The sequence below is a fragment of the Vibrio sp. 704 genome (genome assembly GCF_033339295.1).
This window is the reverse complement of sequence record NZ_JAWOUH010000009.1, coordinates 115,343-173,013: the sequence shown is the minus strand read 5'-3', so window position 1 is coordinate 173,013 and position 57,671 is coordinate 115,343. Positions and strand designations below refer to the sequence as shown.

Annotated in this window: 40 protein-coding genes (2 of these 40 running past the window's edge); 22 read left to right on the top strand and 18 right to left on the bottom strand. The window is 46.1% G+C overall.

Annotated elements, in window-relative coordinates:
- Positions 1 to 199, bottom strand: partial view of a phenylalanine 4-monooxygenase gene (gene phhA, locus R7R24_RS14355; RefSeq protein ID WP_054578707.1) — the start only. The gene continues 596 nt to the left of window position 1, outside the view; 199 of the gene's 795 nt are visible here — the first part of the coding sequence; the start codon lies at positions 197 to 199; its stop codon lies off the left edge, out of view.
- Between the two features lie 222 nt (positions 200 to 421).
- Between phhA and R7R24_RS14350 the strand changes: the two genes are divergently transcribed.
- Positions 422 to 2,389: an acetoacetate--CoA ligase gene (locus R7R24_RS14350; RefSeq protein WP_206947022.1), complete on the top strand. Its 1,968-nt coding sequence runs from the start codon at positions 422 to 424 to the stop codon at positions 2,387 to 2,389.
- A gap of 155 nt (positions 2,390 to 2,544) precedes the next feature.
- On the opposite strand, the gene R7R24_RS14345 is transcribed toward R7R24_RS14350, so the two are convergent.
- On the bottom strand, positions 2,545 to 3,120 hold the full coding sequence (locus tag R7R24_RS14345; protein WP_206947020.1) for a class I SAM-dependent DNA methyltransferase: 576 nt from the start codon (positions 3,118 to 3,120) through the stop codon (positions 2,545 to 2,547).
- A 171-nt stretch (positions 3,121 to 3,291) separates the two neighbouring features.
- Here R7R24_RS14345 and R7R24_RS14340 point away from each other — a divergent pair, with 171 nt between their 5' ends.
- On the top strand, positions 3,292 to 4,170 hold the full coding sequence (locus R7R24_RS14340; protein WP_005375568.1) for a LysR family transcriptional regulator: 879 nt from the start codon (positions 3,292 to 3,294) through the stop codon (positions 4,168 to 4,170).
- A gap of 176 nt (positions 4,171 to 4,346) precedes the next feature.
- Positions 4,347 to 5,240, top strand: a complete 894-nt coding sequence (locus R7R24_RS14335) for a cation diffusion facilitator family transporter (protein WP_191115879.1) — start codon at positions 4,347 to 4,349, stop codon at positions 5,238 to 5,240.
- 151 nt (positions 5,241 to 5,391) lie between these two features.
- On the opposite strand, the gene yddG is transcribed toward R7R24_RS14335, so the two are convergent.
- Positions 5,392 to 6,294, bottom strand: coding sequence for an aromatic amino acid DMT transporter YddG (yddG, locus tag R7R24_RS14330; protein WP_005389394.1), 903 nt, complete (start codon positions 6,292 to 6,294; stop codon positions 5,392 to 5,394).
- A gap of 120 nt (positions 6,295 to 6,414) precedes the next feature.
- Between yddG and R7R24_RS14325 the strand changes: the two genes are divergently transcribed.
- The 5 genes from R7R24_RS14325 (at position 6,415) to R7R24_RS14305 (ending at position 10,692) form a co-directional block, all read left to right on the top strand.
- Positions 6,415 to 6,564 carry a hypothetical protein gene (locus R7R24_RS14325; RefSeq protein WP_017634379.1) on the top strand — a complete coding sequence of 50 codons (150 nt, stop codon included), beginning with the start codon at positions 6,415 to 6,417 and terminating at the stop codon, positions 6,562 to 6,564.
- Positions 6,565 to 6,576: 12 nt separating this feature from the next.
- Complete coding sequence (elbB, locus tag R7R24_RS14320) at positions 6,577 to 7,227, top strand: isoprenoid biosynthesis glyoxalase ElbB (protein WP_017634378.1); 651 nt, start codon at positions 6,577 to 6,579, stop codon at positions 7,225 to 7,227.
- A gap of 333 nt (positions 7,228 to 7,560) precedes the next feature.
- Positions 7,561 to 8,709, top strand: a complete 1,149-nt coding sequence (gene yiaY, locus R7R24_RS14315) for an L-threonine dehydrogenase (protein WP_005388247.1) — start codon at positions 7,561 to 7,563, stop codon at positions 8,707 to 8,709.
- A gap of 149 nt (positions 8,710 to 8,858) precedes the next feature.
- Positions 8,859 to 9,935 carry a PQQ-dependent sugar dehydrogenase gene (locus R7R24_RS14310; RefSeq protein WP_206947018.1) on the top strand — a complete coding sequence of 359 codons (1,077 nt, stop codon included), beginning with the start codon at positions 8,859 to 8,861 and terminating at the stop codon, positions 9,933 to 9,935.
- A gap of 142 nt (positions 9,936 to 10,077) precedes the next feature.
- Positions 10,078 to 10,692, top strand: a complete 615-nt coding sequence (locus tag R7R24_RS14305; RefSeq protein WP_005375585.1) for an HAD family hydrolase — start codon at positions 10,078 to 10,080, stop codon at positions 10,690 to 10,692.
- A gap of 108 nt (positions 10,693 to 10,800) precedes the next feature.
- Here R7R24_RS14305 and R7R24_RS14300 read toward each other — a convergent pair whose 3' ends face one another.
- The 4 genes from R7R24_RS14300 to R7R24_RS14285 all read right to left on the bottom strand — a co-directional run bounded on the left by R7R24_RS14300 (position 10,801) and on the right by R7R24_RS14285 (position 33,737).
- Entirely contained in the window at positions 10,801 to 11,280 is a 480-nt protein-coding gene (locus R7R24_RS14300; RefSeq protein WP_005388254.1) for a Dps family protein, read from the bottom strand.
- Between the two features lie 299 nt (positions 11,281 to 11,579).
- On the bottom strand, positions 11,580 to 13,580 hold the full coding sequence (locus R7R24_RS14295) for a methyl-accepting chemotaxis protein (protein ID WP_191115883.1): 2,001 nt from the start codon (positions 13,578 to 13,580) through the stop codon (positions 11,580 to 11,582).
- A gap of 121 nt (positions 13,581 to 13,701) precedes the next feature.
- Entirely contained in the window at positions 13,702 to 14,055 is a 354-nt protein-coding gene (locus tag R7R24_RS14290; RefSeq protein ID WP_033906832.1) for a hypothetical protein, read from the bottom strand.
- Positions 14,056 to 14,486: 431 nt separating this feature from the next.
- Positions 14,487 to 33,737 carry a tandem-95 repeat protein gene (locus R7R24_RS14285; RefSeq protein ID WP_206947016.1) on the bottom strand — a complete coding sequence of 6,417 codons (19,251 nt, stop codon included), beginning with the start codon at positions 33,735 to 33,737 and terminating at the stop codon, positions 14,487 to 14,489.
- Between the two features lie 182 nt (positions 33,738 to 33,919).
- Here R7R24_RS14285 and R7R24_RS14280 point away from each other — a divergent pair, with 182 nt between their 5' ends.
- The 7 genes from R7R24_RS14280 to R7R24_RS14250 all read left to right on the top strand — a co-directional run bounded on the left by R7R24_RS14280 (position 33,920) and on the right by R7R24_RS14250 (position 43,472).
- On the top strand, positions 33,920 to 34,288 hold the full coding sequence (locus R7R24_RS14280) for a hypothetical protein (protein ID WP_191115902.1): 369 nt from the start codon (positions 33,920 to 33,922) through the stop codon (positions 34,286 to 34,288).
- A gap of 9 nt (positions 34,289 to 34,297) precedes the next feature.
- Positions 34,298 to 35,647, top strand: coding sequence for an HlyD family type I secretion periplasmic adaptor subunit (locus tag R7R24_RS14275; RefSeq protein WP_033906830.1), 1,350 nt, complete (start codon positions 34,298 to 34,300; stop codon positions 35,645 to 35,647).
- Positions 35,648 to 35,650: 3 nt separating this feature from the next.
- Entirely contained in the window at positions 35,651 to 37,882 is a 2,232-nt protein-coding gene (locus R7R24_RS14270) for a response regulator (protein WP_206947014.1), read from the top strand.
- Entirely contained in the window at positions 37,857 to 39,281 is a 1,425-nt protein-coding gene (locus R7R24_RS14265) for a TolC family protein (RefSeq protein ID WP_064354596.1), read from the top strand. The genes R7R24_RS14270 and R7R24_RS14265 overlap by 26 nt, the downstream gene beginning before the upstream one ends.
- Positions 39,271 to 40,857 (top strand): ATP-binding cassette domain-containing protein, encoded by a 1,587-nt coding sequence (locus tag R7R24_RS14260; RefSeq protein WP_064354595.1) that lies wholly within the window; start codon positions 39,271 to 39,273, stop codon positions 40,855 to 40,857. Before R7R24_RS14265 ends, R7R24_RS14260 begins: the two co-directional genes overlap by 11 nt.
- Positions 40,854 to 42,992, top strand: coding sequence for an ATP-binding cassette domain-containing protein (locus tag R7R24_RS14255; protein ID WP_053809549.1), 2,139 nt, complete (start codon positions 40,854 to 40,856; stop codon positions 42,990 to 42,992). The genes R7R24_RS14260 and R7R24_RS14255 overlap by 4 nt, the downstream gene beginning before the upstream one ends.
- Positions 42,993 to 43,097: 105 nt before the next feature.
- Positions 43,098 to 43,472: a hypothetical protein gene (locus R7R24_RS14250; RefSeq protein WP_005375619.1), complete on the top strand. Its 375-nt coding sequence runs from the start codon at positions 43,098 to 43,100 to the stop codon at positions 43,470 to 43,472.
- Positions 43,473 to 43,498: 26 nt separating this feature from the next.
- Here R7R24_RS14250 and R7R24_RS14245 read toward each other — a convergent pair whose 3' ends face one another.
- The 3 genes from R7R24_RS14245 to R7R24_RS14235 form a co-directional block, all read right to left on the bottom strand.
- Entirely contained in the window at positions 43,499 to 44,389 is an 891-nt protein-coding gene (locus R7R24_RS14245) for an RNA polymerase sigma factor RpoD/SigA (protein WP_017635872.1), read from the bottom strand.
- Between the two features lie 333 nt (positions 44,390 to 44,722).
- Positions 44,723 to 46,165 carry a diguanylate cyclase domain-containing protein gene (locus R7R24_RS14240; RefSeq protein WP_206947012.1) on the bottom strand — a complete coding sequence of 481 codons (1,443 nt, stop codon included), beginning with the start codon at positions 46,163 to 46,165 and terminating at the stop codon, positions 44,723 to 44,725.
- Positions 46,166 to 46,377: 212 nt separating this feature from the next.
- Positions 46,378 to 46,665 carry an alternative ribosome-rescue factor A gene (locus R7R24_RS14235; protein WP_206947010.1) on the bottom strand — a complete coding sequence of 96 codons (288 nt, stop codon included), beginning with the start codon at positions 46,663 to 46,665 and terminating at the stop codon, positions 46,378 to 46,380.
- Between the two features lie 365 nt (positions 46,666 to 47,030).
- On the opposite strand from R7R24_RS14235, the gene R7R24_RS14230 reads away from it, so the two are divergent.
- The 4 genes from R7R24_RS14230 to R7R24_RS14215 all read left to right on the top strand — a co-directional run bounded on the left by R7R24_RS14230 (position 47,031) and on the right by R7R24_RS14215 (position 48,875).
- A complete protein-coding gene (locus R7R24_RS14230) occupies positions 47,031 to 47,240 on the top strand; it encodes a cold-shock protein (RefSeq protein WP_005375625.1) in 210 nt (69 codons plus the stop codon).
- Positions 47,241 to 47,329: 89 nt separating this feature from the next.
- A complete protein-coding gene (locus R7R24_RS14225; RefSeq protein ID WP_005375627.1) occupies positions 47,330 to 47,875 on the top strand; it encodes a YaeQ family protein in 546 nt (181 codons plus the stop codon).
- Positions 47,862 to 48,404 (top strand): hypothetical protein, encoded by a 543-nt coding sequence (locus R7R24_RS14220; protein WP_206947008.1) that lies wholly within the window; start codon positions 47,862 to 47,864, stop codon positions 48,402 to 48,404. The genes R7R24_RS14225 and R7R24_RS14220 overlap by 14 nt, the downstream gene beginning before the upstream one ends.
- 111 nt (positions 48,405 to 48,515) lie before the next feature.
- Positions 48,516 to 48,875, top strand: a complete 360-nt coding sequence (locus tag R7R24_RS14215) for a glutaredoxin family protein (protein WP_017821596.1) — start codon at positions 48,516 to 48,518, stop codon at positions 48,873 to 48,875.
- 191 nt (positions 48,876 to 49,066) lie between these two features.
- Here R7R24_RS14215 and R7R24_RS14210 read toward each other — a convergent pair whose 3' ends face one another.
- Positions 49,067 to 49,693, bottom strand: coding sequence for an OmpA family protein (locus R7R24_RS14210; protein ID WP_053308082.1), 627 nt, complete (start codon positions 49,691 to 49,693; stop codon positions 49,067 to 49,069).
- 282 nt (positions 49,694 to 49,975) lie between these two features.
- Between R7R24_RS14210 and R7R24_RS14205 the strand changes: the two genes are divergently transcribed.
- Positions 49,976 to 50,608, top strand: coding sequence for a thiol:disulfide interchange protein DsbA/DsbL (locus R7R24_RS14205; protein ID WP_213883640.1), 633 nt, complete (start codon positions 49,976 to 49,978; stop codon positions 50,606 to 50,608).
- 13 nt (positions 50,609 to 50,621) lie between these two features.
- Positions 50,622 to 51,095, top strand: a complete 474-nt coding sequence (locus R7R24_RS14200; protein ID WP_191115891.1) for an FKBP-type peptidyl-prolyl cis-trans isomerase — start codon at positions 50,622 to 50,624, stop codon at positions 51,093 to 51,095.
- Between the two features lie 82 nt (positions 51,096 to 51,177).
- Here the strand turns inward: R7R24_RS14200 and cyoE are convergent, their stop codons facing one another.
- Genes cyoE through R7R24_RS14180 form a run of 4 tightly spaced genes read right to left on the bottom strand, consistent with a single transcriptional unit; the run spans position 51,178 to position 54,418 of the window.
- Positions 51,178 to 52,077, bottom strand: a complete 900-nt coding sequence (cyoE, locus tag R7R24_RS14195; protein WP_206947006.1) for a heme o synthase — start codon at positions 52,075 to 52,077, stop codon at positions 51,178 to 51,180.
- A complete protein-coding gene (locus R7R24_RS14190; protein ID WP_206947004.1) occupies positions 52,070 to 53,089 on the bottom strand; it encodes a COX15/CtaA family protein in 1,020 nt (339 codons plus the stop codon). The genes cyoE and R7R24_RS14190 overlap by 8 nt, the downstream gene beginning before the upstream one ends.
- Positions 53,090 to 53,100: 11 nt before the next feature.
- A complete protein-coding gene (locus tag R7R24_RS14185; RefSeq protein ID WP_206947002.1) occupies positions 53,101 to 53,637 on the bottom strand; it encodes a cytochrome oxidase biogenesis cluster protein in 537 nt (178 codons plus the stop codon).
- Positions 53,627 to 54,418: an SURF1 family protein gene (locus R7R24_RS14180; RefSeq protein ID WP_206947026.1), complete on the bottom strand. Its 792-nt coding sequence runs from the start codon at positions 54,416 to 54,418 to the stop codon at positions 53,627 to 53,629. The genes R7R24_RS14185 and R7R24_RS14180 overlap by 11 nt, the downstream gene beginning before the upstream one ends.
- On the opposite strand from R7R24_RS14180, the gene R7R24_RS14175 reads away from it, so the two are divergent.
- Entirely contained in the window at positions 54,417 to 54,653 is a 237-nt protein-coding gene (locus R7R24_RS14175) for a DUF2909 domain-containing protein (protein WP_005375504.1), read from the top strand. The two genes, R7R24_RS14180 and R7R24_RS14175, sit on opposite strands and share 2 nt — an antisense overlap.
- A 24-nt stretch (positions 54,654 to 54,677) precedes the next feature.
- Here R7R24_RS14175 and R7R24_RS14170 read toward each other — a convergent pair whose 3' ends face one another.
- The 3 genes in view from R7R24_RS14170 to ctaD are tightly spaced (at most 51 nt apart) and all read right to left on the bottom strand, a layout consistent with a single transcriptional unit that may run on beyond the window.
- The gene (locus R7R24_RS14170; protein ID WP_054574394.1) at positions 54,678 to 55,562 is read right to left on the bottom strand and encodes a cytochrome c oxidase subunit 3; all 885 of its coding nucleotides are present in this window, start codon (positions 55,560 to 55,562) and stop codon (positions 54,678 to 54,680) included.
- 51 nt (positions 55,563 to 55,613) lie between these two features.
- Positions 55,614 to 56,153 carry a cytochrome c oxidase assembly protein gene (locus R7R24_RS14165; RefSeq protein ID WP_017821600.1) on the bottom strand — a complete coding sequence of 180 codons (540 nt, stop codon included), beginning with the start codon at positions 56,151 to 56,153 and terminating at the stop codon, positions 55,614 to 55,616.
- Between the two features lie 20 nt (positions 56,154 to 56,173).
- Positions 56,174 to 57,671: the 3' portion of a cytochrome c oxidase subunit I gene (ctaD, locus tag R7R24_RS14160; RefSeq protein WP_005375510.1), read on the bottom strand. Its footprint extends 134 nt past the window's final position; 1,498 of the gene's 1,632 nt are visible here — the last part of the coding sequence; its start codon lies off the right edge, out of view — the gene reads right to left on this strand; the stop codon is at positions 56,174 to 56,176.

Sequence of the window (57,671 nt, the reverse complement as noted above, 5' to 3'; positions counted from 1 at the left end):
CACGATTAATTTCTGGTAACTGAGGAACGCGGTCTTGAGGTAAATCAAGCAGCGTCAAACCGTGTAAATAAGCCTCACAAGCTCTGTTTTGGATCACACCCATTTGTCGTGTTACCAAATCTCGCCAAATGGCGTCTTCTTCACGGCTCCATTCAACCCTGCCTTCCTGGTTTACGGGTTTAGAACGATACTGGGTCATGGCTCATCTCCATTAACAAATCCTTTACATTAAGCCTATCTGTAGTCTTAAGAGCTTCCAATCCCTGCGCGATTTTCTCAGCATCATCCCGATGTAACATATTGTTTACAACACATCGTAACTGCATGATTTTTATGACACGATATAATATCTGGCTTGTTTGACTTTATCGTGTATTCCTCTCAAACTAAAACCTGTTATCACTTTGTTATAGAGGGACCTATGCGCGAGAGCAGCAAAGTATGGCAACCGAGCGAAAGTCGTATCGAAGAAGCCAACATTACACAGTTTATTGAACACATTAATCGACAAGGAAGTACCCTTGAAAGCTTCGCTGATCTGCATCAATGGTCACTCGATCATGTAGAAAAATTTTGGCAGGAAGTTTGGCTATTCTGCGACGTCATTGGTACTCAGGGAGAGACCATAAAAGAGCGAGCAGAAAGTCGCTGGCAGCAACATGTTGAAAATAGGGATATAAAATGGTTCCCAAACGCGCAAATTAACTACGCCGAAAATTTGCTAACCTACGCGTGTCACCAACCCGATGATCTCGCTATTTGGTTTGAAAATGAACGTGAAGAAAAACAGACCTACACCTGGAAACAATTGTGCGAAGAAGTTTCGAGTGTGCAGCAATGGTTGAAAGAATGTGGAATTAAGCAAGGTGATGTCGTCGCTGGTTATTTACCTCACCTACCTCAAACGGTGATAGCCATGCTAGCAACCACTAGTTTAGGGGCGACCTGGACTTCCACCTCACCTGATTTTGGCGTCGAAAGCGTTTTGGAGCGCTTTGGTCAAGTGAAACCCAAAATCCTGTTTACTTGTGATGGCTATACATTCAATGGCAAAACTTTCGATATGTCTGAGAAAAACCAGCATATTGCGGATCATCTTGATGGTCTTAAACAAGTTTGCCAAATTAGCTACCTTAAACCACACATTTTTGAATGCGATGTCTGCACCCAAGATTGGCAAAACGTCCTGAATCAATACACCCCCGAAGCGCTGACTTTTACTCGTGTGAATTTTAACGATCCGCTATTTGTGCTTTATTCTTCAGGCACAACAGGCAAACCGAAATGCATCGTTCATTCCGTCGGCGGAACGGTGCTTAATCACTTGAAAGAGCATCAACTGCATTGCGATATTCAACCGAACGACCGAGTGTTTTACTACACAACCTGCGGCTGGATGATGTGGAACTGGCACGTTTCTTCACTCGCGAGCGGTGCATGTTTGGTGATTTTTGATGGTAGCCCTGTTTACCCCACTCATAATGTGCTCTGGGACCTCGCAGAACAAGCCGAAGTGACGCTATTTGGAACCTCAGCAAAATACCTAGAGGCGCTGGAAAAAGCATCTTTTTCTCCGCAGAAAAGTGATGCATTTCCAAATCTGAAAACCATTTGCTCAACGGGCTCTGTTCTGTATCCAGAACAGTTTGATTATGTCTATCAGCACATTAAAGAAGATGTACACCTCGCCTCGATTTCTGGCGGAACAGACATTTGTGGCTGCTTTGTATTAGGCAACCCTATTTCTCCCGTTTATCGGGGAGAGTGCCAATCAGCAGGGTTAGGGGTCGATGTCCGAGTCTTTAACCCACAAGGTAATAGCGTAATGGGAGATCGCGGTGAGTTGGTTTGTGCCAATTCATTACCCAACTTCCCTGCTGGCTTTTGGAACGACACCGGTGAGAGATATCATCGCGCTTATTGGGATAAATTCGACAATATTTGGCACCACGGCGATGATGTTGAACAGACTCGCGTTGGGGGATACGTGTTTTATGGTCGAAGTGATACCACGTTGAATCCCGGTGGCGTAAGAATCGGCACGGCCGAAATCTATCAGCAAGTGAACTGTATAGACGGTATTCTAGATTCGATCGCAGTAGGAAAAGAAGTCGATCGCAACGAACAAATATGGCTGTTTGTCCAATTAGTCAAAGGGGTAGAGCTCAATGACGAGATGATCGCTTCCATCAAAGCACAGCTAAAGTCTGCATGTTCTCCAAGGCATGTACCTAGTGCGATTTACGCAATAAGCGATATACCTAAGACACGCTCAGGAAAGCTGGTCGAGTTAGCCGTTAAGCAAGTCGTTAACAACCGAAACGTCGAAAATTTAGGCGCAATAGCCAACCCTGAAGTGCTGGAGGAGATACGCAGGATAATCGTCTAAAAATAACCTCCGAAGACTTAGTTGTTCGAGTATGTCCTTGCCTGCACCACGACGACTTGTTTAGAGCAAGTGAAGTTACACATACCCTCAGCAGATAAGAAAAAAGCGAGCTTGTTAGCTCGCTTTTGTCCATTTTTGTTCTTTATTCAGCGGTATTAGCGACGACCAAGCCCCATTAATACCGACATTGTTTTACCATCAGATGTAATGTCAAAAACGTGTTGCGATTCAACTTCAGCAAAACCCGCTTCTTTCAGTGCACGCTCAGACTTCGCAAGGGTAAAACCGTCTTGTTCACATTCTGCAATCCAATCAAAATGAACAAAATAGCCGCCGTGGTTAAGTAGAGAATGCGAGATCGTTAATGACGCGTCTAAGTCTTCCACGAACGCTAAAACTGATGATGCAACCACCAAGTCGAACTGTCCACGAAACGCAGGGTGCTGAGCAACCAAGCCGCGAGATAATGCATTTACCACAGGTTCTACGTTGACGAGCTCTTTTTTATCGAGTTCCTCAATCATGGCTTCCGATGCGTCTAATGCTACGATGTCTTTAACCATCGGTGACAATCGTTGACTTAACTGCCCTGTTCCGCATCCAAAATCTAGTACTTTAATGCCATCAAGCTGAGTTAGCTGTTGTAACTGCTCAAACACCGACTGCGCAAATTGCTCTGTTGCTGGATTTGATTCCCAGTTTTTTGCTAAGCCGTCCCAATCTTGTGCCATCGTGGCCTCCATGTTCACTTTTTGTAACCCACATAGATTACCGCAAAACCGTTAAAAGACCATAGACTTATCTGGCGGATTCGCGTTTTTTTCGATAATCTTTCATGGCTTTGGGAGCGCATCTGCATAATACCCAAATTATTTGAATTCATTTATTGGTTGTGTCAAATCATGAACTTAACTCAAGTAGAAGCCTTCTGCACCATCGCTGAGTGTGGTTCTGTTTCTGAAGCGGCAAGGCAACTCGACTGCAATCGCACCAAACTCAGTATGTCGATTAAGGCATTAGAGAAAGATCTCGACGTTGAATTGTTTAACCGAACTGGCAACCAGCTCACCCTCTCTGAAGCTGGTAAAGCCATTTACAAAGATTGCGAACACCTACTTATCATCGCACAACGGGTCAGAAAGACCTGCGCTCAAATCTCGGAAGGGTTTAACGCGGAAGTTTGGGTAGCACGTGACGACTCCTTACCTGATGATCTCTGGCAAGAATTATCTCATACATTGAATAACCGCTTTCCTTCAACAACCTTCAACTTAATCTTGGCATCCAGTGGCGACTTAGCCAACTTGGTCAGTACCCACCAAGTAGATTTTGCTTTCGGCGTTGATTATGAGCGAGTAGACGATCCTCGTATCGTATATAACCCATTAGGCAAGATACGTATGATGTCAGTATGCAGTGTAGAACACCGCCTAAGTAAGATGCGCCGTGTCTCAGACGAAGATCTACGTAGTCAGATGCAAGCACTAATGGTGTACCTAAATGAGAAAGACAACCCTGAACTGCAACCTTTCTCGACTCGATATATTGGTTTTTCGAGTTTTGACTACATGCTGAACACCATCTTAGAAGAAGACGCTTGGGGCGTGCTTCCTGAACCATTAATCCGCCATTACCTTCGTCAGCAGAAGCTCGCCGTTATCAAACACACATACGGATTGACGCAAGAAGACTACTGTATGTTTTCACCTAACGGCCATACTGAGCATCCAGCAATGACGTGGTTAGCAGATAAATTGAGCGAGTATTTATTTGACTTCTAAACATTTCATCAGTGAGCGTCAATTTTACTGACACCAAAAAATCACAGTAAGTCATTGTTTTATAAGAACATAAATAAAAACGCAATTTTTTAAATTAGTTACTGGTCACTTTGTGGTTGCCTAAATTACCTTATGAGCGAAGAATAGTAAGGTATTAAAATTCAAAGGCATCTTTTATGTGTGACAGGACAAGCAAAAACGAAAACCGTATTCTAACCATTTCAGCCCTTTTGGCATCTGGGTTCGCTGCTGGTGGTATGGTACTTGGCTTGCTTGTAGGCTCAATTGTCATCGTTTTTGACGGTGTTTACTCTTTGGTCAGCTTACTGTTAACTTTATTGTCACTGGCCGCTTCTTACTATATTAACAAGCCTTCAAAATCTGTATTCCCATTTGGAAAAGCGGTCTTAGAACCAATCGTTATTGCGATAAAAGCAGCCGTCATTTTAGTGGTTGTAAGCTTCTCTCTCTACTCTGCGATATCAGCATTGATGTCTGGAGGTCGCGAGGTCGATGCTTCTATTGCGACCTTATTCGGCATCGTGAATGTTATCGGTTGTGGTTACGCTTGGTGGTTTATGGCGAAACGCAGCCTCCGCTTCTCATCAGGCTTGATTGAAGCGGAGAAAAAACAGTGGCAAATGGATACTCTGCTAAGTGTGGCGGTGACCGTAGGATTTATCTCGGCTTGGGCTGTTTCACTAACGCCATTCTCTGAGTATGCGGTATATGCCGACCCCATGATGATGGTTTTAATGGGCTTTTACTTCCTCAAAGTACCGTTCGATATGCTAGTAGGTGCCTTACGTGAACTACTAATGATGACACCAAGCAAAGAGCTGTGTCAGAGCGTTGGCAAAGATGTTCTTGAGATTGAAAAAGTGACTGAGCATCAATTGAAACTGGCTGGCGTAACGAAGGTGGGCCAAGAGCTACGAGTAAATGTGGACGTACATATTGATGACGACACATTGGAGCTTGACACACTAGAGCACACTCGTAAGCAGCTTATCAAGCGACTGTCAAAGCACAGATTCAAGCTTCAACTACACTTGAACGTCGCTTATTAGAGCGCCACCAAAGAGCCGTTAAAACTCAATAAAAAGCTCCCAATCTCGGGAGCTTTTTTAATTTTTTCGATTTAGTTGCTTCGTATTCGAATACAGCTCGCAAGGGAGATCTGTTCGTTGCTCACTTAAATTCTCTGATCTCGTTGGTAACTTACCCAGCCGCTTCGCGCTTCTCTTTGGTGACTAACCAACACATCAGCGAGCCCACCGTTACCATCACAACGCCCTGCCAAAAGCTATGGCTCAGAGTTACGCCAAGAATAATGGAAGAAAATAAAGCGGAAAAAATGGGTGTGAAGTAAGACAAGGTGGCGAGAAAAACCATATTGCCGCCAACGATCGCGATATTCCATAAACCATAACCACCAGCCATTAAAGCGGCAGAGGCCACTAAGTACCCCATCGCTTCCCAACTGAATGTCATTGGTGGCTCATCCGTAAACGCGTATTTGACCCAAAGCGAAACAGCTGTTGCAATAAAAAACAGGGTAATCGCATTATGTTTAGATTGCTGCCTTTGGGTTAAGTTGCAATAAAAAGCCCATATAACCGCGCCAGCGAAAGCCATAAAATACACCAGAGGGTTACTACTAACATTGGACATGATCTGAGTTATGGATAAGCCATTCTCACCGCTCACAGTCCAAGCAACCCCAACAAACGCCAGCGTAACTGCGGGATAAAGCAACCAGTTTGTTTTTTTATTGCTGCCAAGGACCGCAAATAAAACCGTCAGTGCGGGCCAAAGGTAATTGACAATCGACACCTCAATTGCCTGCGCGCGCGAGTTGGAATATCCCAAAGATAGAGCGAGAAATATTTCATAACAGACGAACATCGCACCACCAAGCGCAAGATACTTGGGAGAAAAGTAAGACAACTTTGGAATACCGACCACGATAAGAAGGAAAACAGAGCTAAGAGAGTACAACATGGCTGCCCCGCCTACAGGACCTAAACTCTCCGTAACCAACCTCGCGATGCCAAGCAGACAACTCCAAGAGAGAATCGCGATACAACCATAAAGTGTGAAACGAAATTGCACTGATTTCATGTGACCTACCACTCACGAATGCCAAAGGAAACGTCAGCTTAACTCAAAAATGATCAGGTTCAACGTACTGTTTTATAAAAATCAGTATAAAAATCATTCTATTAAGCCGTTGGAGTCGATATGAAACATTTTCTGCCCTCTAGTGTTATGCTTACACCCTTTGTTGTGCGCTACTATGATGAAGATGACAACGAGAGTGAAAACGTTAAAACACATTCGGAAACGCATGGTCTAGATAGCGAAGAGCAATCTAAGGAACGTTCAGAGTAAAGGAATCCAAACATGAAAAAAGTCGCAGTCATTTTAAGTGGTTCAGGCGTTTACGACGGTTCTGAGATCCACGAAGCAGTGTTGGCGCTCTACGCCATCGAGAAGGCAGGTGCAACTTGGCACTGCTTTGCACCTAACATTGACCAACTCCACGTCATCAATCACCTAACTGGTGACGAAATGGATGAAACACGTAACGTATTGATCGAATCAGCTCGTATTGCACGCGGAAATATTGACGATGTCGCCAAACTTAACGTCGATGAATACGATGCCCTACTGCTTCCAGGTGGGTTTGGTGCCGCGAAAAACTTAACCGACTTCGCTGTTTCGGGTGCGGAGTGCTCCATTAACACACACGTAGCTCAAGCTTGTCGCGCGTTTGCTAATGCGAAAAAACCAGCTGGCTATCTGTGTATTTCTCCTGTCATTATTCCGATGATTTATGAGCAAGGCGTGAAAGGAACGGTAGGCAACGATGAGGCAGTCTCAATAGCATTTAATCAAATGGGCGGTGAACACACCACGTGCCCTGTCGAAGACATCGTTTTTGATGAAAAACACCTCGTACTTTCAACCCCTGCTTACATGTTGGCAGAGAATATCTCTCAAGCGGCTTCAGGTATCGAAAAGTTAGTATCAAAACTGATTAAAATAGCTTAATTATTAGTAGTTAGCTTATAAAACACTTCCCTATCCCCATTGATAATTAAGTTATTAATGGGGATTTTTTATACTTTAGTCGAATTTAGAGATATATCCGCGTCAGAAGTCAATTTCTGCCAATCGTTTGCGTCCATAGTTTCATATTTGTTCTACTTTATATCAGTGTTGCACTTATACGCAGTGCAACAAGATCACTGTCACAGTTTTTCTCTTGCAATTACCTCTAAGTGGGTAAACTTGCTTTAGATCAACTTCAATCTGGAAACGAATGTGCGACAGTAAATGGCAAATTAAGAAAGATTATTAAAAATAACGACGGAGCTATCCAATATGACAAGTGCATTTTTTATCCCTACGGTAAACCTAATGGGCGCTGGTTGTTTGAAAGACGCAGCAGACAGCATCCAATCTCAAGGCTTTAAAAAAGGTTTGATCGTTACGGATAAGATCCTTAACCAAATCGGTGTAGTCAAACAAGTTCAAGACCTTCTCACTGAGCGCGATGTAGCAACCGTTGTGTTTGATGGCACTCAACCAAATCCAACTATCAGCAACGTTAACGACGGCTTAGCACTTCTTACTGATAACGAATGTGACTTCGTTATCTCTCTAGGCGGCGGTTCACCACACGACTGTGCGAAAGGTATCGCGCTTGTTGCTTCTAACGGCGGCAAAATCGCAGATTACGAAGGCGTAGACCAATCTGCAAAACCAATGATGCCACTTATCGCGATCAACACGACGGCGGGTACTGCATCTGAAATGACGCGTTTCTGCATCATCACTGACGAAGAGCGTCACATTAAGATGGCTATCGTTGATAAGCACACAACACCGCTTATCTCGGTAAACGATCCAGAGCTAATGCTCGCTAAACCTGCTTCGCTAACTGCGGCAACAGGTATGGATGCCCTAACTCACGCGATTGAAGCTTACGTATCTATCGCGGCAACACCAATCACTGATGCAGTAGCAATCAAAGCGATTGAGCTTATCCAAGCTTACCTACGCACAGCAGTGAAAAACGGTGAAGATCTAGAAGCTCGTGAACAAATGGCATACGCACAGTTCATGGCGGGTATGGCGTTCAACAACGCTTCTCTAGGTTACGTACACGCAATGGCACACCAGCTAGGTGGTTTCTACGACCTTCCACACGGTGTTTGTAACGCGATTCTTCTACCTCACGTACAGCGTTACAACGCGCAAGTATGTCCTGAGCGTCTACGTGACGTAGCAAAAGCAATGGGCGTAAACGTAGAAGGCATGTCTGCTGAAGAAGGTGCAGCGGCAGCAATCGACGCTATCGTTACTCTAGCGAAAGATGTGGGTATCCCAGCAGGTATTAAAGAGCTTGGTGCGAAACTAGAAGACATCCCAACACTAGCAGACAACGCACTGAAAGATGCTTGTGGTTTCACTAACCCTAAACAAGCAACTCACGAAGAAATCTCTAAGATCTTCGAAGAAGCGATGTAATCTCGCTACATAAACAATTCTCTAGCCTTAATTCAATCCCCGATCTCGTATCGGGGATTTTTTACATTCTTATACAAACCATGCTCTGCAAAACGTTCTCTTTTAGTGTTAGCTTTTAAGCATTAATACGATTCATATTGGAAGGAACCATGAGAACGATTGCAGCTGCCCTACTCGCTTGTTTATCCTTTTCTGCCAACGCTGCCGAATACCGCGCTAACGAAGTGGCGAATGGATTTCAGATCCCTTGGGGGATCGAGTTCTTAGATAACCAACGCGTTATCGTCAATGAAAAGAACGGTACGGTTTCGTTGCTGGATATCACATCAGGCAAACCTCAAAAGCTGTTTAACGTCCCCGATGTGAACACCAGTGGGCAAGCTGGCTTATTGGATGTCGCGCTCGCACCGAATGCCGATAAGCAAAACCCGCAACTCTTCTTTACCTACAGCAAGCGCACGAGCAAAGGCAATACGGTGGCGTTAGCGACGGCGCAATTGCAAAACAATCAGCTTGTGGGTTGGAAAGATCTCTTTGTTGCTGATGCCATCACCGACACAGGGCGTCACTACGGCAGTCGACTTTCATTTGTTGACGACAAAGTTTACTTCTCAATCGGTGACCGTGGTGAACGTGATAATGGGCAAGACACTCAAACCCATGCTGGCAGTATTCTGCGTCTCAACCTTGATGGTTCGGTTCCGCAAGACAACCCATTCAAACCTTCCGAAGCTCGTCCTGAGATATGGAGTTACGGGCACCGCAACCCACAAGGCATGTTTTACGACGAAACAACAAAACAGCTGTGGTCGATTGAACATGGACCACGCGGTGGCGATGAAATTAATCTAATCAAGAAAGGCGCAAACTACGGCTGGGCAAAAGTCTCTCATGGTAAAGAATATTGGGGACCGTTGGACGTCGGGGAAGCTAAGTCGTTACCGGGAATGGAAGATCCAAAGTTGGTATACATCCCTTCTATCGCACCCAGCAATATGATTTTGTACCGTGGCGATAAATACCCAGAGTTGGACGGAAAAATCCTCGCTGGTGCATTGAAACTGGCGCACATCAACGTGGTCTCTATTGAGAATGGCAAGCTCACCGAATCAAAAAGATTGATGGAGAATCTTGGAGAGCGAGTAAGAGATATAACCATCAGCCCCGTTGGTTATATCTACTTTTCTACCGACAGCGGCAAAATATTTCGTCTTGAGGAAAGGTAATCAAACACTAAAATCGTTAAGACTATTTAATTTGTGACGTACTAGTGATTTATTTTCGTACAATCTAAGCAGAAGAATCTAAACTTAACAATAACCTTTTGTTTTTTAAAACGATAGTTCGGTTAAGTTGTACGAGGTCATTATGATTCCATTCCCTTTACAGCTCGATAAAATTAAAGCCGTGGTGTTTGATTTGGACAACACCTTGGTGAGTTCTGATATGAACTTCGGCGAATTGCGACAACAGCTAGGTTGTCCGCAGAGTGAAGATCTATTGGATTTTGTCGACGCACTTGAGCATCCTCATCATCGAGAGCACGCTCATAACGTGATATTTGATTACGAGATTTCTGATGCTGAGCAGTCTGCTCCAATGATTGGCTGCCATGAATTGCTCGCCCACTTGCATCAAAATGAAATCAAAACCGCTATCGTGACGCGCAACTGCCAAATCGCCACGCAGCGCAAACTAGAACACAACCAAATCTCAGTGGAACGAGTCATCACTCGTGAATGCTTCCCGCCCAAGCCAGACCCTTTGTCTCTTCAGGTATTGGCGAAAGAGTGGCGTTTGATGCCTGATGAAGTGCTTTATGTCGGCGATTACCTTTACGACTTACAGGCAGCGTATAACGCACAGATGCCCTCTTGCCTTGTTCATCACGGTAATCAAGAAACTTTCAATGATTCAGCCTCGTTGGCGCTTAATGAACTCAGCGATTTATTGAGCCATTTCCAATCCTTACCACGCAAATAAAGCACACATATAAAATACGCAAACAAAAAAAGGGGCACCAACGTGCCCCTTATGACTTATTCCCGATTGTTTCATGCGTTCCCAAGGATTGCTTGGGTGATGCGCTGCTTAACCTTGTAGGTAAGCGTTAAGCATCCACATTAATTTTTCTTGCTCACGGATGTAGTCACCCATCAATGCCGCTGTACCTTCGTCATCTGCTTCACCCGCGTTTTGTAGAATCTCACGCTGTTTTAGAAGTAGAACGCTAAAGCCTTGAACCAGACCTTGTACACACTCCTCACCAGAAGTCGCGTTTTGATGTTCTTTAATTTCACTTGCTTCCAAGTAGTTGCTGAATGCATGCGCTGGCGTATGACCCAAAGTTAGAATACGCTCTGCAAGCTCATCGATTTTTGTTTGTAGATCAGTATAGATTTCTTCAAATTTTACGTGCAGTTCGAAGAATTGCGCACCTTTAATGTTCCAGTGGTAACCGCGAGAGTTCATGTACAACACTTGGTAATGCGCTAGCAGTTGATTTAGCTGTTGAGCTAGTTGTGCTGATTGTTCGCTGTCTAGACCAATTAGGCTTACTTGTTTGTTCATAATCTTGCTCCTAGGAGGATGATACCAATCGTAGTAACGAACGATTCTCTTACCGGGATTGGTATAAAGTTTAAAAATTCTTTTGCAGTATTTGCTGCCGATGGAGTCATATTACGACTCCGGCTCGGCGAAGAGAATTTGGTTTTAGCTATGATTTAAATAGCCAAATCCAATGAGCAAGCAGACGAATATCGGCGTATCATCCAACAAAAAGCCCCAACCCTTTTTGTGTAAAAAGGATTGGGGCTTTTTTACTATTTGGTTAACGTTCAAAAATCGATGAAAGATGTAAACCTTATCTACGCCGTTTTGAAAGTTGCCATCTGTTGATTCAGCTCAGTAACTTGCTCTTTTACTTGCAATGATGTCTCTGATGCACGTTGGCTGTTATTCGAAACCTCATCCACTGATTGAGTAATACCGGACATCAATCCAGTGATAGAATTGGTCGCATGAGATTGCTGCTCTGCCGCTGCCGCAAGTTCTGCCATTTGTTCATTCAAAGACCCAATTTGCTCGGTAGTGACGAGCAAACGAGTTACCGCTTTTTCAATGTGCTCAGCGCCCTGCTCCGCAAGTGATTGGCTGTGTTCAATCTCCTCAACCACCGAATTAGTCGAGCGTTGAATCGCATTAATGATGCCGTTGATTTCTGTCGTCGATTGAGTAGTGCGCGTCGCTAACATGCGTACTTCGTCCGCCACAACCGCAAAGCCTCGCCCTTGGTCACCTGCGCGCGCTGCTTCTATCGCGGCATTCAATGCCAGTAAGTTAGTTTGCTCTGCCAAACCTTCAATCACTTCCGTCACTCGACCAATGGCTTCGCTCTCTTTGCTTAGCTGTGTGACTTGCGTACTCGCAGTTTCAATGCTGCCGTGCAAACTTTCCATGGTGACTTTGTTTTGCTCTAGTGCATCGCGACCTTGTTCAATCTCGCCTTTTGAATCAGAAAGCTTCTGCACCGATTGATTGGCTTGATCTAGGGTGTTACGCGCGGCTAAAGCGATTTCATCCAATTGGCTTCCCATTTCAACAATGCTGGTCTGTTGCTGTTCAACATTCGATGAAGTGACTTGCGCCGATTCCAATAAAGCCCCCATGCTGGTATCCACTTGGTGCGCTTTCTCACTCACCCCTGCCACGATGCTCGCTAACGATTGGTTCATGCGGTTAATCGAATCGGTAAGGTCTGCCAATTCATCTTTCCCAACAACAGTTAACGGAGGCTGAGAAACATCTCCTGAAGCGATCGTCTTGGCTCGCTCCGATAAGTTTTTCACTCGGCGACCAATGGTGTTGCCCATGTATTTTGAAATCGCTACTGCGGCAAACAAAACTAATGCTGCTGCAATCAACATAGTGGTCAGTACGTTCTTGATCGACTGATTAATACCCTGTCCACTTTGATCAGCACGACTTTGCTGAGCCAATACGATCGTTTCTAAACTTTGGTCTAGTGCATCCGCTGCTGGCAACAGTTCATTCGCCATTAACAAGTTTGATTCGTTCCATTCTGGCGATTGACGCAATGCAATCACCTGCTCTGCTAAAGGAAAGTACAGTTGCTGCATTTCTTTAAACAGTGACCACAGTGATTGGTCGTTATCGGTAAGTCTGTCGAGTTTGCTATCGATTTCCGCCACAGATTGATTGTGGTATTTAATCAAGTCGTGGTATTTGTCTAGATGATCTTGCTGCCCGTATAACAGGAAATCTCGCAGTGCAGACAGTGCATTGGCGAGCGAGGTATAGCTGTCGGCATAAACTTTGAACAGACGTTTTCTGTCTCCACCGAATGGGTTTCCTGACTCTTCGTTGATTAAGCTTTGAAGCTGGTCAAGTGCCACTTCTGCAATGGGTGCCGCTTCGTTAATAAAGAGGTTGTGTGCGGGTAAGTTCTCATCACTGTGGCTAAGTTCAATCAGCTTGTTTAGAGAAACTTTTACCGCGTCCCACTGGCTTTGGATCGCTTGAAAATCCTGTTCAGAGATCAACGCCTGCAACGTTGGAAGCGACTCTTCTGTAGATGCCATGATATTACGCACGTCCTCACTCAGACGTGCGCTCGCCTCTTCATCGCCACCTAGCAACATGTAGGCTCGAATCGAGGACAGCGACGCTTGAACGGACTGTTGGATGCCGCGACTGGTGTCGACGGTCGGTAAATCGGATTTAAGTAACGAAGAGGCGTATTGCTCTACGGTAGTGACGTTGCGATACGTGAATACCGCTGATGCCATAAAAAGTACGGCTAGCAGCACAAAACTGAGCTGCAACTTCCCTGATATCGTAAGGTTCATCCATAAACTCCTGACAACGATGAGCCTTAAATATAACGATGTTTACAAAAATGTTAAATACAGGTGTCAAAAGTTACTAAGAAAACCATGTAAACCACTATTTTAAGCCTATAAATAGGGCTTATTCGAAGTATGGTATGCGCTCACTACGTAAAATCAGATAATTAACGTAAGTCGTTTCTAAGCAGTCTTGCTCCCACAACGAAAGAATCCGCTTAGTGGCGAAGTAGTAATCTTTATTACGCAGTAACACGCCCACCGTGCGGCTGAGCTGCTCAAAGCGCTGTTGCTCATTAGCAGAGATGTCATTGTCCTCATTTTCAATGATGGGCGCCAATCCATCGGCAAACCAATTGTTCAGAATTTCACGCATCTCAAGTTCTGACTCCGGTACATCGATACTCGACAACTCGCGATGCTGTGGTGGTGGCACTATGTACTTCGATGCTTTTGGCGAACTGACATAACGGTACATGTTGCTCCTCCTTGTAAATGACTCTTATACCCAAGTGACTTCAAGATGCAGGATTCAGAGCGTTGTCATTGATTCGGGGTCAAGGAAAACAACGCAGCGTAATAGTCAGCTCTTTCCAAGTTGTTTGACACAGAAGCCGAGTCAATGACACGCTCCCGAAGGGCGAGCTGTCTTGGTTTGTATACTTTGTTGTCGATTCTTGATTTAGACCCACTAGACCTTTAAATCGCCGCCGCGTCTACAAACCAAGCCATTCTCGCTGAACCTAACATCTCGAGGTTACTTGGGTATAAACTAGCTAAGAATACTTTTTTCAATTTCCAAGTTTTTTCTAAAGCTCATAGAAAGAAGCCCAACAAAAAAGCCATGCAAAGTAGGCTCTGCATGGCTTTGGTTTGGGCAGCAATGACACTGCCCTCGTCTATGACTAGTTACATTGAGCTTTGATCGAAATCGTTGCCTTGGTCAGTACCTGTTTGAGTATCCGAGTCGAAGCTGCCAGAGTCATCCGTGAAGTCAACACCTTGATCTTGACCTCCCGCACTTGTCCAGTCGCTGCCGCCAGATTCCATACCCGCCATATCTGGTTGCTGATCTTGAGCAGAACCCTGCATGGTGTATTGATCATCGACTTCAACTTCAACTGTGCCACTCGCACCTTCTACTGCGCTGCCCAATTCGTCGTAACCTTGGAATTGGATTTCGCTCGTACCTTCGTAACCTTCTGGTAAGTCAACCGATACTGGTTGGTTCAGGTTGCCACTTAATGTGAAGCTGCCATCGCCATTATCCAGTGCGTTGCTTACTGATGCACCATCAGGTAGACCGGACATTTCTGCATAATCCACCGATTCGTTACCACTGACCTCATCTGGAACCGAGATAGAAATGGTATCGCCTGGTGCTGCAGTCACATCAGCTGCGCTCTCCTCTTCACTGTCTGCACCGTTTGCTGCTTGCTCTTCAGGTTGTTGCGCTTCGCCGACTTGCTGCTCTGATGATGCTTGAGCAGTTTGGATTTGTGGCTCGTCGCTTTGCGCTGAGTCGTCCGCAACTTGGATGCTCAGATTCTGAGTCGATACTTCACCGTTGTCGTTGACCTGAACATCCATAGCCAAATTGCCATCGAAGTCATCGTTTGGCCAGTATGTCCACTCTTCATCACCTGATTTCGCGAAGAAACCAGCATCGTTTGCATCGGCGACATCCAACACTTCTGCTGAAGGGCTAATGCCAAGCTCATCAATCAACTGCGCTTCCGTTAGTGTTAGTGAACCATCATCAGCCAGTGCGTAGCCTTCGCTGGTTGTGGTTTCACCTTCACCTTGGATGTCGACATTGAAGAAGCTCTCAATGCGGTTTTCACCGTCAGTTGCAATGAAGCCAACTTGAACATCTCCGGTGTAGCCTTCTGCTGGTGTGAATTGGTAGTTACCTTGGTTATCGGTCTCTATCACACCTTGACCTTCCATTAGGCTCACTGACTCAATGCTCAAGCTGTCGCCTTCTGCATCGCTCAAGGTCGATAGCATGTCATCATTGGTGAACGACAAGGTGCCATCCGCTGCCATTTCTGTGGTAGAAATACTGTCGATTTCTGGAGAAGCATTCTCTTGTGGCGCATCTTCTTTCACGACCACACCTGTTTGCTCATCATGAAGCACACCGTCTTTATCAATCACGTATGCGATATCCGCTTCACCAGTAAAGCCTGGTGCTGGATTGAATGTCCATGTGCCATCACCGTTATCGACAATCTCACCTTGGCTGCGATCAGCTAGGTGAACGAATTTCACTTCATCACCCGCGTCAGCGTCTACGTTTTCTGCCAATCCGATTAGGTCATCAGCGGTTAGGATAACGGGTTCACCCGCTAGGGTTTCGAAGTCACCTGAATCGATGCCATCTTCGAACTCTTCTGGCTCGTCACCGTAATCCACCGTGGTTGCGGTCACGGTTACGAAGAACTCGCCATTAAAGTCAGCCGGAGGCGTCATTTGCAGGTCTGAAATATCCCACTCGTTCAAGTCGATGTATTGACCCGGCTCCGTGATGGTAATGGTGTTCACACCATCCGTAACTTCGAAGCCAACAGGGAAACCAGTCATCACTAGGTTACTTAGCGTTTCTGAATCGTCGATTAGACCGACATTCAAGCCTAGGTGACCTGTTTCGTCCTCACCGAACACTAACGGACCATCATGGTCGGTTGTGATGACTGCGCCATCGGCAACAGGGCGAACAAACACTGGTACGTCAAGTACCGTCTCAAACTCACCGTCACTTACCACAACTTGCAAGTCAGAAACCCCTGCAAAATCGCCAGTCGGTGTGAATGTCCAAGTACCGTCACCGTTGTCTGTTACCTCACCACCATCTTCACCTTCTGCGGTGATAATGCGTGATACGACTAGGTTTTCAGTGTCGATATCGCCGAACAGGTTCATCAGGTCGCCCGCGTCGAAGGTGAATGCGCCATCCTCGTCGGTTGCCATAAAGGCATTACCCACATTGAATGGAGCATCATTGACTGGAATAACATCCACATTCAACGAGCCTTCAACCACTTCTTCACCATCCGTCGCGGTGTAGCCCAGTTCCACCAAACCATTGAAGTCTTGTGTGGTCACCAAGTGGTACATACCATCTGGTTGCTGAGTTAATGTCGCGTTTGCAGGAGCACGAACCGTGATGCTTTCTACACTGATTTCGTCACCATCAAGATCCGTAACTTGATCAGCGATGTAAGCAGGGTCAATCACCATGACCACATCTTCTTCGCCTTGCATCTGGATGGTTGGCGCTTCTGGTGCATCGTTAACCGCTTCGATGTTTAGATTGCCTTCAACCGGCGTAACTAAATCACCATCGCTGACACCGAACGACATTGGCACATCACCGTTGAAGTTCTCCGCAGGAGTGAATGACCAAGTGCCATCACCGTTGTCTAGCAAGTCACCGTATTGCTCATCAATCACTAGGTCGACAGCAGACAGTTCATCGTAGGTGTTGTCGATATCTGTCGCGTTAGCAAGCAACATGTCCTGAGTGATAAGAATGGTGGTATCTTCGGTGCCAGCAATATTCACTGGCGTTGATTGCGGCGCATCGTTAATTGGGTTCACCGTTAGGTCAACGCCCACTTCCACGCTCGCACCATCGTTATCAATCAAGTCGAAGCTTAGGTCGATATCGCCATTGAAGTTCGCATCAGGCGTAATCGTAAAGCTACCATCTTGGTTCTCAACAACGGTTGCATTGGCTACCGCGGTTAAGTTCACTGCTTCTAGATTATCGCTGTCGACGTCACCCGCTTGAGCCAGTAACTGCTCTTGACTCAATGTGATTGAACCGTCTTCATCGACGCTGTAAGCCAAGTCGCCAGATACCGGAGCATCGTTGACTGGCAATACATCAATGTTCGCGTTGGTTGTCGCAGTTGCACCGTCTTCATCAGCGACGACTACGTCTAGGCTTACGCCACCGTTGAAGTTTTCATTTGGCGCGAAGCTGTAAGTGCCATCGTCATTCGCCGTAAGAATGCCGTCGCTACCACTGTAAGAGACGCTTTCTAGGCTCACGTCACCTTCCACATCGCTTGACTGCGCTAGCAGTTGCTCTTCCGTGAAGATAATGACTTCGTCTTCATTGACAGAGTAACTTGTCGCACCTGCGATTGGTGGATCGTTCACCTCAAGTACTGTGATACCCGCAGTGGTTGAGTCTGTAGCGCCCTCTTCATCGACAACCACAACGTCTAGGCTGACCTCGCCATTGAAGTTCTCGTTTGGAGAGAAGGTGTAAGTACCGTCACCATTGTCTTGGAACACGCCATCTGCGCCACTGTAGCTGACGGTGTCGATTGCTACTTCACCTTCTACGTCAGATGAGTTAGCCAATAACTGCTCGTTACTGATGGTGATCGAATTGTCTTCATGCACCGTGTAAGACGTGCTGCCTGCCACTGGTGGATCGTTCTCTGGCGTCACGCTTACATCGATATTTGCGGTCACGGTATCCGTGCCATCGGAAACATCGAAGGTAAAGTTCACGTCGCCATTGAAGTTTTCGTTTGGCGCGAAGCTGTAAGTGCCATCACCATTGTCGGTTAGAACACCATCAGCGCCTGTGTAGCTCACGCCTTCAACCGATAGGTCATCGCCATCGATATCTGTTGCGCCATCAAGCAGATCCTCATCAGTGAACAACAAGACGCCATCTTCACCAATGGTGAACGCTTGATCTTCTGGCTGTGGTAGGTCGTTAACTGGATTAACCGTCAGGTCAGCTGTTGCAACAATAGCGTCGGTGCCGTCGTTGATGTCGAACGTGATATCAATGTCGCCATTGAAGTTCGCATCAGGCGTGATGGTGAAGCTGCCATCATCGTTTGCCGTGACCGTTGCATCACCGTCAACCACTAGGTTAGTCGCGGTTAGCGCGTCACCTTCTACATCCGATGCTTGAGCAAGAAGCTGTTCTTGGCTTAGCGTAATTGAATTGTCTTCATCGACACTGTAAGCCAAGTTGCCCGATACTGGCGCATCGTTGATTGGCAATACATCGATGTTTGCGTTAGTTGCCGCAGTTGCACCGTCTTCATCAACAACCACAACATCTAGGCTGACATCGCCATCGAAGTTGGCGTTTGGTGCGAAGCTGAATGTACCGTCACCGTTATCGGTAAAGATACCGTCGGAGCCGCTGTAGCTGACGCTATCAATCGCAACTTCACCTTCAACATCAGAAGCGTTCGCCAATAGCTGTTCAGAGCTAATGGTGATGACTTCGTCTTCGTTCACTGAGTAGCTGGTCGCACCTGCGATTGGTGGATCGTTCACCTCAAGAACGGTAATTCCCGCTGTTGTTGTATCAACCGCGCCGTCCTCGTCAACCACTACAACATCAAGGCTAACATCGCCTGTAAAGTTTTCGTTTGGTGAGAAGGTGTAAGTACCATCGCCATTAATTTCTAGCACACCGTCGCTACCGCTGTAGCTCACGCTGCTGATCGCAACATCACCCTCGATATCAGACGAATTAGCCAGTAGTTGCTCATCACTAATGGTGATCGAGTTGTCTTCATGCACTGTGTAAGACGTGCTGCCCGCAACTGGTGGATCGTTCTCTGGCGTAACTGTTACATCGATATTTGCCGTCACGGTATCCGCGCCATCGGAAACATCGAAAGTGAAGTTCACATCGCCATTGAAGTTCTCATTCGGTGCGAAGCTGTAAGTGCCGTCACCATTGTCGGTGAGAACACCGTCTGCACCTGTGTAAGTCACGCCTTCAACTGTTAGGTTGTCACCTTCTACATCCGTCGCGCCTGTTAACAAGTCAGCATCGGTGAAGGTAAGAAGACCGTCCTCACCCACAGTGAACGCTTGATCTTGTGGCTCTGGTGCGTCATTGACTGGCGTTACCGTTAAGTCGAGACCAGCCGCAACCACTTCTTCGCCATCCGTGACATCGTAACTAAACTCAATGTCACCGTAGAAGTTCTCGCTCGGAGTAATGGTGAAGCTGCCATCCTCGTTCATTTCAACCGTTGCATTTTCATCATTGGTGCTCAGGTTGATTGCGCTTAGGTCGTCACCATCGATATCAACGGCATGCTCAAGTAACTGCTCTTGAGTTAGCGTAATGCTGTTGTCTTCGGCAGTTACCGAAGTGATATCACCCGTCACTTCTGGTGCATCATTGGTTGGCGAGATATGAATCGTCACATCTTGCGTCGCTGTCGCTGTGGTTCCGGTATCAACATCTGTAGAGGTTGCATTCACGGTTAGCGTCACATCGCCGTTGAAGTCCGCAGAAGGGATAAACTCTAGTCCTTCTAGCTCGCCTGGTTGTAGTGACCAAGTGCCGTCGCCATTATCAACACCCGCTGATAATGCGCTGCCTTCTGGCACATCTTCAATCAAGATAGCGAGGTTTTCTGAGCCATCGGTATCGGTCAATGCTGCATCGATATCAAGCGGCACAGGTGTATCTTCGGTACCAATGATTTGGTAATCCGCATCCGCTACCGTGATTTCGATGTTGTCGATACCGAACGATTCATCCCAAACGTCTTGATTCAAGGTTGAGCCGAAGCCCAGTTGCAATTCACCATCCTCGACAGGAACCGTTAGGTTGATTTGGTGAGCTTGGTCATTCCAACCACTGAAGCCTTCACGTTGAGAGGCTCCGTGGATCACTTCACCCACTTCATTACCATCTGAGTCGTAAAGCGTTGTCGTACCATCTTGAGTACGGAACGCGGAGTTTTCCAAGGTGGTTAGCTGTTCACCGCCCACAAAGATTTGGAACGACTCGCCATCCCAAGAATCGATTTCGTAGAAGCTAAACGATATATTCACTTCATTAACATCACTTGGGATCTCGTAGGTTTTGCTGACCGCTTCATCACCGCCAGTGCCACCAATACGACCCAGCATGTCGCCCGTTTCGAAGCCTTGAGAGCTTTCAGTGTTCGCGTTCCAACCGTTCGAGCCAGACTCGAAGTTATCAGACGCAATCACCAAGTCCGAAGCAATCGAAAGCTCTGGCATATCAACAACAGATTGAACATCAATGTTCGCTTCTGCTGGTACGGTTGCGGTGCCATCGTTGACATCAAACGTTACGTTCACGTTGCCATCGAAGTTTTCATTCGGTGCGAAGGTGTACGTGCCGTCACCGTTATCAACCAAAGTACCGCTGTCAGAAGCAACGTTTTCTACGGTTAGGTTATCACCATCGATATCACCTGCATTTTGCAGCAGTTGCTCTTCGGTAAAGGTGAAGCTGGTGTCTTCTTGCGTGACGAACTGTGGCTGACCAACCGTTGGCAAGTCATTCACTGGGTTCACAGTCAGATCGGCAGTCGCTTGAATGGTTGCATCGCCGTCCGTAATGTCGAAGCTCAGATCAATGTCGCCATTGAAGTCTGCATCCGGTGTGATTGTGAAGCTGCCGTCATCGTTTGCAACAACGGTCGCATTGCCGTCAACAGTCAGGTTGGATGCAGTTAGGTCATCACCATCCACGTCGCCTGCTTGTGCAAGAAGTTGCTCTTGGCTGAGAGTGATAGAACCATCTTCATCCACGCTGTAAGCCAAATCACCTGATACTGGAGCATCGTTGACTGGAAGAACATCGATGTTTGCATTGGTTGCTACCGTTGCACCATCTTCATCGGTCACGACAACATCTAGGCTGACATCACCGTTGAAGTTTTCGTTTGGTGCGAAGCTGAATGTACCGTCGCCGTTGTCAGTAAAGATACCGTCGGAGCCGCTGTAGCTGACGCTATCAATCGCGACGTCACCTTCAACGTCAGAAGCATTCGCCAACAGCTGCTCAGAGCTAATGGTGATGACTTCGTCTTCGTTGACTGAGTAGCTAGTTGCACCGGCAATTGGCGGATCATTCACCTCAAGAACAGTAATGCCAGCGGTGGTTGAGTCCGTCGCACCGTCTTCATCTACCACGACAACATCTAGGCTGACTTCACCATTGAAGTTCTCGTTTGGCGAGAAGGTGTAAGTACCATCACCATTGTCTTGGAACACGCCATCTGCGCCGCTGTAGCTGACGCTGTTGATTGCTACTTCGCCTTCGACGTCAGATGAGTTAGCCAATAGTTGTTCGTTACTGATGGTGATCGAATTATCTTCATGCACCGTGTAAGACGTGCTGCCTGCCACTGGTGGATCGTTCTCTGGCGTCACACTTACGTCGATATTTGCGGTCACGGTATCCGTGCCGTCAGAAACATCGAAGGTAAAGTTCACGTCGCCATTGAAGTTTTCGTTTGGCGCGAAGCTGTAAGTACCGTCACCGTTGTCGGTTAGGACACCATCTGCACCAGTGTAGCTCACACCTTCTACCGAAAGACTATCGCCATCGATATCCGTTGCACCATCAAGCAGATCTTCATCAGTGAACAGCAAGACGCCATCTTCACCAATGGTGAACGCTTGATCTTCTGGCTGTGGTAGGTCGTTAACTGGATTAACCGTCAGGTCAGCTGTTGCAACAATAGTGTCGCTGCCGTCGTTGATGTCGAACGTGATATCAATGTCACCATTGAAGTTCGCATCAGGCGTAATGGTAAAGCTGCCATCATCGTTTGCCGTAACCGTTGCATCACCGTCAACCACTAGGTTAGTCGCGGTTAGCGCGTCCCCTTCTACATCCGATGCTTGAGCAAGAAGCTGCTCTTGGCTAAGCGTAATTGAATTGTCTTCATCGACACTGTAAGCCAAGTTGCCCGATACTGGCGCATCGTTGATTGGCAATACATCGATGTTTGCATTAGTTGACGCAGTTGCACCGTCTTCATCAACAACCACAACATCTAGGCTCACATCGCCATCGAAGTTTGCGTTTGGTGCGAAGCTGAATGTACCGTCACCGTTATCGGTAAAGATACCGTCGGAACCGCTGTAGCTGACGCTATCAATCGCAACTTCACCTTCAACGTCAGAAGCGTTCGCCAACAGCTGTTCAGAGCTAATGGTGATGACTTCGTCTTCGTTCACTGAGTAGCTGGTCGCGCCTGCGATTGGTGGGTCGTTCACCTCAAGAACAGTAATGCCAGCGGTGGTTGAGTCCGTCGCACCGTCTTCATCTACCACGACAACATCTAGGCTCACTTCACCATTGAAGTTCTCGTTTGGCGAGAAGGTGTAAGTACCGTCACCATTGTCTTGGAACACGCCATCTGCGCCACTGTAGCTGACGCTGTCGATTGCTACTTCACCTTCTACGTCAGATGAGTTAGCCAATAACTGCTCGTTACTGATGGTGATCGAATTATCTTCATGCACCGTGTAAGACGTGCTGCCCGCAACCGGAGGATCGTTCTCTGGCGTCACACTCACATCAATGTTGGCAGAGGTCGTATCCGTACCGTCTGACACATCAAAAGTGAAGTTCACGTCACCGTTGAAGTTCTCATTCGGTGCGAAGCTGTACGTGCCATTGCCATTGTCAGTTAGGACGCCGTCGGCACCTGTGTAAGTCACGCCCTCTACCGATAGGTCATCGCCATCGATGTCCGTTGCACCATCCAACAGGTCTTGATCAGTGAAGGTCAACACACCATCTTCACCAATGGTGAACGCTTGATCTTCCGGCTGCGGCAAGTCATTAACTGGGTTAACGGTTAGGTCCGCCGTTGCAACAATAGTGTCGCTGCCGTCGTTGATATCGAACGTGATATCAATGTCACCATTGAAGTTCGCATCAGGCGTAATGGTAAAGCTGCCATCATCATTTGCCGTAACCGTTGCATCACCGTCAACCACTAGATTAGACGCAGTCAGCGCATCACCTTCTACATCCGATGTTTGAGCAAGTAGCTGCTCTTGGCTTAGCGTAATTGAATTGTCTTCATCAACGCTGTACGCCAAGTTACCAGATACAGGTGCATCATTGATTGGTAAGACATCGACTGTGATGTAAGTATCAACCTCTGCGCCATCTTCATCGCGAATGGTCACATCCAACTGTACTTGACCGTTGAAGTTTTCATTCGGTGCAAAGCTACAAGTACCATCACCGTTTACTGAGAAGATGCCATCTGGACCGTCGTAGCTGATGCCTACTAGCTCAACATCCCCTTCAACATCCGAAGCATTCAGTAGCACTTGCGATTCACTGAAGGTTAGAACTTGGTCTTCATCGATAGTGTATGCGGTAGGACCTGCGATTGGTGGGTCATTTACCTCAATCACAGTAATGCCTGCAGTGGTAGAGTCCGTTGCACCATCTTCATCGACAACGACAACATCTAGGCTCACCTCGCCGCTGAAGTTCTCGTTTGGTGAGAAGGTGTAAGTACCATCACCGTTGATTTCTAACACACCATCGTTACCGCTATAGCTCACGCTATCAATCGCCACTTCGCCTTCTATATCAGACGAGTTAGCCAACAGCTGTTCGTTACTAATGGTAATCGAATTGTCTTCATGAACGGTGTAAGCCGTGCTGCCTGCAACCGGTGGATCGTTCTCCGGCGTCACGCTTACGTCGATATTCGCCGTCACGGTATCCGTGCCATCGGAAACATCGAAAGTGAAGTTCACGTCGCCATTAAAGTTCTCGTTTGGTGCGAAGCTATATGTGCCATCACCATTGTCAGTAAGAACACCGTCCGCGCCTGTGTAAGTGACGCCCTCAACAGATAAGTCATCCCCTTCAATATCGGTAGCGCCTGTTAGGAGATCCGCATCAGTAAAGGTCAGCACACCATCTTCACCAATGGTGAACGCTTGATCTTGTGGTTCAGGCGCATCGTTAACTGGTGACACCAATAACTCAAGGTTGGTAGAGACAACATCATCGCCGTCCGACACATCGAACGTAAAGGTGATGTCACCATTAAAGTCCGCATCTGGCGTTAAGGTGTAAGTACCGTCACCATTGTCTGTGATGGTGATGTTTTCATCATCCGTTGCCAAGTTCAGTGCTATCAGTTGGTCTCCATCCAAGTCACGCGCATTAGCGAGCAAATCTTCTTGCGTGATTAGGATTGAACCATCTTCTTCAACCACAGCAGAAACAGGCAATGCTTCAGGCGTATGTTCAATGTGAGCACCCGTTGCATTGACGTAGATGGTTTGAGAAACGGTTTCAGAATCATTATTTGATAGCTCTGTCGCCGTTGCCGTCACATTGATTTCTAGCTGTTGGTTAAAGTCTTCTGGCAATTGAATCTGTAGCTCTTGTTCAATTGCTGTGGTTGGAAGCGTTACAGAACCATCTGGACCGACTGTTACTTCACCGCTGTAGATCTGGCTGTTCACTTCACCTACATCAATGGTGAAGTTGAAGTCACTATAATCGGCATCGCCGCCACCGTAGAGATCTTCAAAGCCGTAAACCAGTTCACCGTCTTCGTTCACAGTAGTTCGAGTATGTTCAATGCCATCTTGGTTGAGCTCTGAGCTTGTGCCGCCATGGAAGACTGCATCACCAAATTGGCTTTGAATCACGGTTTCAGAACCATCAGCACCCACAAACACGAGTTGTGGGTCGACCGTATCCATGTTCGCAGGAGAGCCATCTGCCGCACGGAACTCATACTGACCATCTTGCATGGACGCAAAGTCATTGAAGTTATGACCGTTAGGAATCAAGAATAGGTTGAAGCTTTCCCCTTCCGAGATTTGGAAGCTGAACTGATCTTGTCCCGGAATAAGGTCACCGCCTCCGCCAACTTGAGAGGCATTCTCGTACACCACTTCAACGCCAGTGATGTTGCCATCTTCATCGACTTTGTAGTAACCCGCTGTGTTTTGGTAACCCGCGGTTTCACCTTCAAACGTAACCGTGATTTCAGTATCGTTGAAACTGGTGATACCGTTGTCTTGATCGTTAAGTACCCCTTCGTTGTCGTAGCTGATCACAGAACCTTCTGGAACACCATCCACGGTCACAGTCAGTGTTTCTGACAAATCTTGGTCAACCAATGCTGCAGCGATGTTCACTTCAACAATACCGCCTGGCTCAACCAAGATCGCTTGGTCATCCACGTTTCGACCATCGCCATCAGTGATGACTAGGTCTGGCGCATCTGCCACGGCTTCGATATGGACATTAATGTCTTGCTCAACTTCATCAGTACCGTCAGAAACCGTAAAACTGAACTGCAAGTCACCACTGAAGTGCTCTTCTGGTACGAAGCTAAATGTACCGTCACCGTTGTCCGTTACAGTACCTTCATCACCCGAGTAATTAATGCTGGTAACGGTGAGGTCATCACCATCAATATCAATCGCACCACTTAGCAGATCTTCTTGCGTGAACAGGATGCTGCCATCCTCTTCAATGTGGTACATGCCAGGTGCAACAATTGGAATGTCATTAACTGGGTTCACCGTCAATGTCATTTCATTGGCAACACTCAATTCACCGTCGCTCACTTCATAAGTAAACTCTATGTCTCCATTGAAGTGCTGTGAAGGCGTAACGGTAAAGGTGCCGTCGCCGTTATCCACGATAGAGGCATTCGGATCATTGGTTTCTAGTGCCGTTGCGTATAGGTCATCACCATCTTGATCGCTGGCATTTTCAAGCAGCATTTCTTGTGTCACGAGAATAGAACCATCCTCGTCCACGTCTGCCACGATTGGCGCAGCTTCTGGTGCGTCGTTGACGAACTCAACTTTCAAGTCGATGTTTGCCGCCACCACATCGGTGCCATCGCTCACATCAAACGTGAGGTCAACATTACCAAAGAAGCCTTGCTCTGGCGTTAACGTGTAAGTGCCATCACCATTGTCTGTCACTTGAACCGTATCGCTTAAGCTCGTCACGTTCACAACAGATAAGTCATCGCCTTCGATGTCCGTCGCTTGAGCCAGCAGCTCTGCTTCAGTAATCGTGATCGCTTCGCCATCTTCTGTAGTGAAGGACAAATCAGGTACATCGGGCAGGTCGTTCACCGGGTTAACGGTGAGGTTTAGATCTGCAGCGACGGTTTCAATCGCGTCAGTTACGTCATAAGTAAATTCGATTTCACCAAAGAAGTTTTCGCTCGGTGTAATCGTAAAGCTACCATCAGCGTTCTCAACGATAGTTGCATTAGGATCGTTGGTCGATAGGTTCACCGCTTCAAGGTTGTCACCATCCACGTCCGTCGCGTTCGCTAACAAGTCTTCTTGAGTGATGGTAATTGAGCCATCTTCATCAACGACCGCATCAACTGGACCGCTAACCTCTGGACCTTCGTTGACGATCTCAACATCGATCTTCGCAGTGCTTGGTGCACTTGCTTGACCATCGCTGATGTCGAAGGTCAAGTTCACTTCACCGTAGAAGTTCGAAGTTGGCTCGAAGGTAAAGGTGTTGTCGCCGTTATCTGTCAACGTACCTTGTGACTGGTCGACAAGCAGTAGATTCTCGATATGCAGAATGTCGCCATCCACATCGGTCGCACCTGATAACAGGTCTTTTGCTTCGATGATGATGGTGCCGTTTTCTAGCATTTGAGTATGCAGCGGTGCACCAGGAACTGGTACATCGTTGACCGGAATAACGGTCAGATCTAAATGGGTATCGACTTCATCGGTGCCATCGAAGACTTTGTAGTCAATGTCGACTTCACCATTGAAGTTTTCATTCGGCATAAAGGTGTAAGTACCGTCGCCATTGTCGACAAGCTCACCGTTATCACCGCTGTAAGAGATATCAGAGATAGACAGCGCATCGCCTTCCACATCACTTGCATTGGCAAGCAGATCGTCCGCGCTAAACGTAATGCCCACATCCTCATCAGTCGACAACACAATCGGACCAGAAACAATTGGCGCATCGTTTACTGCTTCGAAGTTGATGTTGATGATGTTGTCGTCAGTGAGTTCACCATCTGTAACTTGGTAACCAAGCTCAATCTCACCGTAGAAGTTCTCATCTGGTGTGACTGTCCATGTACCATCGCCGTTGTCAGTTAACGTAGCGTGCTCCGCGTTATCCCCCACCAGCTCTAGATTTTGAATATCAAGAACGTCACTATCGATATCACTCGCTTGTGCTAAAAGCTGCTCTTCTGTAATTACCACAGAGGCAAACTGCGTAGAACCTTCGGTATCGATGGTCACATTTGGCAGATCAGCCGTCAGTTCGATTTCACTGTCACCTTCACGGATATTCAGTTCTACCGTTTCAGTGATTTCCGTGCCGTCCACGCCAATAGAAGTGAACACCGCTTCATCATGACAAGTTTGCGATACCGTCATGTTTTGAACCACGTAAGTACCGTTACCTTGAATCGTTCCTAGCTCAAAGTAAGATACCGGCTCGTTCACCGTTAGGGTGTAATCCGTCTCATAGCTACCACGATCTTCTTTGTGGTAAGTCATCGAGTCGATCAAGTCACCATCAGAGTTGAATGCGCGAATTTCGACTTCGGTAAAGTGGCGAGACTCTTCCATAAACCAGCCGCCTAGACCATCTAGGTGGAAGCTGATTTCGTTGATGTCTTGACCTTCAACGGTCACAGTTAGTTTTTCATCACCACTCAAGCCTTGGCGGTCAGTATCGCCAATACCATGCCCAATGTGTGTGTTACCATTCCACGCACCAAGCGGATCATCATTACTCTGCACCGTGACGGTCAAATCACCATCAGTGAACTGGCGAGTATATGGGTCAATTTCATCACCCCAATCATCAACACTTGCATTGTCATCAAAGGTACCGATTTGAGTGGTATGCGTACCATTCGCCAACGCATCATCATTTGGAATGAAGCGCACTTCCGTGTCTGCAGGCACCTCCTGCCCGACTTCTAGCTGTACCCATTCGTCATTTAGATTCGCTTCAATGATGCCGTTTTCAGGCGCTTGGTCGAGACGTAAAGCAGGCTCTTCACGCAGAGAAACACCCACTGTTTGGTCTTCTTCCGCTTGAATAAAGATCTCGTCGCCCGCTTCTGGCGCATCGTTGACAGGATTAACGGTCAGATCCAACGTGGTCAGAACATCATTTTCGCCATCGCTGATGTTGTAAGTGAAGTCCAACTCACCATTGAAGTTTTCCGTATGCGTAATCGTGAATGAACCATCATCGTTGGCTACGATCGTCGCATCTGGGTCATTGGTTTGCAGATTGCTGGCAACAAGGTCATCACCTTCAATGTCTCTCGCATTCGCAAGCAACTGTTCTTGCGTGATGGTGATGGCGTTATCTTCATCCACTTCAGCTTGAATGCCTGATGTTTCAGGTGCGTCGTTCACCGCGATAACATCAATGCCTGCGGTTGTCGTATCTGTTGCACCATCTTGGTCGATAACCGTAACGTCGAGCGAAATGTTACCGTCAAAGTTCTCATTTGGCGTAAAGGTATATGTGCCGTCGCCATTGTCCACGAAGCTACCGTCGTTACCAGAGTAGCTAACATTCGCCAAGGCTACGTCGCCTTCCACATCAGAAGAGTTGGCTAACAACTGCTCGTCACTAATGGTGATTTGACCATCTTCTTGAACCGTGTAAGACGTAGAACCTGCCACCGGAGGATCGTTCACTGGAGTCACGCTGACATCAATGAATGCTGGTGTTGAACCTGTGCCGTCAGACACATCGAATGTGAACTGAACATCACCGTTGAAGTTCTCATTCGGCGCAAAGCTATAAGTGCCATCACCATTGTCGGTAAGTACACCATCCGCACCTGTGTAGAGAACGTTTTCGATAGACAGATCATCGCCATCAATATCCGATGCACCTTCCAATAGGTCTGCATCCGTGAACAGCAAGGTGCCATCTTCTTCTACCGTGAACTGTTGATCTTGCGCTTGTGGCAAGTCATTCACAGGATTAACCGTAATATCCAGACCAACTTGTACCGAGCCGCCATCGTTATCAATGATATCGAAGGTCAGATCTAGGTCACCGTTGTAGTTTTCATCCGGTGTGATGGTATAGCTGCCATCATCGTTGTATTGAATTGTCGCGTTGTCATCTGTCGATAGATTGATGGCTTCAAGGTTCTCGCTATCAATATCGCCCGCTTTGGCAAGCAGTTGCTCTTGGCTTAGCGTAATTGAGCTGTCTTCGTTGATGGTGTAAGCCAAATCACCCGATACTGGTGGATCGTTGATTGGCAATACGTCGACATTGATGTGCGTATCAACAGTTGCCCCATTCTCATCTTGAATGGTCACATCCAACTGAACTTGACCATTGAAGTTCTCGTTTGGCGCAAAGCTACAAGTACCATCGCCATTGACGGTAAAGATACCATCCGAGCCTTCATAGCTGATGCCAACAAGCTCTACATCGCCCTCGATATCTGATGCGTTGGCAAGAATTTGTGACTCACTGAATGTCAGTACTGAATCTTCATCAATCGTGTAAGACGTTGGACCGGCAACTGGAGGGTCATTCACTTCAATGACGGTAATGCCTGCGGTCGTTTCGTCAATCGCTCCTTGCTCATCCGCCACAATCACATCAAGGCTGATGTCACCACTGAAGTTCTCATTCGGCATGAAGGTGTAAGTGCCGTCACCGTTGTCTTGGAATACGCCATCGGTGCCTGAATAGGTCACGCTATCGATGGACACTGCACCTTCCACATCTGAAGAGTTAGCCAGAAGCTGCTCGTCGGAAATGGTAATCGCGTTGTCTTCATCAACCGTGTAAGACGTTGAACCCGCAACCGGAGGATCGTTCACTGGAGTGACGCTCACGTCCACGTTGGCTGGTACGGTCTCAGTACCGTCAGAAACACCAAAGCTAAAGCTGACATCGCCGTTGAAGTTTTCATTTGGTGCAAAGGTGTAAGTACCATCACCGTGGTCAGTCAGCACACCATCGCTGCCTGTGTAGCTAATGCCATCAACCGTTAAGTTATCGCCATCGATGTCGGTCGCGCCAGCAAGCAAGTCTGCATCGGTAAACTGAAGCGTGCCATCTTCTTCAACACTGAACTGCTGGTCTTGAGGAACAGGAAGATCGTTAACTGGATTAACCGTTAGATCCGCCGTTGCTTGGATAGTGTCTGTGCCATCTGTAATGTTGAATTGGATATCAATGTCACCATTAAAGTCCGCATCTGGTGTAATCGTGAAGCTGCCATCATCGTTCGCTGTGACGGTTGCGTTTCCATCTACAGTCAAATCGCTAGCAGTCAGGTCATCGCCCTCAATATCAGACGCTTGAGAAAGAAGCTGCTCTTGGCTGAGCGTAATTGCACCGTCTTCATCAACGCTGTAAGCCAAATCACCCGATACTGGCGCATCATTGATTGGCAATACATTCACATTGATGACGGTATCAACTTCTGCCCCATCTTCATCTCGAATGGTCACATCAAGTTGAACTTGCCCGTTAAAGTTCTCGTTTGGCGCGAAGCTGCACGTGCCATCATCGTTAACGGTGAAAATGCCATCCGGACCATCGTAGCTAATGCCAACAAGCTCTACATCGCCTTCCACATCAGAGGCATTCAACAGCACTTGCGACTCACTAAAGGTCAGAACAGAATCTTCATCAATGGTGTAAGAAGTTGGTCCTGCGACTGGTGGATCGTTCACTTCCAGTACTGTAATGCCAGCAGTGGTGACATCCGTTGCGCCCTCTTCATCTGCGACGACGACATCAAGCGTCACTTCACCATTAAAGTTTTCATTTGGAGAGAAGGTGTACGTACCGTCACCATTGATTTGCAACACACCATCGCTGCCAGAGTAGCTCACGCTATCAATCGAGACATCCCCTTCTAAATCCGAAGAGTTTGCCAACAGTTGCGCGTCAGAAATGGTAATAGAGTTGTCTTCGTGAACCGTGTAAGACGTTGAACTAGCCACAGGAGGATCATTCACCGGCGTAACACTCACATCTACATTCGCTGAAACCGTATCTGTGCCATCAGATACGTCGAAGCTGAAGTTCACATCACCGTTGAAGTTCTCATTTGGCGCAAAACTATACGTGCCATCGCCATTGTCAGTTAGGACGCCGTCGGTTCCTTCGTAACTGATTCCCGTTACCGAAAGGTCATCGCCTTCAATATCGGTCGCACCAGCAAGTAGATCCGCATCAGTAAACTGCAGCGTGCCGTCCTCTTCCACACTGAATTGTTGGTCTTGAGGAACAGGCAGATCGTTGATTGGATTAACGGTTAGGTCAGCGGTTGCTTGAACGCTATTCGTGCCATCTGAAATATCAAAGCTAATGTCGATATCACCATTGAAATCTGCGTCTGGCGTGATGGTGAAGCTACCATCGTCGTTTTGAGTCACCGTCGCATTGCCGTCTACCGAAAGGTTAGACGCCGTCAGTGCATCGCCTTCCACATCGGAAGCTTGCGACAACAACTGCTCTTGGCTCAAACGAATCGAGCCATCTTCATCCACTGAGTAAGCAAGATTGCCAGACACTGGCGCATCATCGACTGGTGTAACACTGACATCAATGTTGGCAGAAACCGTATCTGTGCCGTCCGACACATCAAAGCTGAAGTTTACGTCACCATTGAAGTTTTCATTTGGTGCAAAAGTGTAAGTCCCGTTACCGTTGTCGGTCAGGATGCCGTCACCACCGTCGTAGCTTACGCCCTCAACCGTTAGGTTATCGCCTTCAATATCCGTTGCGCCAGTAAGCAGGTCTGCGTCCGTAAATTGCAGCGTGCCGTCTTCTTCCACGCTAAACTGCTGGTCTTGAGGAACAGGTAAATCGTTGATTGGATTAACCGTTAGGTCAGCGGTTGCTTGAACAGTATTCGTGCCATCTGAGATATCGAAGCTGATGTCGATATCACCATTGAAATCTGCGTCCGGCGTGATGGTGAAGCTACCATCGTCATTTTGAGTCACCGTCGCATTGCCATCTACCGAAAGGTTAGACGCCGTCAGTGCATCGCCTTCCACGTCAGAAGCTTGCGACAACAACTGCTCTTGGCTCAAACGAATCGAGCCATCTTCGTCCACCGAGTAAGCAAGATTGCCAGATACTGGCGCATCATCGACAGGTGTGACGCTTACATCAATGTTGGCAGAAACCGTATCTGTGCCGTCGGACACATCAAAGCTGAAGTTTACATCACCATTGAAGTTTTCATTTGGCGCAAAACTATAAGTCCCATTACCGTTATCGGTCAGGATGCCGTCGCCACCATCGTAACTTACACCTTCAACTGTGAGGTTATCGCCTTCAATATCCGTTGCGCCAGCAAGCAGGTCAGCATCGGTGAAGATCAGCGTACCATCCTCTTCAATCTCAAAGGTTTTATCTTCAGGCACTGGTGCGTCATTGATTGGACGAACAGTTAAATCAATCGAGCTAGAAATGGTTTCTTGACCATCACTGATATCAAACGTTAAGTCGAGTTCACCATTAAAATCTGTATCAGGTGTGACGGTATAAGTGCCATCACCATTATCCACAACCGATGCATTAGCACCCACTTGCACGTTGAATGCGGCAAGATCATCGCCATCAACATCACTCGCGTACCCGAGAAGTTGTTCTTGAGTGAAGGTAATGGTGCCATCTTCATCCATGATGTATGCCAGATCTTGCCCTACTTCTGGCGCGTCATTTTCACCTTCGACTTTAATTTGGAACGTTTCGCTCGTAGTTTCGGAGTCGAAATCGTCTTCTACTTGCGTCGTGGTTGCTTCGCTGGTGTCTTGTACATCCACCGCGAAGCTCTCTTCAGTGGTTTCTGAATCTAGCTCGTCACCACCTTGAGAACCTTCAGAGTCTGAAGAAGCACTTGGCGCAGATGAAGTTTGTACCGCTTGTCCTTGCGCTTCATTGCCTTCTGCGTCCGAACCACCTTCAGAGCCTGAGGCATCACCACCACCGACCGCTTGGGCACCCGCCCCAGAATCCGAACCACCGCTGCCCAGAGCCTCGTCACCTGATTCTCCGCTAGAAGCTACACTATCAACAACATTGGATTGTGCTGCGTCAGAGTCGCTGCTACTTTCAGTATCCTCTTCTTGAACTGCGCCACCCGAGCTCACTGCTTCTTCTTCCGTACCCGCGCCACTAGGATTTTCTTCCATCGCACGATTGGCTTCATCAACAGCATCTGCACTTTCAGCACCAGTCGCTACAGTCGAAGAGACGGTCGACTGCTGTTTTTCTTCTTTTGTCCCCGTATCCTTCGTTTCTGTTTGCTCTACCGCATCGTTAAGCTTTTCATTGTCTTTTTCTTGATTAGTGTCGCCTGCCATTACAGCCTCCGTTGCCTTTAGCTAACTGATCGTATTTAGAGGCAGTAAAGGACACCATTTTTAGAAACCAACTTTTTTATACAACTTTTTTCATACCTTTCGAGTTCCATAAAAACAAAAAAACTTGAAAACCCAGTATAAAGATCCTTACTTGTTGTCATTAAAGCAATTAGTGCGGTGGGATAATGATAAATATGACAAATCTGTTGCGCTCAGTCGACAACAGCCATAAGGGGCTGCAATTGCTATTAGGCGATTTTTACCAAGATTTCAGTGATGCAGGGATTGATATTGAGATGCTGCATAAACAAAACCGTTTTGAAGCACTCAGATGTTATTCAAAAAGGCTAAAGACCATTCTCGTCTTGTTATGTGATGACGACTTACCACCAAAATTGGCAAAGCTTGAACACTTAAACAAACACCATTTCCCTGCTCCTAATGAATTGATCGAGGACGTTAAAACCGAGCTTAACAACGTAAACAAACAAATTAGCCAGCTGTTAAAAATCGAAAATTCAATCGATAGCCGCACAGGTAGTAAATCGTAGGGGTGGCTCATGAGTAATAAGCAAATAGAACATCACCTCAAAAAGGCACTCGTTTCGAACAACGAAGCTTCGAAGGTAACAGCAGACGATACAATCGTGCTAGCCAGTGCAATGACCAGCGTACACAAAACCTTGCTGGTTATCTTTTTGCTTTCCATGGTGGCTATCGCCGTGGCATCTCAGGCTCGTATCGACATTGTGGTGTCGGTGCGCGGTGAGCTATTGCTCGAATCTGACATCGAAAAAGTGCAACACCTTGAAGGCGGTATTCTAGAAGAAATGCTAGTACGCAAAGGCGAAGTGGTTTATGAAGGTCAGCCTATTGCACGCCTTCGCTCTCTGGATAGAAACACTCAACTTGATACGGTAAACACAGAGATCATTCAGCTTGAGCTAGACAAGATTCGTTACGAAAGCCTGCGCGATATGGTGGAACCCGATTTTTCTGCCTACATCGAAAAGTACCCAGAATTAGTGCAAGTCAACATGAATACCTGGCAGCAAGAATTTTCTAAAAACCGTTCCAATGAAGAGTTGATTACTCACGATATCCAACATAAGAATTCGCTTATTGATTCAATGCTCAAGCGCCGTAAAAGCTCCGAGAACCAGCTCTCCTTGATACGCAAGCAGCTCAATATTAAGAACACCTTGTACAAAGAGGAAATGGCGTCTTACGTCGATGTTCTGAATATGCAGGTTCAAGAGTCAAACATGGTGCGTGAGATTGAAAACCTTGATGAGTCGGTCATGAATGAGCGCTTCCAACTCGACAAACTAGAGAAGCAGTACCGAGACTTGGTGGAGAATCGTAATGCCGAGTATCAAGCGCAAATCATTCAAGCAAACAAGGACTTAAAGTTGAAACGTATATTGCGTCCTCAACACTCAGATAAAGTGGATCGCCTCGTGGTTTACGCCCCTATTGACGGTGTAGTAGATAAAGTGCACTTCAACTTCCGCTCCGCTGTGATACCGCCAGGTGAAAGCATCGCGGACATTGCACCGATCAATAACGCCCTTCATGGAGAGGCGAAGATCCCGCGTAAAGACATGGGTTTTGTAGAAATCGGACAAGCGGTCAAAGTGAAGATGGATACCTACAACTTTGCCAAATACGGATTTTTGGAAGGTCGAATTGCATCGATCAGCCGTTCTTCTTATGAAGAAGAAGACGCTGAATTCTACCTCGCGGAAATCCAAATCAGTCAAAACTATCTAGAGCGCGGAGGCACACAATACAAGCTATCCCCTTATATGGAGTTTACCGCAGACGTGAAAACAGGTTCACGCCGGGTGATCGAATACGCAGCGAAGCCGGTTATGTCGGCTATCGAAGACGCATTCGATGAGAGGTGATGGATGAGTAGCAAACCTTCTTACAATATTTCCGTTCCTGTTATGCGCCTAAGCATCGCTTTCAGCTTGATGCTGGCTGCCCTCGCCTTTTATTTGTATACCTCTTGGGAAAAAGTGGATTCAGTCGAGAAAGTGCAAAACGCGCCTCTGTTGGTTCAAGCTCAACAGCTCAACCAAACTATCGAGTTTGATATTCAAACGCTTCAACGCTGTTTAAGCGCACGTTATTGCAGTACAACAGAGCTTGATTTTGAGGTTCTGAAAGACGAAATTGACCAATTTAAGTCGCTCGCGTCACTCAACAAAACCGAGTTTAGCTTGGTGGGCGCGACCGAATACACGCAGCTTGAACTGGCAATCAATCGCTTCTCAGACAGCCAAAAAACACGCGACGATGTGTTGGCACTGTACCTCTCGCTCACCAATAACTACCTACAAATGGACGACAACTACCGGACCATATTTAACAACCATGCGAGTGACCTAATGATGGAGAAAAACGAGTTCTTCATTTGGTTGTTTGTGGTCGTTGTCGTACTGGTTGGTATCGCAGTGCTATCGAACTTGGTGGCAATCCTTAAACTGAAAAAATCCAGCTCGAATGAGCGTGACATTGACCAAGAATTCGATGAGCTTTATCAAGAGCTCAAACAACTGGATTTACAAAGGTTGGAAGAGTTGCTGAATGAAGTGAGCATCAATCCTAAGCAGCGTCAGATCTACTCTCACCTAAAACTGATTTTCAGCAAACTCGAAGAACAAAAACGCAATAACGATCTCTACAAGCAGCTCTATGCTCTGATTGGTTACGAGATTCGTGGCATCACCAACACCATTAACGGCGGCGTGCAATATCTCGTTCAAGAGACCGATGAGAGCGGCGTGTTGATGGCGCAAGATATAACCTCGGCTGCCAATACCCTGTCTGAATTGGCAGAGAACTACAACCGACTCATTTCACAAGGGACCGAGAGCAAATCGAAAGAGTTTTCACTGCTGAATGTACTGTCTGAATTGATGATTCACATCAGTTCAAAAGTGCAGCGAAATGAAGGTGAGCTAGACTGCTTTATCTCGGATAACCTACCAAACCGTGTTGGAGGACAATCCACCAGCTTATTCTGGGTGTTGTTCCTACAGCTATCAAATGCCATCCAACTCAAAGCCGACAAGAAACTGTTTGTCACCATTGAATCAGGTGCGGCGTCAGACATTGAAAATACCCGCCTGACCATCAATCTAAACTTCTTAACCACGCTGGATGTGCCGCTTGCCAAGCTCAATACCCTACACTGGAGCGACCATAAACAGCACACTGCAACCAAAGACGATTTGGCGAAAAGCGTGTTGAAAGATTATGGCTATTACGAGAGCCATTGGTATCAATCGGGCAATCAGGAACGTTTTCAAATTCAGCTCGATTTGAAAGCCAAAAGCTTCCACACCGAGAAAACTCGCTTCGACAATAAGCGCCTATTACTGTGTGCCAACTCTCAGCTGCGCATTGATGTGATGAGCAAAATGTTAGTCAACTTGGGCTTAGAGATTACGCCAATTCGAACGCCGAACGAACTCTTCTCTGCGGCAAAAACCTTTGGCGAATACGATGCCATCATGCTGACCGACACGTTCGAGCCAAACAAGCTGCCCTCACTGAGCAAAACGGTGAAATCGCAACTGCGCAATCACCCGAACACCAAGTTGCTGCTCTCGGTCACTAGCACTCAGCAAGCGCAAGAGAGCCATACCTTTGTCGACAAGATTCTGAACTCCCCTGCGATTCCGTATGAGTTTATCCCCAATCTTTTAGCAATCATGGAAGCGGAAGCCTCAGAAGATCAGATGGAGAACAGCTCATTCCTGATTGTGGAAGATGACCGTGTTCAACAGATTCTACTCAAACGTATTTTGAGCAAGCAAGAATACGAAGCCGACACCGTTGGCGATGGCGCAGACGCTGTTCAGCACTTCATGAATCAGCGCTCGGACATCATTTTTATGGACTGCATCATGCCTGGCATGGGCGGTATTGAAGCAACCAAACGCATTCGACAATATGAACAAGAAAGCGGACAAAACCCTTGCACCATCATAGGTGCGACAGCATTGACCAGCAGTAATGAACACCAAGCTTGTATCGAAGCTGGAATGGATTACGTGATCAGCAAACCTTATAAAAACGACGAAATCATCAAGGTGATCAACAAGTATGTGGCGGTACAGAAACTTAACTAGCTGCGTATTGGCAGCGCTTACATTGAGCAATGCTCCTTCGGCAATGGCAACCACCTTGCTTGAGGCGGTCAAACTCGGCTTGGAAAACAATTTATCTCTGCGCGCTAGTGACAAAGGCGTGGAAGAAAACGAATACAACATCGACATTAGCCGTTCTAAGTTTCTACCCTCTTTAAACGGTGCTGCTGATACCACATGGAATGAAAACGAAACCATATTAACGGGAACACCGGATACACGTTCTAGCTACAACTCAAACAGCTACAGCGTGTCTTTATCGCAATCGGTGTTTAACCTTGGCGACATCTTCAAATACGGCACCGCGAAACTTGATTTCAACATTGAAGAAATCAAACACGAGAACAAAATCCAGAGCACCATTTCTGAAATCGCGACGCAATATTTCGAGTACCTGAAAAACAACGCGCAAATCAAAGCCACCAAAGTCGAGCTTAAATCATCTGAAACACGTGAACGCCAAATGCGTCGCAACGTGGAGCTTGGCAACACTGCGGCGAGCGAGTTGTATGAGGTAATTGCCCAGAAAGAAGGCATTGCCAATCGCTTAAGAACCTTAGAGAAAGACCGGCGCGTAATTTTGAACGGTTTAGAGATTCAAGTTCAATACCCAGTCACCCCATCACAAGACATCTACGAAAGTGTTCCCTTGGAGGAAATCAGCGAATCCGAACAACGTGAGATTCTTGAACAAGCTTTGAAGCTCAATAACGACTTATTGGTTGCGAAGAAAACCGTCGAGCGCAGCCGAAGAGGCTTGAAAGAAAGCGGTTCAAACTTTGTGCCGACCGTATCGCTCTCTGCCAGTTACCGTTACGACGATGCGAACAACTATGACCGAACCGACCCAACCGCAACAGGGGACAGTAACTCGACCAGCGTCGGGTTGAACTTGAATGTGCCAATTTTCTCCGGCGGTTCGGATTACTACGGTTATCAAAAATCGTCGACTGCCATCGAGCGAACCGAGCTGCTGTACCAAGATTCATTGTTCGCGACGCGCAATAGCGTTAACACCTCAGTACTCAACATTAATGACTTCTCCCGCGCCATCAGCAGTTACGAGAACATCATCCGTGCCAACTACGCTTCCTACAAAGGCATTCAACGCGCCTATCAGCTTGGTACGCGAACCATTACCGACTTACTGGCAGCGGAAAGTAAACTGTTCAGCGCGCTACGTGATTACGAGAGCGCGCGCTATGACTACATCATTGAATCGATCAATCTTGAGCAAATCAAAGGCATGCTATCGGTTCAATCCATCGAAAGCATCATGCAGTTGATGAGCGATATCGAAGGCAGAAGCAATCAAGACTTAGTTCCAAAACACCTTCTCTCTAAACCATCGATTAAGAAAGGAGGTCGCAATGCAAACTGAGCACTTTTCCCAAAAGATTAACTTTGCTGACAAGTGTTATCTGACTTTCTCAACGGTCATCTCAACACTGTTTGGTTTAGTGCTGCCCTTTTCGATTCTTATTATCTTTGACCGTGTTTTACCTAACCAAGCCAAAGACACGCTGTTTCTTCTGTTTGCCATTATCTTGATCACCATCTTCCTCGACTATCACTTAAAGAATCAGGAAGAGAAGATTTCGTCGGTGATCATGAAGCAATTCGAAACCAACTTAACCAACAAGGTGTTTCAATCAATCTGTTTGGCTGAGATATCGAAGTTTCGTCGTCTAGAACCCGGTGAATACCTAGAGCGTATTGCGACCATTCCAGAGATTAAATCCTTCTTTGGCGGAGAATCTGTACGGGCATTGATCAACCTTGCCGTCAGCATACTGACCATTCTGATTATCGGTGTGATCAACATTTGGGCGGGAGTGACCATCTTGCTCGCCTCCATCATTTTGGCGGTGTTCGCACTCAGTCTTTCCAAGCAGAAAATCAACAGCTTAGAAAACAAATCCGACATCGAAGGCTTAACTACTTCTAAAATCATCGAGATCATCTCTAGCCCACTCGATATCAAAGCGCGCAATATGGAATATCGCGTTGAGAGCTTGATGACACAAATGGTGGAAGAACGTGAAGTCGAGAACATCAAATACGAGCAAATTGAATCGAACTTCAGCCTTATCTTGTCGCTCATACAACAGCTCTCCATCGCTTGTGTGGTGGTGGTTTTGGCAACGGCAGTTATCAACATGCAATCGAGCCAAGGCATCATGGCTGCCATCATCATGCTTACCAACCGCTACTTCGCGCCATACCAGCAAGTAATGCGCACGGTGAGTCGATGGGAGTTGAACAAGCTTCATATTCAACGTATCGCCGAGCTGCTTGAGCTTGCTGCATCTATAGAACAACAAAACGACACGACGGAAGTCGAGCGCATCTCGGTGAAGTATTCGGAAAAACAACGCATTGAGTTTGAACGCGGTCAGGCTTACTTGCTGACGGGGAAAAGCGGCGCAGGTAAAACCCACCTCGCCAATTGCATTACGCGGCAAAACACCGACAGCAAGCTCGATATCCAAATCAACGAGACACCGCTCGATGACGTCAACTACAACGTCTGGCGTAATAGCGTGCTCATGGTCGACAAAACCAGTTCGTTCGTCGAAGGCACCATCATCGACAACTTGACTTGTTTCCGCCCGAGCTTAAATAACACGGCATTTGCGCTTTGCGAAACCATGAACATCAAGGCACAAATCGATGCCCTTCCCGCTGGTTTTTACACCGAGCTTAAAGGACATTTACGCAATCCATTCTCGCGCCAAGTCGCTTATGCCTTGTTGCTGGTACGTGCCTTACTTGCGAACAAACGTGTATTGATCTTCGATGACATCGACTGTGTTTATGATGACGACTTTGCTCGATTGGTTTTGACCAGTACCGCCTATCGTGCCAACGACAAAATCCTCATCATCGTCAGCAACAAGATGGACAAACTCAATCATCGCCTCAAACGCGTCAAACTTACCGGAGGTGACCAATGAGTATTCTGGTTGATTTTAATAATGTCCCTCAGCGCTTGTTGGACTTTGAGGCTCGCAGCTATGACGAGCGATACAACCAGTCACCTTTGATTCGTGGTTTAGCTTACACCCTCATTGCGCTTGAATGGGAAGGCACACCTTCTATCCTCAGCGACGCTTTTATCCCTAAACCAAAAGACAGCGACAGTTTTATCGCTACGATTGAACGCCTTGGTTACCGTTGTGACGTCACCAAATTAAAAACGTTAGAGCACATCGAGGGGCACCCTCATCCTTGTTTTATCGAGATAGAAAACCTCACTGCGATTTTCTTGGGTACCAAAGACGGCAAGCTGATCCTGTTTGATTACACCAATAACAACACCATTGAATACCCGCTCTGCAAGAAGCCATGTTTGTTGGTCTCGATCAGCGAATACTCGCGCTTGTTCCGAGAGCCACCACCTGAATCTCAAGACCGCAGTAACTGGATTAAATACGCGTTTTATCGCTACAACAATGAACTCAAGAGCCTGATTATCCTCAGCTTCGTGGTCAGTATTCTCGGCGCACTCCAGCCCTTTTTTATTATGAGTGTGTACAACTTCGCCTTAACCTCTAGCTCGCAAGCCACGCTTTATTGGCTCACGTTATTTGCTGTGATTGTTGGGTTCTCGGAATACTTTTTCAAGAAAATGCGGGTCAACATCATCGCCACATCAGGGAAGGATTTGGCGGTGCATATTTCTCAAAACGTGATATCCAAACTGTTGTGGCTTCCGTATTCGATGACATCCACCGCAGGTGTCTCTTCTCAGTTAGCGCGTTTGAAAGACATCGACACGTTCCGCCGTTTGGTAACCGCAGAGTCAACATTAAGCTACTTCGACATGCCGTTTGTTATCGTATTCATTATTGCCATTGCTCTTATGTCTGGTACCGCGGCGCTAGTCGTTATGGCGGGGTTGATTCTAATGTTGGTGTTCTGTGTTTATTCTCGTTACATCTACTCGCAAGCCACGTCCAAGAGCTCTCGCGCCAACGCCATGGTTTCTTACCAATGGAATGAGATTCTTCGTGGTATAAAAACTATCCAAGGCTTGCCATTGTTGCGTGTTATCCAGTCCCGCTTTAGCGCATCGCATTTACAAAGCACCAACGATGCAGAACATGTTTCAGTGACTAATAGCAGGGTTCAGGCAGCAGGCGGGAGTTTGATTCAGGTTATTGGTACCGCAAGTATCGTCGCGGCCGTTATCGGCGTGATGGACGGCACCTCCGATGCAGGTGCAATGCTTGCTACCGTAATTTTAGTCTGGAAGGCGTTGGGGCCTATTATGGGCATCTACAACTCTATTTCTAAGTTCCAATCCATTAAGGCGTCTTCTGCGCAAATCAACAACCTTATGGCGATGAATGACGATAAGCTAACGTTAGAGAAAAGCCCCCCTATTCGCCTCTTTCAAGGTAGTATCGTCGGCTCTGGTGTGAGCCATCGTTATAGTGGTGCGGCAACAGGCTTAACTAATCTTGGTTTTAAAATTCCACCGGGCGCAAAAGTTGTGATTTGTGGACCAACAGGTTGCGGTAAAACGACGCTCATTTCTATTATCGCTGGGCTAGAGGAACGCTATCAAGGCTCAGTTTCGGTGGACGGTTATAACATCAAACAATTCAACAGTTACCGCTATCGAACCTCGATTAACTACATCCCGTTTAACCTGCATATTTTTGAAGGCTCCTTGGAGACTAACTTCATCTTGCATAATGGGTTAATCCCAACAGAAAAAATGCGTGAAATGGTGAGTTTCTTTGAGCTCGATACATGGTTGCCACAAGGCCTGGACACTCAATTGAGCGTTGATATCTGTAAAAGTTTACCAAATGGTATTCAACAAAGACTGCGGCTCGCATTAGGGCTAGGCAACTGCGAACAATCTTTGATTATCATTGACGAGCCATTTAATGGTGCAGAGCAAGAAAACTCGCACTACTTCAAGCGGTTATTCAGCGACAAACTACTCAATAAGACCGTTATTTTCTCAACGAATGATCCGGGCATGATCTCTACTTCCAATATGAGCTTAGTCTTGGAGCCAGATGGCAACTTGAAGTATTTCGGGTTAACCGATAAGTACTTAAAAAGTCTAAGTTAAGTTCGGAATGTGGTGTGGTTCATCATTCATAATTGAGCACGGTCATTGACAAAAATGTAAACGATGAGACTATTTACTCTGTAAGCGCGTACACTAAGGAATCCGATGTATACATTTGTTGCAGACAAATTGGATGTGGTTTATTTATCAACGATACCAGAAAACTACCAGTTACAAGACTTTGACGTGCCTGAAGAAGAACTCGAAATTCGTGAAATTGTAGAGGTATGGTATGAGTGTGCGTTTCTTCCTGACTTTAACCTTCAACACATCGACATCGAAAACAAAACCGCATTAGTCGAGACACAAGCGCAAGTCGTAAACAACTACACAAGTACGCTCGCTTTTTTACTCAAAAGTCGTACTTATCGCGCAGCACTTAACCGATTATTGAGTGTATGGAGATTGGAGGCAGCAGCTAAAGCACAGCTTGAGCTGCTGTTACTTACGGAAGAACAGAGTAGCAAGCCAGTAAATTAATCGGCTAGGATAAGGGGCTAAAAATCTTAAACCCAACCATCGAATCGGAGACGTTTCTGCACACGTTCAACCGCCTCTATCTGCATCTGACGAACACGCTCGTTAGACACGTTTAACAACAGGCCTATTTCCGACAAGGTTTTCACTCTCTGGTCAAATAATCCGAATCGATGGATTAAGACTTTCTGCAACTTAGTTGGCAAGGTTTTAATAATATTTTCAATAGCTTGAGTAAAGCACTGGTTTTCACAGTCTTGTTGTGGATCTGGCGTATACTCACTTTCACACAGTTCAAGAACAAATGGAACACGATGAAGGTCCGCAGTGGTCGATACATCAATAAAACCACTAAGAGCAACAAGTTCATCTATACGCTCTGCTTTCACCCCTGAGCAGCGTGAGAGTTCAGAAATAGACAACTCCTTGCTCTCACTTTTTGACGCATCGAGCTTTTTTAAAGCCAGGCTATTTATCTCTTTGCACACATGAGCAGGTAAACGTACCGTGCGGCCATTGTTCATTAATGCCGCTTCTATATTCTCGCGAATCCACCATACCGCATAAGTAGAAAAACGGTAGCCTGGCTCAGGATCGAACTTATCGACCGCTTTTATCAAACCAATGTTACCTTCTTCTATTAAATCGAGCAGAGTAAAGTTATTGCCTGGCCGTTTGAGGTAGCCTTTTGCGATTTTCACAACAAGTCGAAGATTAGACTCAATCAACATTTCGCGCGCTTCTTCATCACCAGCTCGATTAAGTTTGGCGTAATGCAACTCCTCTTCACGAGACAACAAATCAATCCCCACAATATCTTTGAGATAGTGAGCATAAGGGTCTTTCCCAACTGACAACGATTCTTTCATTGACAGTTCATCCGTGACAGCTCGGAACCTAGCAAAGCATTCGTTGTTCATTCCCCGTCCTTCTCAAGCCAACTTATTTCTTATCTTCTTTAATTGTTTTTGTACAACACCGTATGCATCATGCTTTATATGCATTACTTTACACTGAGTGTAGACAGGGGTTCTGATCTTTACCAAGAAATCACTTATCACTTTAAAACAATTACTGCTTCTATGATAAAAACGTGAGCAGGCGGGGGTTTATATATATGAAAGTGATAGTATTTGTACGCAAATTGGCCTCAAAGAAAACAACGCAACGTGATCGTCAACGCTTACCACGTTACTCTAACTAAAACTTTGAGGCTTGAGGATGGTTTGAAGTATCAGTTGAATTAGCGAGATCTAATTCACTTGACGAAGCGCAGGTTGAAGCTGACAGTCTGTTATAACTTGGAAAACTGCACGATTCTTTCCTTCAGACTTACCTTGATACATCAACTCGTCAGCATCTTGCAAGCTCTCGATGTGGGTAAACTCAGGATAGTAAGCACAGCCCAAACTGATACTCAAATGAATTGCTTGTCCACCCAGTATAACAGGCTGATCGTAAACGGCTTTACAAAGCATATTGGCAAAATTGAGTGCTTCTCGCTCTGACAGAGACGACGTAACGAGTGCGAACTCTTCTCCTCCAATTCTCGCCAATGTCATTCGGTCATCAGTCATCGACTTAGCGGCTTCTGCGATGGCAACTATTGCTCGGTCTCCAGCAAGGTGGCCATATCGATCATTGATTGATTTAAAATCATCAATATCAAACACCATCACCGTTAAGTTTCGCTTCAAATGATTCAGTAGCGCCAATTGCTCAATCAGGTGTCTACGGTTGTATAGCTTTGTGAGAGAATCCGTCAACGTCATCTCCAGCAATTGCTGATTGGCAATCGTTAATTGCCTTGTCCGAAGAGCAACCATACGTTTGAGGGCAAAAATATGATAAAGCGTTGCAATCGCCATAATGAAAATAGCAATAGGGAAAAGATAAAGTGGATAAACCGTTTTCACCACACTCCAACGGGTGAGGATCCGCTCACGATCCGTATCGATGACTTTTTCAAACGCTCTTGATACCTCTAAAATGGAAGTTGCACTGTGCATTCCTGCTGCAATCCGAAGATCTTTACTATATAAGCTAATTGTCGGGACAAACATACCCGCTCCCGGCGTGGTTGCCATATAAAAGTTAGCAACTTGCAGGTCTGCAACAAAGTACAGCACCTTTTTATCGACGGCGGCTTGTATCATCGAATCATTGTTAATGTATTCTGCGATAGGTGCATTCGGATAATTCGTCTGAACAAACTCAGACTCGTAACTTCCTTTAACAACGCCAATTGGCAGCGTCATTTCGCCAGTTAAAACACTCCTGATATCAACCGAAAGTACATCTTTATTTACGTACAATTTGGTTTGGATAGGCATTATGACTGCGCCAAAGTCCATATACTTCGCTCTTTCGGGCGAGTAGACAAGTCCTCCGTGAAAGTCAGCCTTACCCTCTTTTACGGCTTGCAAAGAAGCATCCCAATCCAAAAGGAGAAACTGAACGTCGATTTGGTTGTTCGCCGCGTACTCTTTCCAAAAGTCGATTAAAATACCTTTAGGTTCACCATCTGGGCTAAGGTAAGAGAACGGCTTCCACGCTTTGGAGTTAGCAACAATTAAAGAATGAGACTCTGATTTGTGCGCATGCGCCATCGGACAAATGGACAGCCACAGTAGTAATAAAGAAGCACACGCTTTTTTACATTTGCAACCATAAGTACCATAACTCGTCGATGACATACCTACTTCTCACCAGTCTTTTTAAACCATAATCTCGGCTGTTTGATTAGACTAAAGATATAGTAGAGTTGCATAAGACAGGAAGTGACGCTTATTGATATGAATCTAACTTAGTAAGTTTTAGTACTTAATTGGTACTTTCAACGCCTGGTTCGCTGAAGCAGTTGAAGCATTTGAAGCATTTGAAGCAGTACATGATAAATTAGGAAAACTTATCTGGTACTAAAAAATTGAATATCATCAGTTTTGCAAACACCTAGTACCAATAAAAAAGCCCTATTCAAAATCCACCTTGGGGAGAACTTTGAATAGGGCTCTTTGCTTCTATGCTTCATTTTACGGCTGAAGCTACCTTTACCTTTTTTCGCTTTAACGACTCGTGTTTGGAACAGCTGACTGGTAACAACCGCTTTTAACGCGTTGTCTTTGATTTCACCTCTGCCGAAGTCGGTCTCATGTTGTGAGCCACTCGGTTGAGGACTGATTTTACGCTTTGCCATAAATCCTCCTTAATGGTCGAACCAGATTGGACAATAATTATATAAATAAGTCAAATTTATAGATTTAGTTGAATTTTATGCTAAAAAACTTCACATCACCGTCATTTATTTGAAATTTAATCAAAAACATGCTGGTTAAATAGTGACTAAATACAAATATTTGTCCATAAAGCACTAATATATGTTGACTCTTCGTGGAATTAACCTAGACTCAAACACGGCTAGAAAGAAAGTTCTTTGTTTTCACATTTCGTTGGATTACTTGTAACCCGTCGTCCTGTGGTACGCAATAGCAATTTATTTTTCCACGCTATAAGCGCCGTTGAGGCGAAAGATTACATTATTTAGATATTTAGGAAATAGACATGTCTAACACAGCTACTGGCACAGTTAAGTGGTTCAACGAAACTAAAGGCTTCGGTTTCATTCAACAAGAAAACGGTCCTGACGTATTTGCTCACTTCTCTGCAATCACTGGTGACGGCTTCCGTACTCTAGTTGAAGGCCAGAAAGTAGAATTTGTTATCTCTCAAGGTCAAAAAGGCCCTCAAGCAGAGCAAATCAAAGTACTTTAATTCTTAAAGAATTTGATACGATAGCCAGCTTTTAAAGCTGGCTATTTTTTTGCCTAAAACTTATTTTGCCAACAAAACGATATAAATCTATGGCTCTTAAACCAACCATTTACAAATTTCGTATCGCCATTTCCGATATGAATAATGACTATTACGATTCTAAAAATCTAACTATCGCCCTTCACCCTTCTGAAAAGCCGCAACGAATGTTGGCTCGCATTCTAGCTTACTGTTTAAATGCTCAAAGCAATCTGGAGTTTACAAAAGGACTCTCTACGATTGAAGAGCCTGATTTATGGCATGTTGGCGATGATCAAAGCATTACTCACTGGATTGAAATTGGCGAACCAGAACCAGACAGAATTAAGAAAGCTTCTCGCCTAGCAAAGCATGTAAAAGTTTACACTTATAACACCAAAGCGGCTGTCTGGTGGGACAAAATGTCAGGAAAGTTCTCAATGCTTCCCGTCAACGTAGAGAGCTTTGACTATGACGCTATCGACTTGATTTGTCAGCACCTTGACCGAGGTACTAGCCTTTCTGTTATGATTACTGGCAGCTCAATTTTTGTTGATATCAATGATCAACATATCGAAGTAACGGTGAAGGAACTAAAAAACCATGACGTCTCTTAGTGAACTGAGTCAAGAGATGGGATTTGAAGAAATCCCCTTTGTTAAAGAACATAAAGCAGCAAAGCGACGTTGGTTAAAAGAACAGTCACAACTATTTACAAAAGTTTGTGAGAACAAACCCACAACAGCACCTACTCTTCACCTGCTTGGCCTTTTGACCAAATCACATATTGAAGCAAGTGCTAACTACGAGCAACATGCTCACTCTACCCAGCGTATGCAGCAAGTTCTGACTGACTCCTTGGGTAATGAGCACGCGGATAAGTTTACTAACCAATCTGCTGAAGACCTAATCTTAGTCACCCACCTTTGGTTATACACGCAAGGCTATTTAAATATGGATTTCAGCTTGGCGCACGATCATGCTGAGCAGACTCAAAATACATTGCAGCATGAGCTTGTCATGAAACGCATGGACGTTGATGGATTCAGAACCGAACTCATGCAAAGTTTTTATCAAGGTAAAGAAGCCCGTCCGGCTTCAGCAAGTGGCTTTTGGGGTTGGTTTAAACGTCTATTTTCCGCATAAAATACATGGTTTTATCCATTTCAAACAACTGATAGACTTCACGCTCAGTGCAACAAGCATCATGATTGCATTCTTAAAGGACAATTACCCAATGAACATCAAGGGATCATTATGAAGTTTATCCGTTGGATTTTAGGCAAGTTTATCTTATTGCTGAACGCGGTGTTCTCACCTCGTGGTATTAAGCGCACCGCAGAAGAACAGCAACGTATTGATGAAAAAGCGAAACAATACGCACTTTACCAATTTGAAGCCTGCCCTTTTTGCGTAAAGGTCCGCCGTGCAATGAAGCGTCAATCGGTGAACATTGAGCTACGTGATGCAAAAAATAACCCGACTCATCGAGCTGAACTAGAGCAAGGTGGTGGGCGAGTTAAAGTCCCTTGCCTTCGTATCGAAAAAGATGGCGAAACACAGTGGTTATACGAGTCATCTGACATCGTCGCTTACGTTGAAAAAGAATTTGCCTAAGTTCCCCCTATGAACATTGGCGGATGTAAAAGAGGCACCTAACGGTGCCTCTTTTCTATTTTTTCTCGCTAAATGTTGCCGTGCGAGCTTTCCTTATTCAGTCTTCTTGCTCAACTCCGAACTTAAACTCCATTAAGCAAATAACGAGTATGCGAGAACAACACAACGAAGATTACCGCCTAACGTCTGCGTTATTCATCCACGATCAATGTTAGCTCTACGCGCCGATTGCAAGCTTTACCACTCGCTGTCGCATTGCTGCACTTCGGTACATACTCTCCGAAGCCTCTAGAAAACACTCGTTGACGTGGAATACTCGTCGCCAATAGTTGTTTTTCTACTTCACGAGCTCGCTTTTCAGATAGCGTGTCATTGAAGCTTTCAGCTCCCGTGCTATCCGCATGACCATCAATCACGACATCAACATCAGTTCTTCCAGCCAGATAGTGACCAATGTTTCGAATCCAGTCTTGAGATTGAGCAGATAACCGTGCAGAGCCCGTTTGAAAATGCACTTGCTCTTTCAAACGTATCATCAGGTGACCACCACTGAGCGTCTCGTGAGGAATGTTATGCCTGCTCAGGAACATTTCCAGAGAGGTCACGTTTTGCGACTTTTTTACTGACGCCCTCGCCGTTTGATATGAACGAGGGGAAGAAGCCACATTGGATACGCTCGGGTATCCCCATTCTGGGTGTCTCAGCTCAGTGTTTGATTTAGGAGCTGTATCTAAAATGTTCCCACCTGGGACCATATCTTGATCGAGGCTACTGCACCCGGCCAGAATGCCACAAACAATTAATAACCAATGCTTCATACCATTACCAACGTAGAAAAACTCTTGTTCATTGTGTCGACAAAACACGCCGAATCTTTAGCGCTTTTGTCCACCGATTGGTTTGTCTATGCAGCGTTCATGCCACTGGAGTCAATGCCAAATCATCTCTCAAATAAAAAGCAACACTAAAATACCCTACCCTTACAGCCCATACGTCAGGCTAAGTCTGTTACCAATGGTCTCACTTTATTGTTATTTAATGGTTTTAGTCACTATCGTTAACCGATAAACTAACGCAAATTTCTCATTTAGAGCACTACTATGTTAAAAACCATATCGAAAGGCTTTGCTGTTGTTGTTGCCGTAATGGCTTTGTCGGCATGCGATAGCGGCAAGAGTCAGCCTCAGCAAGGCAAACAATACGAAGTTTTGCCAGTATCCCTTGAAGAATATGATTTAGCTCCCCTGACTGAAGCATTCTCTTTAACTTGTGGCCACTGCCGCTCAATGAAAGAGTTTGTCCCTCAAATTGAATCATTGACCGATCAAAGCGTTGAAAAAATGCATGTAACGTTCAATGAAAGTGCACAAGTGAGCGCCATCATCTTCTATACTGCCGTAATGCAGCTTGAATCAACACCAGATAAAGCGTTTATGGCAGATCTTTTTACTGCTGTGCAAATGGGTGCCGATGCAACGGCTGAGGAACGCCAAATCGCTGTTGAGAAAGCTTTTGAGTCTCGCAACCTTATCAGCCCTTACCATTTAGATGAAGCACAGCAAAAAACGCTGTTTGAGTACATCACTAAGGCAGAAGCGATCACGACTCGCGGCCAAATTAACTCCGTTCCAGCCTTTATCGTAAACGGAAAATATCAAGTGATTACTGGTGGTCATGACAGCGTTGAAGCCATGGCAGAAACCATCAAATTTTTGCTAAAACAACCTAAATAGACAAGGAGATTACGTGTCTAAATTTTTGCTTCCTCTTATTATTTTTATTTTGGCGGGCTTTTTCATTTACCGTACTTGGACAAACCATAAAGTAGCAGATGACAACTTTGCCAAAGGCCAAGCATTCTTACTAGAAAATGCGAAAAAAGAAGGCGTTATCACAACAGAAAGTGGCCTTCAATACATGGTTCTTGAAAAAGGCGAAGGTGAGGTTCACCCAACTGCAACAAGTAAAGTAAAAGTACACTACCACGGCACCTTGATTGATGGCACGGTATTCGATAGCTCTGTTAATCGTGGTGAGCCGATTTCATTTGGTCTTAACCAAGTCATTAAAGGCTGGCAAGAAGGCCTACAATACATGGTAGAGGGTGAGAAAATCCGTCTATTCGTACCAAGCACGCTTGGCTATGGTAAGAGTGGCTCTGGCCCAATTCCACCAGCAAGTGTTTTGATCTTTGATGTTGAACTGCTAGAAATTCAATAAATCTAGAAAGCTTTGTCTTAAAGCCAAAGTATCAAAACCAAAAACGCCGCGAACCACGCGGCGTTTTCTGTTTTAAGAGAGGTTAAAAACCAATATAGTGATCCGAAAGCAATGCAATGAACAACGCCAAAAGATGATAGATAGAGAATTTAAACGTCTCCATCGCGGTATTTTGCTCTGGTGCATATTTTAGCTTCCATGCATGGTACATAAAGCCAACATTGAGTAGTAGCGAAGCAAAAAGATACACCACGCCGACCATGCCAACCAAAACCGGTAGAACACAAACCAAAGTCAATAGCACCGTATACAACAGAATAGAAGTTTTGGTGTACTCAATGCCGTGTGTCACTGGCAGCATGGGAATATCTACCTTGCGGTAATCCTCGACACGATGAATAGCGAGAGCCCAAAAATGTGGTGGCGTCCAGATAAAAATGATCATCACGAGCAGCCAAGCATTCGCATGTAATTGCCCTGTTACAGCAGTCCAACCGAGAAGAGGCGGCATCGCACCGGCAATCCCTGCAATGACGATATTTTGGGGCGTAGCACGTTTGAGGTACATTGTGTATACCATCGCATAGCCGAGCAAACTCATCAAAGTCAACCATGCCGTCAGCGGGTTGACCATCGCATATAGAAGTACAAACCCTAAGACACCTAAAACTGTAGCGAAGGCTATCACCGATGATGGTTTAGTCTCACCCGATGGCAATGGTCGTTTGTGTGTACGTGCCATTCTCGCATCAATTCGGCGGTCAATTAGATGATTAAACGCTGCCGCAGACCCTGCCATCAGACCAATCCCCGTTAGGCCAACTACCGCCTGCAACCAGGGGAAATCATCAACCGGGGCTAAGCTCATACCTACTACTGCCGTCACCAACATTAACGCCACCACTTTAGGTTTCGTTAACTTCAAATAAACGGAACTTAGTCGCTTTCGCCCATTTAACGACAGCGCGATTTCTTTACTCATAGCGAACTCCTTTCGCGGTGTAATTCCAAGCCGTTTTACCCTGCCACAAGTAAAACTGGCTAACACAAACGAGACTCAACATAACAGCGGCACCAAGGTTGTGCGCCACCGCGACATAGATAGGAAGTTGAAATACTACGTTGCTTACACCCAGCATAATTTGGCACACCAGAGTGAATAACAACCACCCTCCGATTCTCTGTGAATGATGAGAATCTTGCCTCATAAGCCCAACACTATAAGCCAATACCACGGTGGCGGTAACAATAGCACCTATACGATGAGTGACGTGTATAGTCATTCTTGCCGGATACTCCAAGACACCAAATTCATAATTCTCGAATCCAGTTTGCCAGAAAGAAAACGCTTCTTTCCATGAGAGATGGCTCATCCAGTCTCCCTCACAAATCGGCAGTGTGGTACACATCAGCGCAGCATAATTTGACGAAGTCCATCCTCCAAGGAGCACTTGCACCAAAACAACCAGAAAAACCAACAATGAAAAGCCTCTCAGAGAGCTAGAAGATGGAGAGAAATAGAGATTGTTTTGCGCTTTTAATTGGCAGTAAAAAATCGCCTGTAACGCCAATAAAACAAAACCACCGAGCAAGTGAAGCATCACGATGACGGGCATTAATTTAAGAGTAACTGTCCACATTCCCAAAAGTGCCTGCCCAATCACCAATACGCTTAGCAACATCGGAATGATTGAATTTACACGCTCAGACCTTACTGATATTGCAGCCATCGCAAAAATGACTAAACCTAACGTTCCTGCAAAATAGCGATGAATCATCTCAAGCCATGCTTTCTCATGCTCTACTGCCCGCTCGGGGAAGTTCAGGTTAGCACGTATGACGTCTTCTTCTTGATGCGGCACAGAAAAGTGCCCATAACAACCAGGCCAATCCGGGCAACCTAACCCTGCATCTGAAAGGCGAGTATATGCCCCTAACATGATCACCACGAGAGTTAGCAGCAAACTGAATCTAACCAACTGAATTAATTTCATATGCACTTCCTCTAACCGACTCGTGACAGTTTTAAGAGCTTGCGTAAGTCCGCCAACATACCTTTATTCAATAGGACTAAGTCCTCATTTGGTTTCGGCGAGTAAGACATCACCAGTTGCCCAAGAGGATCAACGATCAACATTTGCCCAGGTTTCACTTTTGCGGTAACCAATTCATTCATTTGCATCGCTAACATCGATACTTCTATGGGATCTGAATGCTCAGTCTGCCAAACGACTGGCACTACTCGCTCTTGATACTTACCTAAAGCAACATGGCTTTGCTGAAGCAGGTAAAGCTGCTGTTTACACTCTTCAGTGCATTCGTTAGGTAATACATAAGCGAGTTGCCAACCATGGTCTTTGAGAGGTGACTCTTGACCAAGTTGCTCTAACGTCGTGTATGGTTCGACTAACTCGCCTCTATTAGTCACTCCGCTTTGATACCACCCTTGTGTGAGAATGACTTTTGCAATGACAGCGGGAAGCGCGAACGTACAAACCAGCGCAATCAACATTAGTCGTCCTTTGGTTACTTTAGGTGTCATGCTTCACCTCCATGTGACGCAACTTTTTTTGCCAACGAACAAAAACAATTAAAGTCAGTAATAAGAAAACACCTGCCATCGAAAACCATTGAATCGAATAGCCAAAATGTTTGGCACTATTGAGTGGCAATGGATTCCAAGGAAAGTCATAGGGCCAACGAGTTAAATTGTCTGGCTGCAAGACTGCGGGCATAAGTTCAATATTCAGTAGCTGATTCAATTGCGCGATGTTTAGGTTTTGCACGCGAATAACATCGCCAACTTCCGGCATTAACTCTGAGCTCAGTGGATTAGTAGATTTTCGGTACAGGCGTCCTGTGATGAAAGTCGAATTATCGAGTTTGGTGACCGTTGGTAACACTGAGCGTTCTGCTCTTCCCTCGACAAAACCAAGCTCCAATAACGCATAGGCACTAGGCTCATCGCTCGTCAATACAATCTGAAATGCTAAATATCCCACACTGCCTTGATGCGTTTGGTTATCTAACAAAATTACGGGAAACGCCTGAGGAACAACATTAACTTCCACTTTTTTCCCGAGGATACTTTCCTCTCGCCAGTCGTTGTCTTCAAGAACGACGCTTAGTGCTTGGTACGCACTATCCGCACGCGCGAGAATGGCTTGTTCCAATGCTTGTTTTTCTTGCCCTCTCTCAAACTGCCAAAAACCCAGTTTGACCAAAAGAGAAAACACAACCACAGTTAAACCAACTGCAACCCAAAACCGTTTCGATAGCCATAATTGTCTTGATAACAACAATGATGAAACCGGAGGTGCCATGTCCACCGTATTTCTATTCAAACTGACGCTTGTCCTTTTGCTGCTTTTCATTATCTTCAACCTCGCAAAAGCGCTTATCGAAATGGTTCGTGAAGACCCAGATAATCCTGAAAAAAGAGACAAACCCATGAGTCATTACTTAGGCCGTCGAGTCATGTTCTCCGCTTTGGTGGTCGTCCTTTTGCTTATTGCGCTCAGCTCGGGTTGGCTAGCACCAAACCCTCGCCCTTATTAGTCGAACGAAGAGTTCACACTGCGCCTAAAGTACGTAAACAAACACAAACAGACATAACCAAACCACATCCACGAAATGCCAATACCAGCTGCCCGCTTGAAAGGCAAAATGGTTCTTTGGCGAAAAGTGATCTTTAGCGATTCTGAACAGCAGCACGATCAAGAAGATAGTCCCAAGACAAACGTGTAAACCGTGGAACCCCGTCAACATGAAGAACGTGTTACCGTAAATACCGGACTGCAACGTGAGCCCTATGTCTTGATAAGCATGAACATACTCAACCGCTTGGTAATATAGGAAAAAGCCAGCAAGTACGATGGTTATCTCTAACCAAACAATCAGTGCCGTTCTTTTGTCTTGTTCAAGGCTTATATGCGCCATATGTAGCGTAATAGACGACAATAGCAGCAAGATAGTATTGGTAAGGGGTATGCCCTGCCACGGCATAGCTTGTGTTGTTTCTCCCCCCGGTGTCAGTGTGAGTGGCCACATCGCTTCGAAGGTTGGCCACAGGACTTCGTTAGTCATGAAGTTATTATCTGCCCCACCTAACCAAGGCACAGAAATCATTCTGGCGTAGAACAAGGCACCAAAAAAGGCACCAAAAAACATCACTTCAGAAAAGATAAACCAGCTCATTCCTTGGCGAAAAGAACGAGTAATTTGCGAGCTGTATTTTCCATTCAGTGATTCAGTAATCACATTACTAAACCAACCAGCCAACATGTAAAGCAAGAACAAGAAGCCCACCGCTAGCACAATGCCACCAATGGTTCCCACTGCACCGTCACTTTGTGTCCCCTGGACGGTCATGCCCGCGCCAACAGCAACCAAAAACAGAGCAAATGCACCGATGATCGGCCAGCTACTTTGAGCGGGAACATAATATGTTCCTGGCTTGTTACTCATAATTTCTCTCCTTACTGACCAATCTTGGTCTGTATCTCTCTCCCTGAGTGGCTAAGAGCCTGTAGGAGGGGGAAGTTTATAGAGTGTGTAAGACAGCGTTAACGTGTGTATAGACTCCGGCAAGTCCGGTTCGATATAAAAAATCAACGGCATTTGAGCTTGCTGTTTACCATCCAGAGGCTGCTGGTTAAAACAAAAACACTCAATCTTATTGAAGTAAGCAGCTCCAGTCCCGGGAGAAACAGAAGGAACGGCTTGCCCCACCAACTTCTGCCCACTTTCATTAAATGCAAGGTATTCGGTTTGCACGACTTCACCTGGGTGAACATCCATCGAAATCACTTTGGGTCTAAACTCCCAAGGCATATCTGGGCTGACATGCGCCATAAACTCCACGCGAATAGTTCGGCTCATGTCCGGTTGCATACCTGTCGGTTGAATGGCGGCCACTTCACTTGTCTTTCCATTGATTCCCAGTGCGTCGCACATCACGTCATAAAGTGGGACCAGTGCATAGCCGAAGCCAAACATTAACAGGGTCGCCAAAAGCAACTTCACTGTGAGCTTCTTGTTTGATGGATTCGGTTTCATGTCACTCACCCCACTCTTTGCTAGTCAATCTTAGGCGGTGTAGTAAACGTATGATGTGGCGCAGGGCTTGGCACTGTCCACTCTAAGCCCTCCGCACGTTCCCACGGTTTTGCAGAAGCCTTTTCCCCGCCACGAATACACTTGATCACCAACCATAAGAAGATCAGTTGTGACAACCCAAATGCAAACCCACCAATTGATACTATTTGATTAACATCAGCAAACTGAATGGCGTAATCCGGTATGCGTCTTGGCATGCCCGCTAAGCCTAGGAAGTGCATTGGGAAAAACAGGACATTGACGGAAATAATTGAGCACCAGAAATGCCATAAACTCAGCTTGTGGTCGTACATATTGCCCGTCCACTTAGGTAGCCAGTAGTATGCCGCTGCCATGATCGAGAATACCGCACCAGATACCAACACATAATGGAAATGGGCAACCACGAAGTAAGTGTCATGATATTGGAAGTCCGCCGGCACAATCGCCAACATCAGTCCCGAGAAGCCACCAATGGTAAACAGCACAATAAAGGCAATGGCAAACAACATTGGCGTTTCAAAGGTCAGAGCTCCACGCCACATGGTGGCAACCCAGTTAAAGACTTTAACCCCCGTTGGTACCGCAATCAGCATAGTGCAATACATGAAGAAGAGCTCAGCAAAAACTGGCATCCCCGTGGTAAACATGTGGTGCGCCCACACAAGGAAAGATAACAATGCAATGCTGCACGTCGCGTAAACCATCGAATGATAACCAAACAGCTTCTTACCACTGAAAGCAGGCAGAATGGCGGAGATGATTCCAAACGACGGTAAAATCATGATGTACACTTCTGGGTGACCAAAGAACCAAAAGATGTGTTGGAACATTACCGGGTCACCACCACCAGCTGCGTCAAAGAAGCTAGTCCCGAAATATTTGTCAGTAAGAACCATGGTCACCGCACCCGCTAATACCGGCATAACCGCGATTAGCAAGAAAGCGGTAATTAACCAAGTCCAAACAAACATTGGTAACTTGAACCAAGTCATTCCCGGAGCTCGCATATTTACGATCGTCACGATAACGTTGATCGCGCCCATAATGGAGCTGATACCCATGATATGAACAGAGAATACAAACAGCGCAGTGCTATCCGGGCCATAAGTCGTGGACAGCGGAGCATAAAACGTCCAACCAAAATCAGGACCGCCGCCAGGTAAAAACAACGAGCTCAACAAAATAAGAAATGCAAAAGGTAAGATCCAAAAGCTCAAGTTGTTCATGCGCGGCAGCGCCATATCTGGAGCGCCGATCATCATCGGGATCATCCAGTTAGCAAGCCCCGTAAATGCTGGCATCACCGCACCAAATACCATCACTAAACCGTGTACCGTGGTCATTTGATTAAAAAACTGCGGATCGACTAGCTGTAGCCCTGGCTGGAACAGTTCGGCACGAATGATCATAGCCATCGCACCACCTGTTAGAAACATCGCAAAGCTAAACCAAAGGTAGAGGGTGCCTATGTCTTTA

Excerpts from the sequence above, each read along its gene's own strand:
- R7R24_RS14350 (WP_206947022.1), top strand. The coding sequence starts at position 422 with ATGCGCGAGAGCAGCAAAGTATGGCAACCGAGCGAAAGTCGTATCGAA.
- R7R24_RS14345 (WP_206947020.1), bottom strand. The coding sequence starts at position 3,120 with ATGGCACAAGATTGGGACGGCTTAGCAAAAAACTGGGAATCAAATCCA.
- R7R24_RS14340 (WP_005375568.1), top strand. The coding sequence starts at position 3,292 with ATGAACTTAACTCAAGTAGAAGCCTTCTGCACCATCGCTGAGTGTGGT.
- R7R24_RS14335 (WP_191115879.1), top strand. The coding sequence starts at position 4,347 with ATGTGTGACAGGACAAGCAAAAACGAAAACCGTATTCTAACCATTTCA.
- yddG (WP_005389394.1), bottom strand. The coding sequence starts at position 6,294 with ATGAAATCAGTGCAATTTCGTTTCACACTTTATGGTTGTATCGCGATT.
- R7R24_RS14325 (WP_017634379.1), top strand. The coding sequence starts at position 6,415 with ATGAAACATTTTCTGCCCTCTAGTGTTATGCTTACACCCTTTGTTGTG.
- elbB (WP_017634378.1), top strand. The coding sequence starts at position 6,577 with ATGAAAAAAGTCGCAGTCATTTTAAGTGGTTCAGGCGTTTACGACGGT.
- yiaY (WP_005388247.1), top strand. The coding sequence starts at position 7,561 with ATGACAAGTGCATTTTTTATCCCTACGGTAAACCTAATGGGCGCTGGT.
- R7R24_RS14310 (WP_206947018.1), top strand. The coding sequence starts at position 8,859 with ATGAGAACGATTGCAGCTGCCCTACTCGCTTGTTTATCCTTTTCTGCC.
- R7R24_RS14305 (WP_005375585.1), top strand. The coding sequence starts at position 10,078 with ATGATTCCATTCCCTTTACAGCTCGATAAAATTAAAGCCGTGGTGTTT.
- R7R24_RS14300 (WP_005388254.1), bottom strand. The coding sequence starts at position 11,280 with ATGAACAAACAAGTAAGCCTAATTGGTCTAGACAGCGAACAATCAGCA.
- R7R24_RS14295 (WP_191115883.1), bottom strand. The coding sequence starts at position 13,580 with ATGAACCTTACGATATCAGGGAAGTTGCAGCTCAGTTTTGTGCTGCTA.
- R7R24_RS14290 (WP_033906832.1), bottom strand. The coding sequence starts at position 14,055 with ATGTACCGTTATGTCAGTTCGCCAAAAGCATCGAAGTACATAGTGCCA.
- R7R24_RS14285 (WP_206947016.1), bottom strand. The coding sequence starts at position 33,737 with ATGGCAGGCGACACTAATCAAGAAAAAGACAATGAAAAGCTTAACGAT.
- R7R24_RS14275 (WP_033906830.1), top strand. The coding sequence starts at position 34,298 with ATGAGTAATAAGCAAATAGAACATCACCTCAAAAAGGCACTCGTTTCG.
- R7R24_RS14270 (WP_206947014.1), top strand. The coding sequence starts at position 35,651 with ATGAGTAGCAAACCTTCTTACAATATTTCCGTTCCTGTTATGCGCCTA.
- R7R24_RS14265 (WP_064354596.1), top strand. The coding sequence starts at position 37,857 with ATGTGGCGGTACAGAAACTTAACTAGCTGCGTATTGGCAGCGCTTACA.
- R7R24_RS14260 (WP_064354595.1), top strand. The coding sequence starts at position 39,271 with ATGCAAACTGAGCACTTTTCCCAAAAGATTAACTTTGCTGACAAGTGT.
- R7R24_RS14255 (WP_053809549.1), top strand. The coding sequence starts at position 40,854 with ATGAGTATTCTGGTTGATTTTAATAATGTCCCTCAGCGCTTGTTGGAC.
- R7R24_RS14250 (WP_005375619.1), top strand. The coding sequence starts at position 43,098 with ATGTATACATTTGTTGCAGACAAATTGGATGTGGTTTATTTATCAACG.
- R7R24_RS14245 (WP_017635872.1), bottom strand. The coding sequence starts at position 44,389 with ATGAACAACGAATGCTTTGCTAGGTTCCGAGCTGTCACGGATGAACTG.
- R7R24_RS14240 (WP_206947012.1), bottom strand. The coding sequence starts at position 46,165 with ATGTCATCGACGAGTTATGGTACTTATGGTTGCAAATGTAAAAAAGCG.
- R7R24_RS14235 (WP_206947010.1), bottom strand. The coding sequence starts at position 46,665 with ATGGCAAAGCGTAAAATCAGTCCTCAACCGAGTGGCTCACAACATGAG.
- R7R24_RS14230 (WP_005375625.1), top strand. The coding sequence starts at position 47,031 with ATGTCTAACACAGCTACTGGCACAGTTAAGTGGTTCAACGAAACTAAA.
- R7R24_RS14225 (WP_005375627.1), top strand. The coding sequence starts at position 47,330 with ATGGCTCTTAAACCAACCATTTACAAATTTCGTATCGCCATTTCCGAT.
- R7R24_RS14220 (WP_206947008.1), top strand. The coding sequence starts at position 47,862 with ATGACGTCTCTTAGTGAACTGAGTCAAGAGATGGGATTTGAAGAAATC.
- R7R24_RS14215 (WP_017821596.1), top strand. The coding sequence starts at position 48,516 with ATGAAGTTTATCCGTTGGATTTTAGGCAAGTTTATCTTATTGCTGAAC.
- R7R24_RS14210 (WP_053308082.1), bottom strand. The coding sequence starts at position 49,693 with ATGAAGCATTGGTTATTAATTGTTTGTGGCATTCTGGCCGGGTGCAGT.
- R7R24_RS14205 (WP_213883640.1), top strand. The coding sequence starts at position 49,976 with ATGTTAAAAACCATATCGAAAGGCTTTGCTGTTGTTGTTGCCGTAATG.
- cyoE (WP_206947006.1), bottom strand. The coding sequence starts at position 52,077 with ATGAGTAAAGAAATCGCGCTGTCGTTAAATGGGCGAAAGCGACTAAGT.
- R7R24_RS14190 (WP_206947004.1), bottom strand. The coding sequence starts at position 53,089 with ATGAAATTAATTCAGTTGGTTAGATTCAGTTTGCTGCTAACTCTCGTG.
- R7R24_RS14185 (WP_206947002.1), bottom strand. The coding sequence starts at position 53,637 with ATGACACCTAAAGTAACCAAAGGACGACTAATGTTGATTGCGCTGGTT.
- R7R24_RS14175 (WP_005375504.1), top strand. The coding sequence starts at position 54,417 with ATGTCCACCGTATTTCTATTCAAACTGACGCTTGTCCTTTTGCTGCTT.
- R7R24_RS14180 (WP_206947026.1), bottom strand. The coding sequence starts at position 54,418 with ATGGCACCTCCGGTTTCATCATTGTTGTTATCAAGACAATTATGGCTA.
- R7R24_RS14170 (WP_054574394.1), bottom strand. The coding sequence starts at position 55,562 with ATGAGTAACAAGCCAGGAACATATTATGTTCCCGCTCAAAGTAGCTGG.
- R7R24_RS14165 (WP_017821600.1), bottom strand. The coding sequence starts at position 56,153 with ATGAAACCGAATCCATCAAACAAGAAGCTCACAGTGAAGTTGCTTTTG.